The sequence below is a fragment of the Flavobacterium hauense genome, assembly GCF_054457175.1.
Map to the genome: position 1 here is coordinate 1 of NZ_JBTKVX010000014.1, position 57,671 is coordinate 57,671.

A 57,671-nucleotide genomic window follows, 5' to 3' on the forward strand; every position below is an offset into this window, starting at 1 on the left:
TGTTCGCCTTACGGCTCGGGTCGTCGCCTTTCTTTTGAAAACCCTTCATCTAACGATGAAGGGTTTTTTGTTGTATAACCTTTTTGTAAAGCCTCTATAGTATGTAGAGGCTTTTGCTTTTGGAAATTAAAATAGTCTTTAAAAGTAGGAATTCATTATGCTATTTGTTTTCTTAGCAGGCTAAAACCAACTATTAATGAAAAATCTACTTTTAGCTACTACTGTTGCATTTTTATTTTTTACTTTTAAAAGCAATGCCCAAAATGTAAGTGTGGAAAAGAATATTACAGGTATACAAATTGGGCCCCTTGGCGTATGGATAAATGATGAGTTTAGACTTACTAATAAGATGTCTCTAAGAGCAGAAGCAGGACTTGCTGCAGGTTATTGGGCAGGGAAACAATATGAAGGGCTTGGTTTTCTGCTGACACCCGCCATTCGGGTTGAGCCAAGATGGTACTATAGTCTTGAAAACAGAGAGAGAAAAGGAAAAAATATAAGAAACAATAGTGGCAATTTTCTGGCATTACAGACGTCTTATTACCCTGATTGGTTCGTGATTGCACAGGATGGAGACGACATTACTGTAAGAGACCAAATTTCATTCGTTCCTACATGGGGTATACGAAGGGCCCTGGGCAATCATTTTGATTATGAGGCGGGTTTTGGTATCGGCTATGTACATGTATTTAAAAAAGAAAGAGGCAGCTATAATTATAAAGCAGACAATGATGCAGTGGTTAATGTGCATTTGAGAATTGGTTACCATTTTTAAAGTTTAAGATTATTTTAATAGCTTACCACTTAGGGTTTAGTAAATTTGGGTTTATTACTAAACCAAACACTATGAAAAAGTTATTTTTTATTTTGGCATTAATTACAGGTTTTTCGTCAACAGCGTCGACTATTACATATACTAACACAGTAGTTTCTGTTCACCAGGAAAAGCAATATAAAAAAATTGAAGTTTCACAGGTTGCAAAAGAAGCGTTGGATAAAATCAAAAAGAGCTATGGAAGCTATACGATAAAAGAAGCCCACAGAGCAGATGACGGTGAATACAAACTAGTACTTTCTAAAGATGGAGTAGATACAACGGCTACTTTTACAGCGGCCGGAGATATAATCAAAATATACTAATAAAAAAGAGAAGCATTTTGGCTTCTCTTTTTTATTATGCTTTATGAGTAAGGCAGTATTCGCAAACCTTATTCATGATACACTCACTGTGTTTTGGATTTGTAGGCCTGCATGTTTCACGTCCTAAGAAAGAAATTGCCATTCCAACTTCTCCCCACATATCTTTTGGGAGAACTTCCATCATTTGTTTTTCAATCTTTGTAGCGTCTTTGCCTTTGGCTATACCAAGCCGTGGTGCAACGCGCAATACATGAAGGTCTACCAAAATACCTTCTGCCTCAACACCGGCTTCGCGCATTATCACATTAGCAGATTTACGCCCCACTCCTTTAAGAGCAATAAGTTCTTTCATTGTTTTAGGAATGTTCTTATCTTCTTTAACGGTTTCGGCTATTTCCTGCAGCCAGGCAATCTTATTTCCGTTGAAACGTACCTTATCCAGGTATTGGTGCAATTCAGCGGTGTTGGCCTTTGATAAAGCCTTCATGTCCGGGAATTTTTTAAAGAACTCGACGGTTACCTTATTTATGTTGGCATCACTATCCTGCGCAGCAAGTACCACCATAACCATTAACTGGTAAAGGTTTTTGTAGTGTAAAGGGTGCTCCTTGCCTTTATATTTTGCTACAAGAGGTTTGAGTTCTTCTGGCCAGTTGATGCCTTCATTAAAGAGATCCATAATTATGGCTTTAAGTCAACAGATAATGAGTTAACGCAATACCTTTGTCCGGTTTCGGTAGGACCATCATCAAATACGTGTCCGAGATGGCTCCCGCAATTGGCACAAAGTATCTCTGTTCTGATCATTCCAAAAGTTGTATCCTTTATGTACTCCACCTTTCCGGGAATAGATTCATCAAAAGAAGGCCATCCGCAACTTGACTGGAATTTTGAGTCGCTTTCAAAAAGCGGTTCGCCGCAAGCGCCACAGCAGTATATGCCTTTGTCAAAAGTAAGGTTGTATTTGCCTGAATGTGGAAATTCGGTTCCTTTCTCGCGTAATATCTTATAGCGTTCCGTACCCAGTTCTTCTTTCCATTGATCTTCAGTTTTTTCTACATTATATTTTTCCATAATAGATGAATATTTATTTGAAACGAATTATTTCTTTGCCGGTATAAATTTAATCGAAACAGAATTAGTGCAAAAGCGATTGCCGGTAGTTTCTTCGGGGCCATCATTAAATACGTGACCTAAATGTCCACCACAATTAGCACACATCACTTCAGTACGCTTCATGCCAAGTGAACCGTCTTCTTTGTAGATTACTGAGCCTTTTATTGCCTGATCGAATGACGGCCATCCGCAGGATGAGTCAAACTTTGCATCGGATTTAAATAATGGATTGCCACAGGCAGCACACACATAAACACCTTTTTCAAAATGTTTGTAATACTCTCCTGTGAATGGCCTTTCGGTAGCTTTTTGACGAAGCACGTCATATTCTTCCTGACTAAGTACCTTTTTCCACTCCTCATCAGTAGTGTTCTTGTTCAGTTTAATTTTTTGTTCAGGCTGCTGTGCTATTTCCTGTTTTGCCGGAGTCTCTTTTTTCTTTTCCTGTGCCTGGCAGGCGGTAAATGTAAACAGGATCACTAGAGCAATTAATTTTTTCATGAGTCTAAGAATTGAATGATTTTTTTGATGACTTTGCTGTCTCCTAAAATTTTGCGGTGCCCAAGTCCTTCGGTAATCATGACTTCGGAATTTGCCAGATGTTGTGCAATATGATGTGCTGCACTTACAGGGACATCCGTGTCATCTTCGTCATGAATCACGAGTACCGGGTTCTTAACTTCCGCTGCAGCTATATACGCTGAATAGGTGTTAATGGATTGTCCAAACTTCTTTTCAAACTTGCGTATCATCAGTTTACCTGTAGCAATATTCATTCCTAATTTTGCGGTAAAGTCATCCATAATATCTTTTATAACATCACCGCTTCCTATTATTACGGCTTTGTTAACCTTAAATCCTCTTTTTATGGCATTCAGGACAGACATGGCACCCAATGAATGCCCTACAGCATGTTCAAAAGGTCCAAAGCGTTGTTCAAGCTCAAGGATAGAAGCTACAAATTCGGTCATATCGCTGCTTTTTCCGGGCGATTTACCATGAGCAGGAGCGTCAAAGCTGATAGTGCTGTATCCGTTTTTCAAAAGTCTGTCCGCAATGCTGTGCAACTGTGTGCCGCGGCCACTCCAACCGTGTACCAACAAAACCTTTTTATCACTTTCGCCGTAATGATAAACGTTTATTTTTTTTCCGATCGATGAAACTTCAATTTCTTCCTGCCTGCTTTTCACATCCATTTCGACCTCACGCTTCGGGAGCCTGAATCGGATAGGGCGTGTAAAAAGCTTTATGGCAAATTTTGCCGCCAGGCGGGGTGAAGTGACTTCAAGTATTTTTGCCGTAACCAATATTGGTTTCGGAATTTTCATTGATTCCCGATGGATTTTTTTTGTGTCAGACATTGTATGTGAATTTACCAGACCAAGTTAGAGATTTATGTTTTTTGCTGTATTTTTAAACATCATAAATATAAATTAAATCTTCGGTGAATTTTTATGCGGCCAATTGATCTATATTTCCTTGAAAAAGAAGAGCCTGTAAGGAGTTGTCTTCTATATCTGCGTACTCATATTGCACAGTTTGATGCAGCTATTACTGAAGAGTGGAAATATAGAATGCCGTTTTACTATTATAATGGTAAAATGCTATGTTATTTATGGACCAATAAAAAAACTAACGAACCATATATAGGTATTGTTGATGGTAATAAAATAGACAGGCCGGAATTGATTATGGAGAAACGCAGCAGGATGAAGGTATTGCCTGTCAATTCTTTGGGTGAAATTCCTGTAGCGCTTATTGACAGTATATTGTCAGAGGCAATTGCCATGAGAATGAGGCGCTAAAATTAATTGTTAATCTAATTTGAACATTCACAATACTTTAACTTTACAGTGTTAATTTTTTGAAATAGTTATAAAATGAAATCACTAAATTTGAATAGAATTTAATAACTCTTATTCAACCATGAGAAAAAGCATCTTAACACTATCAGGCTTATTACTTGTTTTAGTAGTTGCCTGTAGCAAGAATCCTTTTACAGGAAAGTCTGATCTTAATTTTGTGTCCAATGACCAAATATTCCCGACTGCCTTTGCTGAGTACAGCCAGTTCCTGAAAGAAAACAAAGTGATAAAAGGTACTCCCGATGCACAACGTGTGGTTAGTGTCGGTCAAAAGATAAAAGCAGCAGCAGAAAAATACCTTAATTCTACCGGAAATTCCAGCTACTTAAACGGCTATGCATGGGAATATAACCTTGTAGACAGTAAAGAAGTAAATGCCTGGTGTATGCCCGGCGGAAAGATAGTAGTATATTCTGGTATATTACCAATTACGAAAGACGAAGCAGGACTTGCTACGGTTATGGGTCATGAGGTAGCTCACGCATTGCTTAACCACGGAGCGCAGCGTATGAGTGCTGCACAACTTCAGCAGTATGGTGCAGCAGGTGTTCAGGTTGCAACAGCCGGACAAAGTTCTGGAACTCAGGATTTGCTTATGCAGGCATACGGCATAGGATCTGAAGTAGGAGGTATGTTGCCTTTTAGCAGGAAACATGAGACCGAAGCTGATGAAGTCGGACTTACCCTTATGGCTATTGCCGGATACAATCCTGATAAGGCAGTTGAATTCTGGCAAAGGATGGAAGCCAACTCAGGAGGTGGAGCACCACCTGAATTCCTAAGCACACACCCTGCAGGATCTACAAGGATAGCGCATATTAAAAGTATTGTAGCCAATGCCAAAGCTGAAGCAGCTAAATTTGGAGTAACTTATAAATAGGCCTTAAAATACTATACCAGCCACCTTCGGGTGGCTTTTTTATTTCAGTAATTTATTTGTAAATATTTGTTCTTCAGATTTATAGAAATACTTACAGTTTTTTTGCGTTTTCAATAGTAGGGCAAAGAGATAATAATTTGTTCTATAAGCATGCAAAAGCCTTTAAAATAAGGTACTGCGCAATTATTCGCCATAAGAACCTGAATCTAAATTGCCATGAAAATAAAGTTGAAAGTTTTATTATTAGTAGTATTTCCTTTAGCGATGTCTGCGCAGGATGCGGTAATTTTCAGCAATGATAAATACAGCGGTATCAGCAGCGTGGGGTTTTCTCCTACCCAGCCTTATATGAATCCAAATCCCTGGGATGTAAATATTATCGCCGAAAATCTATTTGTGCAAAATGATTATACCTACATCTCGAACCAGAGCATTCTTGGTCTGGCTAGTGCAGACATAAAAGGTGTAACCCTGAGGGATAAAATTATGGGTATCAGCGGGCCTAATTTGCAAGACTACTACAATAAGGACGTAGGAAGATATCATTTCAGTTCTGATGTACTTGGGCCTTCTTTTTCCCTGTCGACAGATATCCGCCAGAAAAAATATACTTTCGGGCTTTTTACCCGCGTAAGGACACAGGGTTCTGCCATTGATGTTGATAATTACTCAAGATTCAACAACACAAATACCGATGCGATATATCAATATGATTTTCGTCCCTTCAAGACCAGTTTTATGAACTGGGGAGAAATAGGGATAAATGCTGCTACGGAAATATTTGAGCGCAAAGAGTATAAGTTGGTTTTGGGTGGTAACCTGAAATACGAAATTGGATATGATGCCATGAACGTGAATAGTAGGAGTACTGCAACCATAAGCAGGACGGTTGATAGTAATTTTGGTACTGATGGCGAAGTGGCTAACTATGATATTGAAGCTTCTTACGCGACCTCTTATGATTCTGAACAGGAGCGTTATCGTTTCAAGCCTACAGGTAAGGGCCTGGGAATGGATATTGGCCTTACTTTTATGAAATGGGACTTCAGGATGGAGGATTACAACCTTAAGATGTCGTTTAATGTTCTTGATATAGGGTATATTAGATTTGAAGGTGAAAATCATCTTTTAAAAGGCAGCCCGGTCAGTTTTAATAGTTTATCGGGTAAAAGGATAGGGAGTCCGCAGGAACTTTTTCAAGTTTTGAGCCAGGAAGCCTATGGCAATCCTGGTGCCTCTTTGACGGGGACAAAATTTACGATAGGGCTTCCGACAAGTTTACACTTTAATGCAAGTAAACGGGTAGGTGATAACCAGTATGTGAATTTTGACATGGTGCAAAGAACCCCTGTTTTTGAAAACAGCCTGAAACGTGCCAATATTGTCAATGTTTCTTATTCTGTACAGAAGAGAATACTTGGCTATGGCGTTTCAACATCATTGTATGAATTCAGGGACATGCAGTTTGGGGCATACCTGAGAATAGCACCCTTCGTTATAGGGAGTGAAAACTTTTTTCCGCTTTTCTTTAAACAGGATAAACTGCACGCAGCCGATATTTATTTTGCGCTGAAGATCTACCCTTTTAGCGAAAAGAATACTGAAAAGATTCGACGAAGTAAATGCAGGTGTTGATGATGTATCCCTGTCAAAACTTTACGACTTTATAACTTTAGATTTTAGGACTTAAAGAAAAATAAAGTAGCTTTGGGTCAGCAAACCAATATTTATGGTACAATTAGAAAAAGGAAGCAAAAAGCTTCTTAATGCCTGGGCTTTTTATGACTGGGCTAACTCGGTATACAGCCTTGTAATCGCTTCGGCGATATTTCCAATTTTTTATGATCTGATCTTCGACCTGAGCGGAAGCAATTATGTAATAGTTTTTGACACATCAGTAAAAAGTACGGCACTGATAAGCTTTGTTACTGCTTTTGCTTTTTTGGTGGTGGCTTTCATTTCTCCATTGCTTTCAGGTATTGCCGATTATTCAGGTAATAAAAAAGGCTTTCTCCAGATTTTTTGTTATCTGGGCGGACTTTCGTGTATTGGCCTTTATTGGTTTGACCTGAGTCATTTATACTTAAGCCTGACGTTTTACTTTTTTGGGCTCATAGGTTTTTGGGGCAGCCTTGTGTTTTACAACTCATATCTTCCTGATATTGCTTTTCCTGACCAGCAGGATGCGGTGAGCGCCCGTGGATATTCAATGGGATACATTGGAAGCGTGGTATTGCTGATCATCAACCTTGCAATGGTAATGTCAGTTGAAGAATCTGAAAAGCTACAGATGATGCGCTACTCTTTCGTGTCGGTGGGAGTTTGGTGGATACTCTTTAGCCAATACACGTACTACTATCTTCCGAAAGGTAATAAAGAAGGCAGGAAAGTTACAGGAGATGTTTTCTTTAACGGCTTTAAGGAGTTAAAGAAAGTGTGGGCACAGCTTAAGCAAAACCAAACGCTTAAACGCTATTTAGGTGGTTTCTTTGTATATAGCATGGCAGTACAGACAGTAATGCTTGTCGCAACTTATTTTGGTGCCGAAGAAATACAATGGGGAGAAGGCGGAGCCAAACAGATGGGGCTTATCGTGAGTATACTTCTTATACAGCTTATCGCGGTGGCCGGAGCTGTAATAACATCGAAACTTTCGGCTAAATATGGAAACATTAAAACACTTATCGGGATCAATTGCGTTTGGGCAGCAATATGCATTTGCGCTTTCTTTGTAACAAAACCTGTTGAGTTTTATGTTACAGCCGCTTTCGTAGGTTTGGTAATGGGAGGGATACAGTCGCTTTCAAGATCGACATACTCAAAGTTCCTGCCTGAAACGCAGGATACGGCCTCATTCTTCAGTTTCTATGATGTGACCGAAAAGATTGGTATCGTAATAGGGATGGTGCTTTATGGTGCCATTGACCAGATATTTGGCAGTATGCGTTATTCGGTGGTATTCCTGACGCTTTTCTTTGTTGTGGGCATATTTTTACTGCTTAGGGTAAATAGGAATAAATAATTCATTTTTTTATTTATATTTGAAAACTAAAATTAAACCTGCGGATAAGGATTAAGAATTTGTCTGTGGCTTTAGTTGATTTGGCAACGCCAGATCAGATGTTACCTAAACCGATCACTATTTATTATCTTAATTTACTAAAAACTGATATGAAAAAGTTTAAATTTCTTGCTGCTTTTGTTGCATTTGCTACATTACTGGGGCTAACGAGTTGTTCTGACGATCAGGCTGAACTGCTTAACGGTGGCCAGGGGCCTGCAGGTTCAACTATACTGAATATTAACTATACTATTCCCGGAGATACGACTAAAGTTTTTCATTCTACGTTTGTAAGTGCAGCCGCATCTGGTGATAATGTTACAATTACGGCAGATAATGAAGATACAGGTGAATCGTTAGTAATTCAGTTTGGAAACCAGTTAAATAAAAACGGAGCGTTTGACAATGCAATCGTTACTTATATTGATCCTTCAGGGAATGAGTACTCAGCATTGAGCCCATTCACAAACCTTCATACCGGTGCAGTGAAATTATCAGAATCTAATGCAGGTTCTATAACAGGTGCCTTCAGCTTTATCGGTTATGACGATGATGCAGCTGCTCCTGCTGATGGTGTTCCTTTCTTTAGCGGTATATTCGAGAATGTGCCTTTAACAGGAACACTTCCTACACCACTTCCTTATGAGCCGCCATTTGTAGGTGAAATGAAAGCTAAAGTTAACGGTACAGACGTAACTTTTGGTGCAGCATGGACTATAGTTGATGGCGCTGAAACTACTATTAAAGGAAATAATGTTGATCCGGCCTATTCTATCGCAATAACATTTGCTGATAATTCTACTATCGCTGAGGGAACTTTCGATATCGATGAGACAGCTGTTAGTGCCATAGTTACAATTGGTGAGGATAGTTATGAAGGTGTTGGCGGATCAGTTATAATTACTGATATAACTGACAATATAGTTACGGGAACTTTTACCATCAGTGCTGAAAACGAAAGTGGAATTATTGAAGTTACCGCAGGATCATTTAAAGTAGCTCTTGAAGAATAACTGTCAAACATAAAGTATTCATAACCGCCTTTTTGGCGGTTTTTTTATATCTGATAAATAGCATTTCTTAGTACTATACATGTTAAAAATATACTATATTTGAATCGGAAAATTAAAAAACACTAAAATGAAAAAAATTAGATTACTTTCTGTAGTACTTGCAATGATTACTGCTTTAGGCTTTATTTCTTGTGATAGTGAGCCTGTAGACCCGGTTTTAAATCCCGGTGGAGAAAACCCCGGAACAAATCCTGTTGGTAACGCCAATTTTAAGGTAGATTTTGGAGGCAGCACTTTTGTAGCTACATCAGCTGTGGCAAAATACGAGCAGGGTATGCTTATAATAGCCGGAGCCAAAACTTCGGGAGAGGTGGTAAGTGTAGGGGTAAGCGGTACTACTGAAGGAACTTACAATAATAACACAATGAACTATATTCCGGGGGTTAATGCCCAGACCGGCTACATGAACATTAATCCTGAGACCTTCCTGAAAAATGGTACCGTAGTAATAACCGATGTTGACTATGAGAATAATACGGTTTCGGGGACATTCAGCTTTAAGGGCTATTCAGTAAATCCTGCTACTAATCCTGCATCAATCGAATTTACAAACGGTACTTTCCAAAATGTGCCGGCGACAGGATTACCACAGCCGGGAACCGTTTCAGAAAAATATATGAGGGCTAAAATTGATGGTGAATTGGTTAATTTTGGTATGGTGGTTACAGCGGGTGAAGGCGATTTTTGGGTGCTTACCGGTACTGATGCTGCATCTATGAGAACGATGACCCTTAATTTAGATCAGGCAATGACACCCGGAACATATCCTTTAGAGATGCTTACAGAGTATTCTGCTCTCTATATGGGAGGTATGGGTGGAATTGATATTCCTTCTGACACAGGAACTATTACGATAATCAGTCATGCTAACGGATGGATAAAAGGAACTTTCTCGTTTAGCGGAGAAGATTTCGATGGAATTCCCCATTCGGTTACTAATGGAGAATTCAATATTCAATACTAAAATATAGAAAAGATTAAAATCCGCCACCTGGCGGATTTTTTTATATTCCTGACGAATTAACATACAGTAGTCAGGTATTTATGAAATTCCTGCTATATTTGAATCCAAATTATAAAATTATTGTGATGAAAAAATTCAGACTATTATCTGCAGTGTTGGTAATGTTTACGGTTTTGGGCCTTGTTTCTTGTGACACCGAACCTGTAGATCCGGTTTTAAACCCAGGAGGAGAAAATCCCGGTACAAACCCTGTTGGACAACCTGTATTTAAAGTTGACTTTAGCGGTCAAACCTATGTTGCAACAAACACTATTGCTACTGTAGGTAGTGGCTTGATTACTATAGGTGGTGTAAAAGGTACTAACGGAGAAATGGTTTCTATCGTTATATCTGGTACTGCGCAAGGTACATATTCTGGCGAAAACGTTATGATGGATTATAATCCGGGTAATTCTGAATACTCATACAGCAACCTTTTTGTATCGGGTGCTGATGCAGGAAGCGTTACGATTACTAGTATCAATACGCAAAACAAAACTATTTCGGGAACTTTCCAGTTTAAAGGTGAATGGACAGATAGCGAGGCTAACATGCCGTCTGTGATTTTCACGAATGGTGTTTTTGAAAACATTCCGTATACAGGGGCTGTAGATACCGAGGAGGAATTTTTTGACGCTACTGTAGATGGTACTGATAATTCTTATGCCGGTTCTGATCTTGCTGTAGTTGTAGCAAGCGCCGGAGCAGGAGAGACCATTTCGATAAATACTTATGGTGAAAACCACAAACTTGTATTCTCTTTCCCAACTACGATCACAGCAGGTACCTATACATTCGCAACAGGTCCGTCGGCTACGGTTGGCGCACGTTTTATTGATGCGAACAATGAATCTCACACGGTAACAGGTGGAAGCCTGACTATTACAAGCAACGCTAACGGCTGGGTAGCAGGTTCTTTTAGTTATACCGTAGATAGCCATGTGGTTTCAGGTGATTTCAACCTTGAGTGGGATTTCTAAAATTTATCCTTAAATAATTAAAATCCGCCCGGTGCGGATTTTTTTATGGCATAAAGATTGTCATAATAGTTGGCAGACCTATAGTTAATACAGCCTTTTTTGCTGATTTACAGTGTCTGCTGAATGGTTTTATGTTATAGAGCCATTTGTATTTATAATAATTTAATGACAAAATGACCTTTACAATAGTATGGCGAATCAAAAGATATTAAACATTGACAGTTTGTCACTTCAGGAATTAGACACTGATGCGGATTTAATTCCATTAATGACCCCTGAAGATGAAGAAGAAATGAATAACGAGCAGCTGCCGGAAACCCTGCCAATATTACCATTGCGTAATATGGTGCTGTTTCCCGGAGTTGTTATTCCTATTACTGCGGGCCGCGATAAGTCGATAAAGCTTCTTAACGATGCCAATGCAGGTGGAAAAATAATTGGTGTTGTTGCCCAAAAAGATGAAAGCGTTGAAGAACCCGGTATCGAGGACATCAATACTGTAGGTACGGTAGCAAGAATACTTCGTGTTCTTAAAATGCCTGACGGAAACACAACGGTAATCCTACAGGGAAAAAAACGCTTTGAGATCGATCAGGTAATCACGGACACACCTTATCTTCAGGCTACCATAAAAGAGGTTAACGAAGAGAGGCCGGCCGATGATGAAGCAGAGTTTTCGACCATAATTGAGTCTATTAAAGAACTGGCGATACAGATCATTAAGGAGAGCCCAAACATTCCTACTGAGGCTACATTTGCTATCAAGAATATTGAAAGCAACTCTTTCCTGGTGAATTTTGTTTCGAGCAACATGAACCTTACTGTTGAGGAAAAGCAGAACCTGCTTGCCGAAAACGACCTTAAAACTCGAGCGCTTGAGACCCTGCGTTATATGAACCTTGAGTTGCAAAAACTGGAACTTAAGAATGATATACAAAGCAAAGTGCGTTTTGACCTGGACCAGCAGCAGCGTGAATACTTCCTGCACCAGCAGATGAAGACCATTCAGGAAGAGCTGGGTGGTGTTTCTCACGATCAGGAGATTGAAGAGATGCGCCAAAAAGGCAAAGCCAAAAAATGGAATGAGAAGGTTAAAGGGCATTTTGATAAAGAAGTATCCAAACTTCAGCGAATGAATCCCCAGGCGGCAGACTATGGTACCCAGCGCAATTATCTTGAGCTGATGATTGAACTGCCATGGAATGAATATTCTGTAGATAATTTCGATCTTAAGCGTGCTGAAAAAATACTTCATAAAGACCACTATGGCCTTGATGATGTTAAGAAACGTATCATCGAACACCTTGCAGTGCTTAAGCTTCGCAAGGATATGAAATCGCCGATACTTTGCCTTTACGGCCCTCCGGGAGTTGGTAAGACTTCCATTGGTAAGTCGGTAGCTGAAGCACTTGGCAGGGAATACATCCGTATTTCGCTTGGTGGCCTGCGCGACGAGGCAGAGATAAGAGGACACAGAAAAACGTACATAGGCGCCATGCCGGGTAGGATCATCCAGAGTCTTAAGAAGGCAGGGACATCCAATCCTGTATTTGTACTGGATGAGATCGATAAGCTTAGCGTGAGCAATCAGGGCGACCCTTCATCGGCGTTGCTTGAGGTGCTTGACCCTGAACAGAATAAGGAATTCTATGATAACTTCCTTGAACTGGGCTTTGATCTTAGTAAAGTAATGTTCATTGCCACGTCAAACAACCTGTCTACTATTCAGCCTGCCCTTCGTGACAGGATGGAGATCATAAACATGACGGGATATACTATCGAAGAAAAGGTTGAGATCGCTAAGAAACACCTTGTACCTAAACAGATAGGTGAGCATGGCCTTACTGCTAAAGATATAAGCCTTGGCAAAAAACAAATCGAGAGAATTGTAGTAGGATATACCCGTGAGTCAGGTGTCAGGGGACTTGAGAAGCAGATCGCTAAAGTGATACGTCATTATGCGAAATGCATAGCGATGGAAGAGGAATTCAACGCTAAAGTTACCGATGAGGATATCATTGAAATTTTGGGAGCACCTAAAATGGAGCGCGACAAATATGAAAGCAACGAAATTGCAGGAGTAGTTACCGGGCTTGCCTGGACAAGTGTTGGAGGTGACATTCTTTTCATAGAGTCGATACTATCTAAAGGTAAAGGTCACATGACTATGACAGGTAATCTTGGTACAGTAATGAAAGAGTCTACCACCATTGCATTGGAATACATAAAAGCCAATGCCGAATTGTTAGGTATAAACCCGGAGGTGATCAATAATTATAACGTTCATATTCACGTGCCGGAAGGAGCTACCCCTAAAGACGGGCCAAGTGCAGGTGTGGCGATGCTTACCTCATTAGTATCTTCGTTTACCCAAAAAAGGGTTAAGAAAAACATAGCCATGACAGGTGAAATCACTTTGAGAGGAAGGGTACTACCGGTAGGAGGTATCAAAGAAAAGATACTTGCTGCCAAAAGGGCAAATATTAAAGAGATAATACTGTGCCAGGAAAACAAGCGTGATATCGATGAGATCAAGCCGGAATACCTTGAGGGGCTTACTTTCCACTATGTGAAAGAAATGAGTGAAGTAATCAAATATGCAATTACAGATCAAAAAGTGAAGAATGCTAAAACACTATAATAAAGGTTAATTCAGTAAAAAAACGGCTAAAATTTCTTAGCCGTTTTTTTATTTAAAAATAATATCTTCGCATTCGCGTTATAGTATGCGAAATCCTATAAAACCACAATGTTTAAAAACCGGTATCTTTTACTCATCCTGCTGTACACCACTTTGTCTTTTAGCCAGATAGGAGGTAAATCTACGTACCAGTTCCTAAACCTTGTTACCTCACCAAGACAGGCCGCACTGGGCGGAAAAGTGATTACGCTTCACGATTACGACGTTAACCAGGCAATTTTTAACCCTGCGACCATCAATCCTGAAATGGATAACCACCTTTCGGCTAATTATGGAAGTTATTATGGTGAAGTAGCCTATGGTACTGCCGCCTATGCTTATACATGGGACAGGCACGTGCAGACTTTTCATGTGGGTGTTAATTATGTAGATTACGGAAACTTTGAAGGCCGCGACGAAGCCGGTCTTATTACCGGAGACTTTACCGGTAGCGAAATGGCGTTGTCTGTTGGTTATTCATATAATGTTCCTTATACCGATTTATACATTGGCGCTAATGCAAAATTAATTTCGTCTACACTGGAGAGCTATCACTCTTTTGGTGCAGCGGTTGATATTGGAGCATTGCTGATAGACGAAGATAACGATATCAATTACGGGTTGGTAATTCGTAATGCCGGTATGCAGTTGTCTACATATGCCGGAACGCGTGAGCAGCTTCCGTTTGAGATCCTGGCGGGTATATCTCAGGAAATGGAGAATGTTCCGTTACGATGGCATATTACCCTTGAAAACCTCCAACAATGGAATATCGCTTTTTCGAACCCTAACCGTGCCGAACAGGGCATTGATGGCGGGGCAACCGAAGAAAAGGTTTCTTTTTTCAATAATGCATTGCGTCACGTAATCCTTGGTGCCGAACTTTTCCCTGGGAAAAGCTTCAACATACGTATTGGGTACAACTTTAGGAGGGGTGAAGAGCTTCGGCTTGAAGATCGACGAACTTTTTCGGGGATTTCGGCAGGTTTAGGGATAAGATTTGGTAAATTGCGGTTCGATTATTCGTATTCGAGATATACCCTTGCAGCTAATACCAGCCTATTTGGTTTAATGTTAAACTTACAGTAAGATTTGGATAAAAAAATTACCATAGCAATCGACGGTTTTTCTTCTACAGGCAAAAGCACACTTGCAAAACAGCTTGCCAGACAACTTGGTTATGTATATGTAGACAGTGGTGCCATGTACCGCGCCGTTACCCTTTATGCCATGAGGAACGGATTTATCACTGAAGGCGCTTTTGACAGGCAGGGGCTTATTGACAGCCTTGATGATATTACGCTTCGCTTTACCTATAATCCGGAATTGGAACTGGCAGAGATGTATCTTAATGGTGAAAATGTGGAGAAAGAAATACGTATGCTTGATGTATCCAAACTGGTGAGTTATGTGGCCGAAGTGCATGAGGTACGTGTTAAGCTGGTTGAACAGCAAAAGCACATGGGTGATCATAAAGGTGTTGTTATGGATGGCAGGGATATTGGTACTGTAGTGTTCCCAAATGCCGAATTAAAAATTTTTATGAACTCTGCAGCGGAAGTGCGTGCCCAAAGGCGTTTCAAGGAACTTACCGGGCTGGGTCAGGTGGTAACCTATGAGGATGTTTTTAAGAACGTTGTAGAGCGTGACCATGTTGATACCCACAGGAAAGATTCGCCGCTTGTAAAAGCCGATGATGCGATCGAGATGGATAACTCAAATATTACAAAACAGGAACAGCTTGAAAGAGTGCTGGTCCTGGCTAAAAACCTGATAGCAGGATAGTGCTTTAGATGATCTATAAAGTCTTTATGCTGATCCTGGCGGTTGTTGTCATGCAGCTGATATACTTTTTGGTAAAAAGTACTAAAGACCGTCTTCGCGGCGGCAATACCTTCCTGAAAAGCACTGAATATGTAAGGGGCTATATACTTATAGCGCTCCTGATAGTACTACTCCTTTTTATGTTATTCTAATTATATTTCACTTCACAGTAAAACATAATTAACTTTACGATTCCTTAACAATCAAAGCTATAGTTTATTAATAGATTTGCGTTTTTGATTCTAAAAGTTAATTATGGGCATAAAACTGCGGCTTACTGCCATGAATTTTCTCCAGTTCTTTATTTGGGGTTCGTGGCTTATCTCTCTCGGCAACTACATGGGAGGCGTTCTTGGTTTTTCAGGTTTACAGATAGGAAGCGTTTATACAACCATGGGTATCGCGTCATTATTTATGCCGGGGCTTATGGGCATAGTAGCCGACCGTTGGCTTAATGCCGAGCGTGTATTGGGCTTATGTCACATTATTGCTGCAGCATTTTTGGTATATGCTTCTACACTTAATGATTTTCCTTCGTTTTATATGGCAATGCTTTTGCATTCCTTCTTTTATATGCCTACCATCGCACTGAACAACGCCGTATCGTATGCTGTTCTGGAAAAGTCAGGCAGCAACATAGTAAAAGATTTTCCTCCGATACGTGTGTGGGGTACTGTAGGTTTTGTTATGGCAATGTGGGTTACGGATATTTGCGGATGGACCCAAAGTCCTTTCCAGATGTATGTAAGTGCAGGAGCGGGCTTGTTTTTAGGGTTGTATGCTTTTACCATGCCGGCAGTTGTTCCTACATTGAATCTTGCGAAAAAAAGTCTTGCATCGGCTTTAGGACTGGATGCCTTTGTACTTTTTAAAAAGAAGAAGATGGCCGTGTTCTTTATATTCGCGATGCTGCTTGGTGCTGCCCTTCAGATAACCAATGCCTTTGGCGGGCCTTTCCTGGATGATTTCAAAACAACGCATCCTGACTCGTTTGCAGTTCAGCATCCAAATCTGTTGCTATCTATTTCGCAGATATCAGAAACACTTTTCATATTATCTATACCATTTTTCCTGAATCGTTTTGGCATAAAAAAGATCATGTTGTTCAGTATGCTGGCGTGGATACTACGTTTCACCCTTTTTGGACTCGGTAATCCTGACGACAGGCTTTGGCTTTTACTGCTGTCTATGGTTGTTTACGGAATGGCATTCGACTTCTTCAATATTTCCGGTTCACTGTTTGTAGAAAAAGAAGCCGAACCGGCAATACGTTCCAGTGCACAGGGATTGTTCATGATCATGTGCAACGGCATAGGTGCTTTTATAGGCGGACTGGCCAGCGGCTGGGTGGTAGATCATTTTACCGTGAATGGCGTGAAAGACTGGCAAAGCATCTGGTTTACGTTTGCGGCATACGCATTGGTATTGGCCATTACATTTCCTATAATGTTTAGAGAAACGCAGGAAAAGAGTTGATTTGGTTATTCGTGGATTTGGTTATTTGTTTTTCAAATCAAAAAATCCACGATTAAAACAAATTTTATCGTATCATCGAGAAGTGTCCTTTCATTTCCTGGCCATTCTGTCGTTTTACGACAAACCAGTAATCGGTAGCGGGTAGCTTACTCCCATTAAGGGTACCGTCCCATCCTTTGCTGTCTACGCCAAAACCGGTGATTAATTTGCCATACCTGTCATAAATATAGACCAGCATATCAGGTTCAAGGATAGCCATGTAAATGCGCCAGTATTCGTTAATACCGTCACCGTTTGGTGTAAAGAATTTAGGGTAGGTGAGTATGTAAGTCTCAAATTTATCGTCACCGCAGTTAAATTCATCTTTTACATAGACAGTATATAGTCCGGGTGCAAGGCCATTGAAAGTTGGCTCGCTCTGAAAATGAATATTATCAAGAGAATACAGGTAACTTCCGGGCATTGGGGTAGGTTCCATAACTACGGTAAGGGTATTGTCTTTATCGGTCCAGTCTTTAATTGTAACGGTATTTATAACCGGAGCCGGAGATTTTACAACCTGTATGTCTTTAGACCCTTCGCAGCCTATCGCATCCCTCACAGTAACGGTGTAGCGGCCTGCATCGCTAACAGTAATGCTTTGGGGGCCTACGATAGTTATGGAGCCTGTTTCGTTTGTCCATGAATAGTAATCGTATCCGCTGTCTGCCGTGATGGTGACATCTTCGCCTTCGCAGCCACCCCATTTTTCTTTCATGTTGAGCTTAGGCATAGGATTTACAACAATGTTAAACCATGTAATTGCGATACAGTCAAAGCTCAGATCATGTGTTGCCCTGGCATATATGGTCGTTGTGCCCGTTGTAAAAGCAGAAAGGTTAGTTATTGGGTTTGTTCCAAGGTTTGCATCATTCTCTGAAGTGTGGTATGTTATAGTGACATCATCAGGGTTCTGGTCATCTAAAATAAGAGGTGTATATACAGAGATGTCAAATGTTTCTTTATTGTCACCATCCAGGTCGCATACGGCAATGCCATCAAGATCTGACGGTGCGGGTACATGTACAAGTGAAGGAATGTCGGCTACGTTAAAGGTGAGTGTTCTTGTAATATTACAATTATCTTTTACCTGAATGGTGTATATCCCTGAATTAAGGCCGGTAAATGTGTTATTTTGGCCGTTATCTGCAACAAATGGCGCGGTGATACTGTAATTGAGTGGAGGTACGCCAAAAGCATTTATGAGTACCTCTCCTGAATTTCCCTGACAGTCAAGGCTTATGGCACCTAAAATAGTAAGCTCACTGTAATATTCGAATTCATAAAGTGTTGTGCTGCACAGTTTGGTCTTTTGACCCTTTGCTCCGTCGCCAAAACTTTGGTATAGTTTTAAGACCCTGTATTTTCCTGTTGAATATATCAGGTTTGGGTTTGTAGCGTTATTGGTTAATTTTAGCCCGTTACGGTCGGCTATGGGTGTCAGCAGATCAGATACTATAGGATCTCCTTCGACATAAGTTGTGCCGGCAGGATCAGGATGTCGCCATGTGCCCAAAACATCATCCCACTTTTGGAGAGAAAAGCTAACGAAAGAGGTACCCGTGCTCTGATGATTTATAAACAGGTCAAATGCCCCGCAATGAGGTGTTAGTATGTATTCATCTTCAGATATGCTATAGGAGGGGACGACGGCATAATTGAACAGCCATTCGATATCGTCATCACAGCCATTATTTCCCTTGAATTTATACTGTCCGGGTGGCAGGTGATCCATGTAGAGCACCATTTCGGTAGGGTGGATATGTGGTGAAGCGTCATAAGGTAAGGGATGCTCGTTGCTAAAGGCTGTTGGGGCATTGATGATCTCTATGTGGTCCAGGATTGCTCCTGTTGTTGTAATGCTTCCGAATCCTACTTCGCAGTCAGGGCGTGACAGATAACTTCCTTTGTCTCCATTATAGGGTTTTATGGTAAATGGTTTTCCGGGATATGTTACCCCGCATGTATCCTTAAGCACTATAAAATAATCGCCAGGAGGCAAGTCTCCTACTTTTACTTCGTCCCTCTCTTTTGATTGTTTATTTTGTATAAAGGCATCCAGGTCAACGCCATACGTGGTTGAATATTCCGGAGGACCCATTGTCATGGTGGCTACGCCTATGGGTAGTCCCGGGATGGAGGCAGTGACCATACCACCGCTATTGCACAGCTCATGATAGTCGACACTAACATTTATCTCGATATCCGGAGCTTTGACCTCAATTTCATTCGAAATTCCGTCGGGAGTCCTGTTGCATTGGTCGTGTATCTTTACTTTATAAATGCCCAGGGGAAGCGGTGTGTTTTCGTCTCCAAATAAGATCTCCTCATCATCTACAGTATATGGCCCGGGGTACTTATCGTTATAGTCGGCAGGGTTAAATCCGGGTGGAGGGTTTATGAATTCAAGTGTAAATGGTCCCATAAATTTAAATGCCTTGTATACAATGTTTATTCCACTGCACTTAATGTTTACTGTTTCGCCAAAAAGGGTCAATAGCGGATTAATATCCAGTTCAGGAGAGGTTATGGTCTGATTGCATATGTTGGTGATCTCTACTTTATAATGGCAGGGCTCGCCATAATGGTAATCGATAACTGTTTCGGTAGAGGCAATATCGGGCTCGCCCGATGGAATTGGAACATTATAGATATTTACGGTTCCGTCAACATGTGTTACCGTAAATTTTGCCTGTAACGGATAGGGGATGGGAACACCGTTTGCGCTGACAATGACATTTTTTATGGTTAGCTTGTCGCACGCAATTAATTCTACATCAGGAAAGATTGCAGGGCTAATTTGCAGGGTAGGCACTGCCTCGATTATACTCAGGGAATGTGGAATTGCTTCCCCGCAATTATTGGTTGCTACTATTGTGTAGAGTACATTATGTGTCAGCCCTGTAAATGTGGGTGAAGGCTGGGGTCCTATAGAGGTACCGTTTGCTGCGGTAAGCTTATAGCTCACGGCGTTGCCGGTTACTATGGTTACTGTTATTTCGCCGTCATTTCCACAGAGTACAGGTTTGCTGGTTAGGGCAAACTCAAGAGGCACCGTGTTATCGGCAATTGTTGCCTGTGTTGTAGCAAAAGGAGGTACTTCAATATTGTTTACATACTGGTGCGCTTCGACCTGATATACGCCATTTTGTTGTGCGGGTACGTTAGAGAGGGCATTGTTCCATACAAGTATTGGGGCAGATGCTCCAGTAGGCCCAAGGTAATAGACAATATAGGTTATTGAGGCGCCTGCGGTTGCATTTTGTACCGACAGGGCAAGTGAGCCGTTACCGTCGCAGGTTTCGTTTGTGGTTACAGCATTCACTGTAAACTGAGCGTAAACTGATGGGGCTGTTATTAGCAAAAGCAATACCATTGCATATTTCCTGATAGCGGAATATACAGTGTTAATGCAGGGTTTATGTAAGTTTAAGTCCATGTGAAAATTAAGTTCTATAGGTGACTTAATTTCAAGTTTTTTCCGTGTCTAAGGTAGAAAAAAATGTGTAATATAAAAACTATGTTAATTTATATATTATATAAAGTATATTTTGCATAATCATTATTATATTTTTAATTTGATAAAGATGTTTGGGTTTAGGTGCTTAAAACGTGTTTGTTATGTTTGTTTTATTGAAAAATGTTGTACCTTTGCACACCTTTTGGCAGATAAGGTTTCCTGAGGGTATTTAAACAATTTTATGTAAAACGCTTCTGCTGTTTTTGCACTGCATAAGAAACCGGGCAAAACACAGGATACAAATTTTTTATCAGCATGTCTGAACAAACTAAAACAAACGAGGAATTTCTACAGGAGTTTAACTGGCACAACTTTGAAGAAGGTATTGATGCAGTAGACGAAAAAAACCTTAGGGAATTTGAAACACTAGTTGAAAAAACTTTCATTTCAACTGACAGTGATGAAGTAGTAGAAGGTACTGTAGTTAGGATTACTGACCGTGACGCTATCGTAGACATCAACGCAAAATCGGAAGGTGTAATCTCTCTTAATGAGTTCCGTTACAACCCGAACCTAAAAGTAGGTGATAAAGTTGAGGTTCTTATCGACGTTCGCGAAGATAAATCAGGACAATTAGTATTATCTCACAAAAAAGCCCGTACAATCAAAGCTTGGGACAGGGTTATCAGTGCTAACGAAACAGGTGAAATCGTTAATGGTTTTGTTAAATGCAGAACTAAAGGTGGTATGATCGTTGACGTATTTGGTATTGAAGCTTTCCTTCCTGGATCTCAGATTGACGTTAAACCTATCAGGGATTACGATCAGTATGTGAACAAAACTATGGAGTTCAAAGTTGTGAAAATCAACCATGAGTTCAAAAACGTAGTTGTATCTCACAAAGCGCTTATCGAGGCTGATATCGAAGTACAGAAAAAAGAAATTATCGGGCAGCTTGAAAAAGGCCAGGTTCTTGAAGGTGTTGTTAAAAACATCACATCTTACGGTGTATTCATCGACCTTGGAGGTGTTGACGGACTTATCCACATCACTGACCTTTCTTGGAGCCGTATCAACCACCCAAGTGAAGTTCTTGAGCTTGACCAGAAACTTAACGTTGTTATCCTTGATTTCGATGATGAGAAAACAAGAATCCAACTTGGTCTTAAACAACTTCACGCTCACCCATGGGATGCACTTGATGCAAAACTTGCAGTAGGTGACAAAGTTAAAGGTAAAGTAGTAGTTATTGCTGACTACGGTGCGTTTATCGAAGTTGCTGAAGGTGTAGAAGGTCTTATCCACGTTTCTGAAATGTCTTGGTCTACGCACCTAAGATCTGCTCAGGATTTCGTTAAAGTTGGTGATGAGGTAGAAGCAGTTATCCTTACTCTTGACAGGGATGACCGTAAAATGTCTCTGGGTATCAAACAACTTTCTCAGGATCCTTGGACTGATATCACTTCTAAATACCCTGTAGGTTCTAAACATTCAGGTATCGTTAGAAACTTTACAAACTTTGGTATATTCGTAGAACTTGAAGAAGGTATCGATGGACTAATCTACATCTCTGACCTTTCTTGGACTAAGAAAATCAAACACCCATCTGAATTTGTAAACGTAGGTGATAAACTTGACGTTGTTGTTCTTGAGCTTGACGTTGAAGGACGTAAACTATCTCTTGGCCACAAACAAACTCAGCCAAACCCTTGGGATAAGTATGAGGATTCATTTGCTGTAGGTACACTACACACAGGTGAGATCTCTGAAATCGTTGACAAAGGTGCTACTGTAGAGTTCGGTGACGATATCGTTGCTTTCATCCCTACACGTCACCTTGAGAAAGAAGACGGAAAAAAACTTAAAAAAGGAGAATCTGCTGAATTCAAAGTAATTGAGTTCAACAAAGAATTCAAAAGAGTTGTAGCTTCTCACACTGCTACATTCCGTGATGAAGAAGAGAAAAATGTTAGAAACAATGAGTCTAACAACAATAACAATAATAATTCTTCTTCTAACAACAATGCTGAAAGAAGCACCCTTGGTGACCTTGACGTATTGGCAGAATTAAAAGAAAGAATGGAAAAAGGAGAAAACAAATAATCCCTATCCTCTTTAAATATGAAAGCCCTCTCAGCAATGAGAGGGCTTTTTTTATGTATTATGTTTTTCCTGCGTAGTTTTTTTTTACTTTTATCAATAGCAATCAACTAATTAAATCATGAAAAATACAATAAGAACCTTATTAGTAGCCTGCATGAGCTTTGCTGCTATTTCCTGCTCGGTACAGGAAGATATGACAACTACAGAGCAGGATGCTGTTAGTGTAGGAGAGGAAGGAAAAAAAATGTTTACTGACGAAGAGTTTAGTAAGGCCATTGCCGAAGGCATCGCTGCCGGACTAAAAGATTTCAAAATTGATTTTGTAACGCTTTTTAAATACGGCAATGAAAGCGAACTGAAGTCGAAATCTGAAAGGCTATTTAGATTTTCGCTTCAGGATATGCCTTATGAAATGGCGCAGGTAAAAGATGCTGCCTATATGGTGATCACTGTAGATGTTGCCAATGGCAGGGCTGCCACAACAGGGATTTATTATTTAAACGCTCAAAAAGACACTGCATTGCAGCATTCTATACCAACACCCGAGAATGAATATAAAGTAGAGTATAATGTTCCTTTCCAGACAGAGGCAATGGGGTACACTCTTGTAAAAGATGGTATAAACCCCAATGACGCAGCGATTTTATCTGATTATCTTTTGGCAAAAGCTAAGACTCAGGGAACGGGTTCGTTTATGGCTATAAGCACAGAGGATAAAGTGTCGCTTTATCTTAAATCATAAAGGGGGATTCCAAAAGAGCTTTTTATTGAACAATTAAAATTTTATATGAAATTATTACAGCTGCTGATCACAGCATTTCTTTTTAGCATAACGGGCCATGCCCAAACCTATGCTCCATATACAGGAAACAAAGCCAACGCAACAACGGTTTCTAAACCCGCTGCAGCAAAGAGCACAAAACCAAAACCTTTGACTGCTGAAAAAGCGCCTGTGAAAGAAACTGAAAAATCAAAAGAAGATGATTTTCAGACCCTGATGAATAAAGCGGTGGAGCAGCTTCATCAAAAGGATTATCAGATGGCGGAAAGCTTTTATACCCAGGCACTGGGGGTAAGCACTAAAAAAACGGCATGGCGGGCTTTGCTGTCCCGGGCGACATTATATTCCATAATTAAGGATGACGATAAAGCCCTTGCCGACCTTACAAAAGCTATTGAAACCAAGGGTACTCCCGAAAAGCAACTGGCAATTATTTATGTGAGTAGGGCGAGGCTGCATGCCAATCATAAGAATATGGATCTTGCCTGTGCTGACGTTGCAAAAGCGAAAGCCATCGGTTTGCCGGATGCACTTACTGTTGATTTTGAATGTAAATGATACTGTTTAAATCTTTTTAAAACAAAAGTCCTCTCAGGAATGAGAGGACTTTTTTGTAATTCTGACGAAGAAAGAATCTAATAATAATCAAACATTTAGATTCTGCGCTACATTTCATAACGTTAATTAATTCTAAAATTTTGCATTCCCTCAAAACCATGATTGTGTTTATGGCGTATCTGTCTCTATAAACTTTTAACAAAACAACAATCATGAAAATTTCAAAAATCCTATCTGCTGCAATCGTTTTACTTCTAGCTGTCGGGCCACTTTCGGCACAAACTAAAATGGTAGGCGGTGCCGCGATGTACCCTAACAAAAACATTATTGAGAACGCAGTAAACTCAAAAGACCATACTACGCTTGTAGCTGCGGTTAAAGCTGCCGGACTGGTAGAAACTTTACAAGGTAAAGGTCCTTTTACTGTATTTGCGCCAACGAATGCCGCTTTTGATAAACTTCCTAAAGGAACTGTTGAAACCCTGCTTAAACCTGAAAACAAAAAAATGCTTCAGGGTGTACTTACGTACCATGTAGTTGCGGGTAAATGGAGTGCTGCCGATGTTATGGCTGCTATCAAAAAAGGTAAAGGAACAGCTGAGGTTGCTACAGTACAGGGAGGTAAACTTTGGTTCATGATGGATGGAAAAGACGTTTGGATCAAAGATGAGAAAGGCGGTAAAGCTAAGATCACTATTGCCGACGTTAACCAGTCTAATGGTGTTATACACGTTATCGATACTGTGTTAATGCATAAATAAGAAATTAAGTTCGTGTTAGATAGAAAATCCCCAACGTTTTTGCGCTGGGGATTTTTTTAATGCTATTGAGAGTGCTTATTCCGGACCATTTATAGCATATACAGAACTGATTTCTGCATCAGCAGTTACTATACACGCAAGTCCCCTTAGCCCGTCAGTTCCCAGTGACAATAGAAATATGGAATCAATAGCTGTAGGTATACCTGCTACAATATACATAAGCGGTACATATACAATACTGTTTGCTGTTACTGAACTATTCTTATTCGTATATGTAATATTGTTGCTGCTTATTGTTAGTTTTTGTGTGCCGTCAGGGCTGGTCATTGTGACACCGCTAAATGCCGATAACGGAACCGGATTTAAAAGTGTACTGCCCTGAATATTCAGTGTTCCAATGTTTCCTTTAATGCTTACCAAAGAGCCATCTTGAGGATTGTACTGTCTGGTAAATGTGATATTGATTGCATCATATGCATTTGATGCAGGTATACTTAATGTATTGGAGGCACTGTCAAATGTCATACCTGCAGACGGATCAAACAAAAAGCCTGTTGATGTTGTACCATCAAGAGAATAACTGATCATTACACAATTACCATTAATATGCTCTGATAATCCGGATGAGGCTGAATACTGCGATTGGATAGCTATAAATGCTAAAGGATGATCATTTGTTGGGATTTGATAAAACCCGCTGAAATTGATAAGGTCAACATTTATATCATTCTGATAATTAGCGGTGAGCGTAGTGGCAGTTGGTATAGTATTTAGCGATCTCGAAATAACATTTTCGGTGCTTACACTCAAGTCATTACAGGCAAAACCTTTTGTTCCGGCTGTGCCCATTACAAGCTTTACCTTAGTAGCGTCTGCCTGAGTAAAAGAAAAGTAGTACATGTTTAAATTATACGCATAAGCAGGAATTGCTGCCAGATTTCCACTGTTAGTGCCATTGTCATACAGTAATTGATTATCAGTACCAATACTCATTACCTTTACAGGCTCAGTTTTTCCTGTTGGAACATAGGAGTAATCACCGGCAAATAATGAGGCAGGGATAGGGTTGTTATATGTGCTTCCGCTCACTTTTACAGCAGGCTTGCCCTGCATTGCAATAGTTCCTGTAAAGGAGGCTGTGGTTCCGTAAACAGCATTGTTGCGTGTAAAGGTTAAAGCTATGGTAAGTCCGTCCCCGTCAGATGACTGTTGCAGATGAGTACCATCAAAGGTGCCTGTGAAAGCAAACGGACTTGAGGTAACACCATCTAAAGAAATCAATAAACGAATATGATATACAGGCTTTTTCGAAGGACTGACTACCATATTGGTGTCAATTGCAAAAAATGCACCTGAATTGTTAAGGGCATAATAGCCATTAAAAAGCATCAATGCAGGCGTATCAGGATTTTCATCATCAGGATTTCCATCATTTACTTTTTTAAGCAGTAATGAATGATAGCTGGCAAGTTCATCAGTTGGTAACGGCGCTAAAGTATTTGGTGCGGTGCTGTTTTCCATATTTTTATCTTTTAAATTGTTATTGAAAATTTAATTGTAAGACAAATTTATAGAACCCAAACATTACAAAAACAAGTGTTTTTACCTGATTGTGGTTTACCAATGTAAGAATTGTCTAATATTCAGACAGGTTAAATTCACAGTATGTATTATTGTGTGATAGAAGATGTGAACGTAATAATCAGTGCATCTTAGTTTAGAAACAAATGATCCCGGTAAAATACCGGGATCATTATTATTGTGCTTAACATAAATTTGTCTAAACTTTTGGTGCACTGTACACGCGAGTGTTTTATGTCTGGATGAAGCTGACAAATAACCAAATCCACAAATAACCAAATAAACTTAGTTATGTATCCTTATTTCGAACAGCTTATCCCAGTTCTTACCCGTAACAAAGAATGTTTTAGTTTTAGGGTTATAAGCGATGCCGTTAAGTACGTCGACATCAACATGTTTAGTGATTTTAGATTTAAGAGCTGAAAGGTCTAATACTCCTTCTACAGCACCCGTTTTAGGGTCTATTATGGCGATAGCGTCTTTTTGGTATATGTTACCGTAAATTTTACCATCTACCCATTCAAGCTCGTTTACATCCTTGATCTTAGTGCCTTTGGTGTATACATTGATGTAGTCAACTTCTTTCATGGTTTCCGGGTCAAGAATATAAATCTTCTCAGAGCCGTCTGTCATGTACAGGTGCGTACCATCATTGGTAAGTCCCCAGCCTTCCGTCTGCTTAAAGTAAGGAACGGTTTTCACCTTTTCAAGGTTATCTGCATTATATACATAGCTTTCATTACGCTTGTACGTAAGCTGGTAGATCTTGTTGTTCAGCACCGTTGCGCCTTCGCCAAAGTTAGCCGGATCCAGCTGCGTCTTTTTATAAACCTCTCCGGTTTTGTAGTTAACCTTCCTGATGTCAGAGATTTCCCTTTTACCTGATGGGCCTGAGCCGCTTCCTGTACTTTCTATAAGCGTGTCACGGTAAAATTCAAGTCCCTGTGTGTAGGCTTTCATATCGTGAGGGTAGGTGTTTACGATATCATATTTAAGCAGCTTGTAATCGATATTGCTAACCAGTTCCACACGGTTGGTGGTTTCGGCAGTTTCGCCACCATAGTACACCAAAGCTTTGATGTTAAGGTAACCCAGTTTCAGTCCGTTAAGGGCAAAGTCAATTTTTTTGTTGGCAGCAGATGTACCTACTTTTTTATCGTTGATAAAGTACACTACCGAATCAATAGCCTCTTCTTTGGCATTGGTAACCTGTAGTGGAAGTGTCTCCTGAGGCTGGTATTGCTGCTTTAGATTAGCGGCATCAATAGTAAATAAGTTGTTGTTTTCATCTTTTGACCCACCACATGATAAAATTGTTGAGCCAAGGAAAGAAAGGACAAGCGCACCCAATAAAATGAATACGAATAGGTTACGTTTTTTCATGGTTTAAATAATAATACAGCCAATATACAATTGTATTTTATATCTGGCAATTGCCTTGCGAAAATACAAAAAGATTGTATATTTGCACCGGCAAGTCCTACACGACCAGCTCCTGCTTAATCCTCCAGGGTGGGAACACAGCAAAGGTACGTGGTTGAGCGGTGCGATGTAGGTCGCTTGCCATTTTTTCTTTTTTTGTCGTCTCCCATTGGGGGGATTTTTTTGTTTATAGGGGTAGCCTCACCGCAGTTCTCCCCAAAGGACAGGGGAGAAGCTACAGGATATCATTTTAAATAAGGCATGCATTAGGATTGCTGTTGCCTGTTTCAGTACAAAAGAAAATTACTCTTTCTGTTCGTCTGCTATTCTAATTTTTGGATGTCAGTTCCTTTAGTGATACCGTTTTCATTAAAGCTGTCCACTGTAAAATAGTAATCCCATTGATTTGAAAGCGAATTGATCTCGATCATATTGGTTCCATATACCTGGTGATTAATGAACAATTCATCCGGAGTCCTGCCATAGCGCACGTTATAGCCGGTTGCATTTGTATCTTTTTTCCATGTTAGTTGTACCGAACAACGATCGGCAACATTCCTGTTAAGCGTCAAGCCGCCAACAATCGAAGGTTTCTTTCCATTACCTTTACCAAACACCCTAAGATCAGCAACTGCAAATGTGCCGGATGGTGTATGAAGGTTTGTAACCCTTAAATATCGTGCTTTTACAGGTTTGTCCATGACACTATAATCATGTGGGGCATCAGTGGTATTGGCAGATTTATCAACCAGTATTTTCCATTTTTTTCCATCCGTGGAATATTCAATTAGATATTGATAGTACAGGCCGGGCTGCCTTCCAAAAATTTCGGTCTTATTTTCGGCGAAATTTAGTTGTAAAGCATTTACCGTCTGTGATTCGCCAAGATCCATTTGCAGCCATTCACCTTTTTTGCCCGAAGCGGCACTCCAATATGTCCTGATGTTCTCATCAGAAGCCAGATCAGGCTCATATCCTATAGCTGTTGACGATGCCGTTATCTTTTTTTTGAAAGACAGCAGCATCCATTCAGGCTGAAAATCGGCCTCAGTGTTGATTTTTCGCTGTGGAATCTCCATTGGATAATCGCCAAATCCGGTATAAGTGTATGCTTTATCAGTACCCTTTAAAAAAGCAGGGAAGAGGCTTAGCCTGCGCTCAAAATTGTGTTTGACAGATAGTGTGGCAGTAGTTATATGCCAGTAATTGCCATACTTATCCTGAAAGGTAGCACTGTGTCCCGTGCCTGTTACAAAACCACCGGGGCGGTAAGAAAACGGATTGTTTTCCATAAGCCTGAAAGGGCCAAGCGGATTTTCGGCTACATATATGCCATCGCAGTAGCTTCTGTACTCTGTACCGGGTGTAGAATACTGAAGGTAGTATTTTCCATTAAATTTTGTCATCCATGCACCTTCTGTCCACGGTTTTTCTTTACTTTTATTAGTATCGCCCGGGCGTTCCCAGCCATTCTGTGCCGTGTTTTCGTTTAGGCAGGCAACCGGTTCACCCAATGGCATAAATGTTTTTGGGTCAAGTTCAACAACGTATATGGGATTAATGTTAGAGCAGCCATAGTACAGGTAAAGTTTCCCGTTATCGTCAGCAAAAAGATCAGGGTCAGTCATCTTGATAGGGAAAGCTTCAAGAGCGACCTGCCATTGGCCGGATTTAGGATTGGCCGATCTGTAGATTTTACTTGGCGTTTTTTCGGTCGATGCCATAAAATATATTGCATCGCCCATTACAACGGCTGCCGGGGCATAATCCTCAAAAGGAAGATCCGGTGTAGTGATAAAGTCCCAGTTCGCTAAATCTTTAGAATGCCAGTAACCTCCCGATTTGGAAGCAAAAAGATAATACTCGTTTTTAAAAGTTACAATTACCGGATCGGCAGCTTCACGTCGTGATGGAGCATCCGGACAAAATCGATAATTCAGGTTCAACGGGTTGCATATAGTTACTGCTTTCTCTTGTGCATAGGTCAATTGTAATGTTATTAAAGTCAATGCTGTATAGGCTATTTTCCTGATCACTCTAAAAGGTATTTAAATAAGCTGCTAATATATTCATTTTGACAATAAGTAAAGTGTTTAGCCACTAATTACAATAATTTACACAAATTTTATTGGGTATGAGTAGGATTCCCCTCCAAAGGAGGGGAATCCTACTCTGCCGACAAACCAGAAACCCAGAACAGCCAAGTTTGCTAATCAATTTGATAAACCTTATTTTCGCAATCCAAACTATACAAAATGAGCAAAGTTATTTTTATCACCGGCGGTTCGTCGGGAATAGGCAAGGCGATAGGTGAATTCCTTCATGCTAAAGGCTATACCGTATATGGCACCAGCCGTAACCCTGAGGGTATTACCGGTTCTGTATTCCCTTTGGTGGCGCTTGACGTTCGCAATGCACAAAGCATCAGTGAGGCTGTTGCCGAAGTGATTGCAAAAGCAGGTACTATTGACGTACTGGTGAATAATGCCGGAGTAGGTATTACAGGCCCACTTGAGGAAATTCCTGCCGATGAGATTCGCAATAACTTTGAAACCAATCTGTTTGGCCCTATTGAGGTAATGAAGGCGGTGCTTCCGCAGATGCGTGCCCAAAAGAGCGGACTTATAATCAATGTGACTTCGATTGCTGGTTATATGGGGCTTCCGTACCGTAGCGTGTATTCCGCAAGCAAAGGTGCATTGGAGCTTATCAGCGAGGCTTTGCGCATGGAGGTAAAACAGTTTGGCGTGACCATTACTACTGTTGCTCCGGGCGATTTTGCTACCAATATTGCTGCAGGGCGTTACCATGCTCCTGTGGTGAAAGGATCGGCTTATGAAGCGGTATATGGCGGTGTACTGGCTACTATGAACGATCATGTAGATGCCGGAAGCGACCCGACCCAAATGGCCGAAGCGGTATATGCCATCATGAAGGATCCAAATCCTGAAGTGCATTATAAAGTGGGGGTATTCATGCAGAAGTTCTCTATAGTACTAAAGAGGATATTGCCGGGTAAGACCTACGAAAAGATGCTTATGAATCATTATAAGCTTTAAAATATAATTACAAGAAATATGAACAGCATAGCCCAAAGTTATGCTGTTTTTTTATGCACAAAAGCGTTCTTTGCTATTGGTGCATGTCTTTTAAGTTGTAGCTTTACATGACTTATAATCAACAAAACAAAAGGATACGATGAAATTTTTTATTGACACTGCAAACCTTGCACAGATTAAAGAAGCTCAGGAACTTGGTGTTCTTGATGGCGTGACGACTAACCCTTCGCTTATGGCTAAGGAAGGCATTACGGGTAAGGATAACATCCTGAAGCATTATGTCGACATCTGCAATATTGTTGATGGTGACGTGAGTGCCGAGGTAAATGCCCTTGATTTTGAAGGTATGGTGAGAGAAGGCGAGGAACTGGCCGAGCTTCATGAGCAGATCGTCGTAAAGCTGCCCATGACCAAAGACGGGGTTAAAGCTGCTAAATATTTCTCGGACAGGGAGATCAAAACGAATGTAACCCTTGTGTTCTCTGCGGGTCAGGCACTGCTTGCCGCCAAAGCAGGGGCTACCTATGTATCGCCATTCATTGGGCGTCTTGATGATGTGTCGACTGACGGACTTGCACTAATAGAAGAAATTCGCCAGATCTATGATAACTACGGATATGAAACTGAGATTCTTGCTGCATCGGTGCGTCACACCATGCATATCGTAAATTGTGCCAAGATAGGTGCCGATGTTATGACAGGGCCGCTTTCTGCAATTATGGGATTATTAAAGCATCCACTTACCGATATTGGCCTTGCGCAATTTGTTGCTGATTTCGAAAAAGGAAATAAATAATATACCGAACGGTATATTATTTCAATAATATTTTACAAAAACGGACCGCTATTTTTGGCGGTCCGTTTTTTATTGATTTTTTATTTCTAAAAAGTCCGGTTATGACAAAATTATAAAAAACAAAAAGCGTAACATTATATTACAACTTTTTGATTTTCAGACTTTTGGATGAAGCTAATTTTACGCACCAAAACGGCGTTTTGAGAACGAAAAGTGCAATATTATTTTGTCATATTCTCAAACAAAAATGTAGCTATTCAATAATCATTTCCCTTAATTTTGCCCTGTAGGCTTCGAGTATTTTTGCTTTGGTGATGAAGCCGAAGTAACGGCCTTCTTTTATAAGTGGCAGATAATCAGCTTTTGTGAGCTCAAATTTATCCATTATAGCCTCAATGGAGTCTTCCATATTGGCCACTTCCTGGGGTACAGCCATCAGATCAATTAATGGCGTGTATTTTATCTGGAAAGAATTAAAAAGTGTACTGCGAACTTTATCAAAATCGATGATGCCTATAAGCCTCTTTTTATCATCGATAATTGCAAAGACAGATTGCTTTGTTGTAGCCATTAAACTCACCAAATCTTCTGCTTTTTGGTTTAGTGTAAGCGTCTGTACATCAGTGTCTATGACTTTGAGAATGTCAATCCCCGACATGATATTCTTGTCTTTGTCTGTTGTAAATACCTGACCCTTAGCGGCTAAGTGCTTTACATCCATAGAGTGTTTTTCGAACTGTTTTGATACTGCAAAGCTTATTGACGATACGATCATGAGCGGTACCATAAGGTTGTAACCGCCTGTAATCTCACCGATCAGGAATATGGCCGTAAGCGGCGCATGGAAGAGTCCGCTTAGTATTCCGGCCATGCCTACAATAGTGAAATTACCTACCGGTATGTTATCAAACCCTATGAGGCTGAAGAACTTAGCGACAAAAAAGCCCAGATAGGAACCTACAAAAAGTGAAGGGGCAAAGTTACCGCCGTTACCGCCGCTGGATAGCGTAAGCCCTGTAGCGTATGCCTTCATAAGCATGGTAATACCTACAAATAATAGCAGTACCCAGCCGTTGTCCTTAAACTGTTCTACTATGGTATTCTCGAGCAATACCTCCGGATTTGAGTTAGATAGTATCTTGATCGTCTCATAACCCTCACCAAAAAGAGTAGGGAAGATGAATATCAAAAGTGCCAATGGTATAGCGCCATAAAGTGCTTTACGATAGCCTTTTATGCGGAGTTTTGCAAAGTGGGCTTCGACTTTCTGGAAGGTTCTGGCGTGGTATAATGACACGAATCCTGCCAGTATGCCTATCAATACATAATAGGGAATGTTGTGGTAATCAAACTGGTTCTGCTGTTTGAAAGAGAGCAATACCTCTTCATTCAGCACTATTGTAGAGACCAATGCACCTGTAGCAGCCGATATTATGATGGGTATAAATGCTGTGATTGTCAGGTCGGTAAGTATTACTTCAATAGCAAACAGAACCCCTGCAATAGGGGCATTAAAGGCCGCACCGATACCCGCAGCAACACCACAGGCAAGCAATAATATACGGTCTTTTTGGGATAGCTTGTATTTTTGTGCGAAGTTAGAACCGAAGGCCGCACCTGTTATCGTGATGGGCGACTCAAGTCCTGCTGAACCGCCTAATCCTACTGTAAGTGAGCTTGTTATGATTTGTGCATACATTTGTTTACGCGGCATTATGCCACCTTTTTTGGCGACAGCCATAAGGATGCGCGAACTTCCTTTTTCTATATGTCCGTCGAGCAGACGTTTAATAACCCATACCGTAAGCAATATACCTACTATAGGCAGTATACTGTTGATATACGGCAGCTTAAGATAGCGGTTAACGTAGTTGGCTAATAGAAAAACGTTGTGTGCAAACGACTTTAGTACAATTACTGCTAAAGCCGTAGATATAGCCACCACGACGCAGGAAAGGTATATGAAATGCCTTTCTGACAACAGGTTTTTAAGTATAAAGAACAGGGTTTCAAGGCGGCGCAGTATATTACGGAAAAACAACCTGACCTTTGAAACTTTTCGGTTTTGCATTTTTTATCGCTAAAGAATTGGGAAATGTATCAAAGCGCTAATTTAAGTTATTCGTTAAAAAATACCTAAGCATTAAGTGTTTTTTAAGGCACTGACCCAATGGTGTCCACATTATTTCTACTATAGTTCTGCCATTTTTTCCTTTACATGTGCCCTCAGGTCCTCAAAGAATTCGGTAAACTCGGCTTCATATTCATTATAGAATTCAACCAGTTCATCGACAGAGGTACGCATGCCCGACTTGTTCTTGGTACGGTTATCCATCTGGCTCAAAATGCGTCCTATGCCTTCAACGGTGGCATAGCTGGCAAGCCAGTTGTACTGTATCATATAGGGCATAAGGCCTTTGGTTTTTTCCGTCAGCAGGTCGTAGTTATCTTCAAGCGCTTTGTAAAAGGCTAAGGTATAGTCTTCCAGGGGCTGCGGATGGTAATTCACCCAGTTCTTTGCCAGAAAATGGTCGTAAAAAATATCCATGATAACCCCTGCATAATGGTGGTAGCGGGCATGCAGGCGTTTGGTACCCTGTCTGAAAATAGGGTGTGCATCGGTATAGGTATCTATAGCACGGTGTATCGTGATGCCTTTTAGCACATCGGCAGGGAAATGGTCGGGTTTGCCATGGATGCCATCGGCCATAAAATTACCGATTTTTATCAGGTCATTATCCCCCGAAAGGTATATGTGGGCAAGGAAATTCATAGGTACAAGATAGCGAAAAGTCTTGTGGTGACAAAGTCGTGAGAGGGATTTCCGGCCATTGTTAAAAATTCCCACATAAAGTAAATACAAAAACATAGTCTATCTCTTATATTTGCTTTACTAAATTTTTCAATCAAAATGACACTAATCAAATCTATATCAGGTATCAGGGGAACCATAGGAGGTAAAACCGGAGATAACCTGACGCCGCTTGATGCCGTTAAATTCGCTTCGGCATACGGAACATGGCTAAAAGGCCATGCCAATAAAGAAAAACTTACTGTTGTAATAGGCCGCGATGCCCGTATTTCGGGCCCGATGATACAAAATCTTGTTGTAAATACGCTTATCGGACTTGGTATCGATGTAATCGACCTTGACCTTTCTACTACGCCAACTGTTGAGGTTGCGGTGCCGCTTGAAAAAGCCGATGGCGGTATCATACTTACAGCGAGCCATAACCCAAAACAATGGAATGCCCTGAAGCTGCTTAACGAAAAAGGAGAATTCCTTAGCGGTGCTGATGGCGCTAAAATATTAGAGATCGCTGAAAACGAGGCCTTTGATTTTTCCGATGTTGACAGCCTTGGTGAAATTACACGCAACGATGCCTATATGGATATTCATATTGATGAGGTGCTTGAACTGCCTTTGGTGGATGCCGAAATCGTAAAACAAGCTGGATTTAAAGTGGTGGTAGATGGTGTTAACTCTTCAGGAGGTATCATTATCCCTAAACTTTTGGAACAGATGGGCGTAGAGGTAGTGAAACTATACTGCGAGCCTAACGGGCATTTCCCACACAACCCGGAGCCGCTTAAGGAACACCTTGGCGATATCTGCGAACTGGTTGTGAAAGAAAAAGCACATTTTGGTATCGTGGTAGATCCGGATGTAGACCGTCTGGCATTCATATCTGAGGATGGGGAGATGTTTGGTGAGGAGTACACCCTTGTCGCTGTAGCCGATTATGTACTGAGCAAAACGCCCGGTAATACTGTATCTAACATGTCATCATCACGTGCGCTTCGTGACATCACCCAAAAACATGGCGGTACGTATGAAGCCAGTGCGGTAGGAGAGGTGAACGTTGTTGAGATGATGAAAAAGAACAATGCCATCATAGGCGGAGAAGGCAACGGTGGTATCATTTACCCTGAATTGCACTATGGTCGTGACTCACTGGTAGGGGTAGCATTATTCCTTACCTATCTTGCTGAAAAGAAAATGAGCGTGGCAGCGTTAAGAGCTTCTTACCCTCAGTATTACATGAGCAAAAACAAGATCGAGCTTACTCCGCAGATAGACGTTGACGCTATTCTTGTGGCAATGGCTGATAAATATAAAAACGAACAGGTGAGCACTGTTGATGGTGTTAAGATTGACTTTGCCGAAGAGTGGGCACACCTTAGAAAATCGAATACTGAACCTATCATCAGGATCTATACTGAGGCACAGACGCAGCAAAAAGCAGATGAACTTGCAGTAAGGATCATCGATGAAATAAAAGCTGTAGCTGGTATCTAATCATGAAAAAGACAGTTATAACCTCGTTGTTCTTAATGCTGGTGCTAAGCACGCAGGCCCAAAAGCTTTCAGAAACTGAACGTACTATAATATCTTCGGGCGCTAAGGCAGACAAGATGCGTGTACTTCAGATTACCGATCCTGCTGATTCGAAGATACTTAAAGGTGCGTCTATCGACATCGGCCTGAAAGAAGAACTGCTGCCATTGCTGCTTGACCGCATGCTGGCAACCGTAAATGACCCTGCCAACAGTGGCGTTGGCATTGCAGCACCACAAATAGGGATAAACCGTAACGTGATACTGGTACAGCGTTTTGATAAGCCGGGAGAGCCGTTTGAGGCTTTTCTGAATCCTAAAATTAAATGGAGGTCGGCATTGATGCGAAAAGGGACAGAAGGCTGCCTTTCCATCGCTGATGCACGCGGTGATGTGTTACGCAATTATACGGTTCAGATCACCTATTATGACCGTAACGGTAAACATCAGGAAGAGATCATTGAAGGGTTTACTGCGGTTATCCTTCAGCATGAGACCGATCACCTGATGGGTATATTATTTACCGACAGGCTGGAACAGCAAAAAGCAACCGAATACACGCTCATCAATGGTGAAGTGAATATTTACCTCGAAAACAGACTTAAGAGGCAATAGATTTTTTATTGAATTGATATAATGTGCCCCTGATTTTGTCAGGGGTATTTTTTTATCAAAAACACACCCCTAGCCCCTCTCAAGAGGGGAACAGCTTCACTCTTACATCATATAGAGCAGGATATGAGTGGCGGGTTCGAGTGTTCCCCTCTTGAGAGGGGCTAGGGGTGCGTTAGAGACCTCTATAATTATCCTTAAAACGGCAGCCAGTTCTCCGAAGCTTGTTTAAATTAATTCCCTACGGGAAATATCTCATTTGATTCCATCCCGATACTACCAACATTTAATCGCTACGCGATAATCTGTAACGTATATTTTGATGGCATAGTTTCCCATTAGGGAAATAATGTTGGTAGAAAGTAATCCGCAACGATGTGTCATTTTCCCTTAGGGAATAAATAATTTCTTGATATAGCCCCGGCGGGGCGGTATATTTATAGAGGCAAATATTGTTATGAAACATGAAGCTCCGGAGGAGCGGCATATAATATACCGCTCCTCCGGAGCTTTTTACTGTTGGTTAACCTTGTACTATAAATATACCGCATCTCTGATGCTCGAAAATTTGTGTTCATTTGTGTAACCTGTCTGCCGACAGGCAGGTTCGTGGCAAGATAAAACCCTATAAATGTAAAAATCCTGCCTTTTGAGGGGCAGGACTTTCAATTGAAAAAATTAAAAAACACGAAACTAACACTCTATTTAACGAGTAGCTTTTTCACGATACCTTCAGATGTTTTTACCAGGTACATACCTGCTGCCATATTAGAAGTATCTATTGTAAGGGCCTCTTTGGCCGATAAGATCAGTTTACCGCTGTAGTCATATACTTCGATGTCTGCAGCACGGTTAAAGTAAGCCACACCATTTACCGATGGGTTAGGGAATACCACGAACGTTTTAGGCTCAGGGTTAAATTCGCCATTACCAAGAAGTGTAGTGTCAACTTCAAAAATGGTAAGCGTTCCGCTTATTTCGTTAGCTACGATGATATAGTCTTTTCCGTCAGGGCTGTCAGCAGCTTTAATGTGCGTGATACCTTCCGGACCGTGGTCACCTGTATAAGCAGATACACTACGGCTGTTTTTATAGTCAACAAACTTAACGTCTGTAGGGTCAGTAACATCATAAACCATTACACCACCAATACGCTCAAGGCTTGTAAAGGCAAATGTTCTTCCGCCAAGTTCAGCAAGTGTTACACCTTCCGGCTCAGGGCCTTTAGCACGGCTGCGGCTTTTTGGTGAGTTATCTTCGTGGTCTGAGTTGAATAAAGCACTGATAGAAGGAGTAAGGGCAGTATACATTTCAAAATCATCACCACTGTCATATACTATCTCTTTAGTATCAGCATTGAAGATCGAGAATGAACGTGAACCTAAAGCATACATTTGATCATAAGCTGTACCTGCATCTGTTTTACCATCAAAAGCGGTAACCCTGAAACGGCCTGCGTTATATGATTTTTTAAGCATTGCACCTTGTGGGTAAGCCATCTCATCAAGTACATAAGAAGCAGCACCTACAGTAGTTCTTTCAACAAAACCTGTATATTCTTTCTCGTCACCTTCGTTAGCCGTTACGATATAGTTCGTACCGTTTACTGCATAAGTAGCAGCGCCATCCGGCATGTAGTATGCTTTTATCGGCCAGTTAGCGATAAGTATTTCGTTATTGTTATCAGAGATATCAAAACCGTTACCCATAGCACCTACGTCTTTTGTGCCAAGAGCCCAAACGTCAGTAATAGTATTGTTTACAAGGTTTATCTCAGCGATAGCATTGTTCTCCTGTAGCGTAACCCATGCTTTTTGAGAGTTTGCAGCCGTAGTAATATATTCCGGCTCAAAATCACGAGACATAGTACTGTCAGTTTTCAGTTTCCTTACGCCTGCAGCTATAAGAGCAGCTTCAGCCTCCGGAGTATTATAGGCATCAAATAATAATGTTGTTACGTTAGCCTGGGTAAGGTTAGCTGCACCACCGGTAATGTCGATGATACTTACTGAACCTTCAGGGTCAATAGAGTAATCGCTGTTTGGTTGCCCTTCGTTAGCTGTAAGTACTTTTGTTCCATCCGGAGTAAAAGAGATATTGTCAGGAAGCGCACCTACAGTCACTTCGCTAATGAAAGTACCGTCAGTATTGAAGAATACAACCGATCCGTCAAGGTGCTCAAGCGTGTTAGGCGAAGCTACGGCAACAAGGCCATTTTTAACTGCTACGCTGGTAACACCACCGTAAACGTTCATATCGATAGAAGATATTTCAACCGGAGTTGTAGGATCAGAGAAATCGATGATATCAAGATGACCTGCTACTGCACTTGTAGTGAAAAGTTTTTGGCTTGTAGCATCATATACTACGATCTCGCAAGTACTTTCTCCTGAACCTGAAGGGTCAAAGCTTCGAACGTAATTAAGCTGTATCTGCTGGTTAGGAACCGGAGCAGTTCTGTCGTTATCTTTAATGTAGATGGTAGCAAGTGTCTCACCTGTAATTTCTACACCTGTAGCGTTCTCAAGGCTTAGTACAAAGTATTCGGCATGCTGCTCTGCTGTTGTATCATCAAGAATTGGAATAGTGATGGTATGCGTAAGCGGGCTTGAACCTGTAAATGTAAGAGTCTCTGTTGCAAAAGTGAAGTCTTCACCTGCTGTAGCCGTGCTGAATGGCGCAGCTTTAAGTACCACGTCAACAGTTCCTGCCGCAGGGCTTTCAAGGTTAACGATAAAGTTAAGCGTACCGTGGTTTTCGTTTACTACAACGAAATCATCAGCAAACGAAACTTTTGAAGTATAGTTGAAGCTGAAGTTGTAAGCACATGCCATTTCAAGGCCTGTTGCATCAACTACATTGTCAACCGTAAGCGTGTTGTTAGAGCCTGCTGCAAAAGGAGCAGAGAACGTAAGCGTTACAGCGTTTCCGTTAAGTGTAGCCGTTGTAAGGCCAAGAACACCTGTATAGTTAGCTACATCGGTAGCAGAAGCTGCCTGTAGCGCATTGTTGAATGTAAGTACGATAGTAGTGTTAGAAGTAACAGCAGCTGTCTGTACAGTTGGAGCGCCCGGGAAAGCCCAGTTAGGCCATACCTGTGGAGCAGTAGCACCGGCAACACCTGTCCAGTTAGCAGGGTTTAGTATTGAAGCTTTCAGGTTAGCAGGAGCACCACTTTGAGATCCGCTGTAGAAAGCGTTTACTGTGTTTCCGTCTACGTTAGCAGCATTAGTACTGTTATTGAAAGCTGTTGTACCATCTGTAAGGGCAGCAGGCTTCATAGAAATGCTTCCACCACACTCTGTATTAGCAGTAGCCCATCCGTTAGATGTAAGTGCAGTAATATAGTTAGGGTTAGCAGCAGTACCTGTATAAACAATTACCTGGTCACCACCTGAGCTAAGTCCGAAACCTGAACCTGTAACAGCACCTGTATTAGCTACCATTGTAGATGTCTCTATCGAGATAACCGAACCTGCAGGAACGCAGTCAGTAGCAGTCCAAACGATACCGTTGGCACACTGAGGCGTTGCATTTGAAGTATATTTTGAATCGGTAAGGGTAATGAATGTGCCCGGAGCGATATTTACAAATGTTAGAAGCGAAACTTTATCTTCTGCTCCTGTAGCGTTCATTCTGTAAGCAGTGAAAACCATATCACCTGTAGCGATAGGCGACTGTATAGCGATAGTTGTAAATGTAGACGATTTAGTTTCGGCAATTGCATTACCTGCCATATCTTCTACAGTGTTGCTAAGTAGGGCAACATAATATTGCTGTGCATTTAGCAAAGCAACAGTAGGTACGATAGTAATTGTATTGCCTGTTATTGTAGCATCAAACGGAACAACAGTTCCTGCAGCATCGTTAAGGCGAAGTTCAACTACGGCATCTACATTAGTATTGTTAAGTGCTGTATTGTCTACAAGGCGTATTGCCTCGTTAAGAGCGATTGTAGGGTGTACGCCAACTTCAAGGTTAGTCGCGTTGTTAGCCGGGGTAATAACCGCTACCGGAGCGATAGTATCGCCACCACCTATAGAACCACCGTGTACCGTAAGGTTATCAAAACGGTTGTTACCGCCTGTACCACCCGGAGCAGCTGTAAATTCTACTTTTAATTTTAGGTTAGGGTTGTTATCAGCAGCTGCAATGGCAGAAAGGTCTAACGTAGCTAATTCAGGAACACCGGCTACCGGTAATACTGTAGTCAGCACGTTATAAGTAGTACCGCCATCAGTAGAGTATGACCAGGTTTGAGTACCTGCACCCTGTGTTGAACGGCGCGTTGTAAATTTCACGATTATATTCTCATAACCTGAAGATGGTATGTCGAAAACAAGGGTACCACCTATTGGGCTATTGTAACGCAGGTGGCTTCCTGCAAGATCGCCGTTTTGAGCATTTAGCGTACCGAAATCCTGTCCGGTAGCATCTAACTCAATCAGGCTGGCAGCACTGTTTATGGCAGCAATTGCACCGCCGCCGATAGTTTGTGTTGGCGTTGTGATTGCAGCTATTGAAGTATTGGTGTTAAAGTTCCAGTAGTGGATAAGCGTAGGGACAACCGGTACTGTACCGTTTACGGTAAAGTTATCAAAACGGTTGTTACCGCCTGTACCACCCGGAGCAGCTGTAAACTCTACCTTTAATTTTAGGTTAGCGTTGTTATCAGCAGCTGCAATGGCAGAAAGATCTAATGTAGCTAATTCAGGAACACCGGCTACCGGTAATACTGTAGTCAGTACGTTATATGTAGTGCCGCCATCGGTAGAGTATGACCAGGTTTGAGTACCTGCACCCTGTGTTGAACGGCGTGTTGCAAATTTTACGATTATATCTTCGTAACCTGTAGACGGTATATTGAAAACAAGGCTACCGCCTATTGGATTGTTGAAACGCAGGTGGCTTCCTGCAAGATCACCGTTTTGAGCATTTAGTGTCCCGAAATCCTGTCCGGTGGCATCTAATTCAATTAGGCTCGAAGCGCTGTTAACGGCAGTGATCGTCGCATCGCCAATGGTTTGTGTTGGCGTAGTGATCGATGTCACCGTCGCATTGTTGTTAAAGTTCCAGTAATGGAGCAGGGACTGGGCTTCTGAGAACTGTGACGTAAGGCACAATCCTGCAAACAGCAATCCTTTTTTAATGTAGTTGTTTAACATGGTCGTTTTGGGATTTTTATGGTGTTACAAAAGTCTATGCTAAAGTTTGTATTGCTGTTAATTCAGGAATAAGCTATCGTTACTATCTTTCAGAATGATATTTACTAATCGTAAATTTAAAGTTAACCGCTTAACTTTTAAGTAATATTGCAATAGGTGGTGCCTAAAGAAAAGTTAAATGAATCGGAAGTCTTAAGCATTGTTTTTAAATTAGTTATAAATAACTATGCTATGCAAAAATTAATTACTTACATCAATTCGCTGGTCAGATTCTCACCTGAGAACTGGGAAGTATTAAAGCCTGTAATTACAAGAAAGACTTATGCAAAGGGTGAATTTTTGCTTAAGCCCGAAGAAGTATGCGATTCACTATTCTTTATAGAACAGGGGTATGTCAGGATGTTCAGGGTTGAAGATGGGGCTGAGGTAAACACCGGACTTTATTTTGAAGGAGAGCTTGTAACGGGCATTCCTTTGTTTTCTGATGGAAAAATGTTTACCATTGAAGCCTGCGAGCCTGTAACAGTGCTTGTTCTTGATAAATCAGGATTACTCCAGATGGAAAGTATTGCCACACAAATTTCGGTATTGTGGAAGAACTGCTTAAGTTTTATAACTGCAAAAGTAAGTGAACATTCCGACCTGTTCGATCTTTATACGCCGTCAGAGCGTTATGAATATATCGCAAAAAATAAGCCTCAATTACTTGAAAGGGTTCCGCCACATATACTGGCTTCCTATCTGGGTATGGGCAGAGAAAAGCTCAACAGCATCCGTAAGAGGAGGGTAGATACCCGATATACTTTTTCAGAATAAAACAACAAGCGGAATCTAAATGGTTCCGCTTTTCTTTTTATATTTATGTCATAAGAGATGACTATATGCTGAATACACAGGAGAAAACATCAGAGTCGAAAAACTTGCTTTTTATAGCAGTAAATTTTATCGTTTTTATGTTTTGGTTTTCTACCAAAGCAATCGATATATATGAATTTGTTGTTTTAGGCGCTTTATATGAGATGTTTTCGGTGTTCTTTTTATTGCTCACTTTTGCTTTACCAGTAATTTTTATAATCCGTTGGGTTAAGAATAAAAACAGTTCGCGGATGATGAATCTTGTTCTGCTGCTTTTCTCTGTTTTTAATATTGCTTTTATGCTATGTTTCCCATTTTTGTATACATAAAAAAACGGTACTCATTTGAGTACCGTTTTCATTTATATGTGTTATGCTAATTAAATAGCGTTCACGATAGCAAGGAAGTCATCCGCTTTAAGTGATGCCCCGCCAATAAGTCCGCCATCAACATCCGGCTTGCCGAATATCTCACGTGCGTTATCGGCTTTAACGCTTCCTCCGTAAAGTATAGAAGTGTCTTTAGCTACAGTCTCGCTAACATTAGTTGCGATAAGGTTACGGATGAATGCATGCATTTCCTGAGCCTGCTCCGGAGATGCTGTTTCGCCTGTACCAATAGCCCATACCGGCTCGTAGGCCAGAACGATATTGCTCCATTCGCTTTCGCTGATGTGGAATAAACCTTCCCTTAACTGAGATTCAACAAGATTGAAATGGTTACCCGACTGCCTGTCTGCAAGCTCTTCGCCAAAACAGAAAATGATAGTTAGGTTATGCTTAAGAGCCGTATTTACTTTTTCTGCCAATAAAGCATTGGTTTCACCAAAGTAAGCCCTTCTTTCAGAGTGGCCAAGGATCACCGTGTTTACGTGGATGCCTTTAAGCATGCCTACAGAAATTTCTCCTGTATAAGCGCCGCTTTCGGCCTGATGCATGTTTTGTGCTGCAACAATAATTCCTGTTCCGTTTGTCTGCTGTACAGCAGCCTGCAGGTTAACAAAGGTAGGGGCAATCACAACTTTAGCTATGCCGCCTTCTTGTTTTTTAGCGATAAGATCAGCGATCAGGGCTTGGGTCTGTGCGCTGTCGTTGTTCATTTTCCAGTTTCCTGCAACAATCTGTTTTCTCATTATTTAAGTTTTTTTAGAATAGCGATAAGTTTGGCATCGTCAGCTTCAATAGCTTTGAACAATGCGATTTTTCCTGTTTTGTCAACCACCATGTAGCGCGGAATCCAGTCCAGTTTAATGCCTTCGGCAAATGCACCTTCTTTCATGCTCTTGCCTGCGTGGTAGTTGTCGCCTTTTACAGCATACTTTTCGATTCCTTCTTTCCATTTATCATCAACCCTGTCATACGATAGGAAAACGTAATCTACATTTGGAAACTGTTTTTGCAGGTCGTGCACTTTTGGCATCCCTTTGATACAGTCAGGACACCATGATGCCCATACATCGATTACCACTGTTTTGCCTTTGTGCTTTGCAAGCACGTCTTTAAAAGCAACTTCTTTGCCGTCAGGCGTGGTCATTTTAGAATCAAGTGTTGCTTGTGTAAAAGCAGTTTCCTGTGCTTGAGAGCATGATATTATGCTAAGCAGGACTATAGGTAGTAAAAGCAGTTTTTTCATTTTTTGAAATTAAAGAGTAACAAATTTACAATAACCAATCTTACAAATACCCGACCAAAACGAAATATTTATGATGGAATTATCATTAAAAGTTATTATATCGTTTTCGCTGTTATTAACCACAAGGCGCACAATGTTTTTTTTACAAGGTTCACTAAGCTTTGGATAATGAACAGTTTCCTCAAGGATCAACCTTGTGTTCTTAGTGTATACTTTGTGACCTTTTTGTTTAAAAAATTATGATAGTCGTATCCTCGGGTCAAGATACGCATAGATGAGGTCAACAAGGATATTGATGATGACAAATGTAGTCGCGATAACCAGTACCGATCCCATAATTACCGGGAGGTCAAGTGTATTAAGCGCTTCAACGACCTCTTTGCCTAGGCCGTTCCATCCAAATATATATTCAACAAATACGGCTCCCGCTAGCATCGATGCAAACCATCCCGAAATTGCGGTTACTACAGGGTTCAGGGCATTTTTAAGTGCATGCTTGCGAACAATGCGTATTTCGCTAAGGCCTTTTGCCCTTGCGGTACGTATATAATCCTGGTTCAATACTTCGAGCAGGGAGTTACGCATCAGCTGTATTACCACGCCCAACGGACGTATGCCTAATACGATTGCCGGCAATATGATATTCTTCCATTTTATATACGAGCCTTCACCAAAATCGTCTACCTCATAAAGGCTGCCCGTCATGTCAAGATTGGTGAATTTATGCAGTACGAAGCCAAACAGCCATGCAAACAATATCGCTGCAAAGAAACTCGGAAGACTCATGCCCAGCGTACTCACCAGTGCAATGGTCCTGTCTATCCAGGTGTCTTTATATAATGCTGAAATGATTCCGAAGATGATACCTATTACTATCGCTATGATAATGGCAAAGAATGCTAGTACGATCGTGTTAGGCAATGTGTCGCCTATTACCTTAGTTACCTTCTTACCACTCTTCTGGAAGCTTTCCCTGAGGTAAGGGACTTTTAAAACAGTTGTCGTTCCACCAATGGTAAACAATTTCAATGCACTGTATTTTCCTTCGCTCAGGTAGGTATAATCACCTTCAGTAGTGCTGTGGAAAGACACAGGCAGCAAATCGTTGAGGTAATATAGGTATTGGGTGGAGACAGGCTGGTCAAAACCATATTTCTTTTTGATGAGTGCCAGCTGCTCAGAATTCTCATTCTGGTCCAGCATCATGCGTGCAGGATCCCCCGGCAGTACCGTAAAAAGAAAGAAAATCACTGTCACTACGCCAAAAAGCGTAAGCAGCGCATAACCTGTTTTATTTAGAAAGTATTTGATCAACTTGTATGTATTTGAAAATTGGTTAATTTGAAAATTTGAAAATGTCTTTCCGGTCTATCATCTATTATCTCAAATCTAACATCTCAATACTAAAAATTACTTCTTAACCTCAGAATACGGTTTTTTATACACCTTCATTAGTTCAGAAGCGACAAATTTCTTTTCGTTGATGCCATCCCATTCCTTGATTTTATTACCATTCCACAGGTAAACAACACCAGGGGTATCGTTACTGTTGCCAAGTACTTTCCAGAATGTAATAATGTCAATTATTTTGTGTGGATACTGTGCTCCGGCGAATTTAAAGAAGTCAGGAATCTTCTCTGCTTCCTCATCCATAAAGATTATTTGTACTTGAGGGAAGTCCTTGTTTTTGGCTTTCATTTCGGTAAGTTGTTTGGCAGTTTCCATACAATGCTCACAGCCCGGGGCAAATAACGCAACAATCTTTTTTCCTTTATCTACATTCGAAAAATAAGATGCATATCCTGATTTAGCAGGTTTAGGCTCATCAATTGTAACCACTTCTTTAACGTCCTTTTCGGTTTCAGTAACAGAAGGAGTTGCAGTTGCTTCGGGAGATACAGTAGTTACAGTATCTGTTGGAGTTTCTTCGGTAATATCCTGTACTTCAATTGCTCCTGAATCATCAATAGTGATGTTTTGTACCGGCTGTATTGGTGCCATCATGAATATTACCAGTATGGTAGCCAGAGTTACAGTTGTAAGTACCCAAAAGTTATTACGGTCAGAACCTGCAGGCAATAATTTGTATAACCAAACCAATAATCCTACGGCCACAATATTTTTGATAATGGCTTCTACAGGAGTCATTGGCAATAGTTCGCCAAAACAACCGCAATTGCCGGCATTACCGCTGCTGATTGTCTGGATAGTCAGGTGGGCGATAAAGACAACCAGTAATACTATAGTAGAAGGAATCACAAAGCGTTTTAGCCAATGCGGCTGAAGCAGCAAGAGGCCAAGTGCAAATTCAATTCCTATAAGTGTTCTTGAAAAAAGCGGGGCAAAACCTTCAGAGAAGCCCATAGGGTACAGCTGTTTTACCTCAAATGTTGAGATCGCGAAATAAGGCGACGGATACATTTTGGCTACAGCCGAAATCAAAAATAAAAAGGCAACAATAATGCGTATTGCTAAGGGAATATATTTTTTGACGTTTTCCATGGGTATAAGTTTTTTCTCAAAAATAAGGCTTAAGCCAATTCGATTTGTTAATGAGTTGTTATTGACCGAATTTCATTAATATCAGGGCAAAAACAGCATAGTTTATCATATCCTGATAATTGGCATCAATACCTTCAGATACAAGAGTCTTACCTTTGTTGTCTTCGATTTGCTTTACGCGCAACAGCTTCTGAAGGATAAGGTCGGTAAGCGAACTTACGCGCATATCCCTCCATGCTTCACCATAGTCATGGTTCTTGGCTTCCATAAGTGTTTTGGTAAGGAAAAGCTTTTCATCATAAAGTCTGGTTGCTTCTTCCACGTCAAGGTCAGGCTGGTCAGCTACGCCTTTTTCAAGGTTTATAAGTGCCATGATGGAATAGTTGATGATCCCGATGAATTCACCTGTCTCATCCTCATCCACTTTGCGTACTTCATTCTCCTGAAGGCTTCGGATGCGCTGTGCTTTAATGAATATCTGGTCGGTAAGCGATGGCAGGCGAAGTATGCGCCATGCACTTCCGTAATCTTTCATTTTGTTGATGTATAGCTGTCTGCAGATTGCAATTACCTTGTCGTATTCCTGAGAAGTATTACTCATTTTAAGTAGTATCTTTGTGGGTGAAATTTTTTCAAATGTAATAAAAAAGCCCCCCAAAGGCAAGGGCAATCTTAAAATAGAAGTTATGTTCATCAACTGTAAAGGCAGGCTTATCGATTTATCACAACCCAAAGTAATGGGTATCCTGAACTGTACTCCCGATTCTTTTTTTGACGGCGGAAAATACAAAAGCGAAAGCCAGTTTGTTAATCAGGCGGAAAAAATGCTTGCAGAAGGATCCAACTTTATTGATATAGGTGCATATTCCTCTAAACCCAATGCCGAATTCGTTTCGGAAGAAGAGGAGCTTGCCCGAATGATTCCGGTGGTTGAATTACTGCTGAAACATTTTCCCAATACGCTAATTTCTGTAGATACCTTTCGCGCGGCTGTTGCCAAAGCTGCGGTTGAAAGCGGTGCGGCCATTGTTAATGATATTGCTGCCGGTATGCTCGATAACAAGATGCTTGAAACTGTTGGACAACTGAAAGTGCCTTATATCATGATGCACATGCGCGGAACACCACAGACCATGGTTAAGCTAACGCAGTATGAAGATATAGTAGGAGAGATGCTGTTTTACTTTTCGGAAAGGGTAGCAGCTGCAAGAAGTTTTGGTATTGATGATATTATCATCGATCCGGGATTTGGTTTTGCCAAAACGCTGTCACAAAACTATGAGGTGCTGAACAAAATGGAGCTTTTCAAAATGACAGAACTGCCAATACTTGCAGGTATGTCCCGAAAATCTATGATATACAAGCTGCTTGATATCACTGCTCAGGAGGCGCTTAACGGAACTACAGTGCTTAATACTATAGCTTTACAAAAAGGCGCGAATATTTTAAGAGTACACGACGTGAAAGAAGCAGTGGAAACGATTAAGATTGTCGAAGAATTACGAATTACAAATTAGAAATTACATCAACATAAAATTCGTAATTCGTAATTCTCAATTCATAATTATTTACTGATGGTGATACGGTTCGTTCCTCAATATCGTAAACGCTCTGTATACCTGCTCTATAAAGAACAAACGCACCATCTGGTGAGAGAAGGTCATTAACGACAATGATATTTTGCCCTGTGCTTTGCCATACACTTCCTGACTAAAGCCATATGGCCCTCCGATAACAAATACCAAAGTCTTGATCCCTGAATTCATTTTCTTTTGCAGTTCTTCCGAAAAACCAACACTGCTAAAGTTCTTTCCATTCTCATCCAGTAAAACCAATTGGTCGGTAGGAGAGAGCTTAGATAGTATCAATTCGCCTTCTTTTTCCTTTTGCTGAGCTTCGCTAAGGTTTTTTACGTTCTTGATATCCGGAATGATCTCCAGTTCAAATTTCACATAAAAAGACAGACGTTTGGTATAATCGTCTATAAGCTGCTGCAATGCTTTATTGTCGGTTTTGCCTATGGCAAGAAGTTTAATGTTCATTCAGTGGTAGTGCTTTCTGCGGTAAAATTACATAAATTATTTTTTGGCATATGCTTTTTCCAGAATTGAAGTGGCTACATGAGGCCTGTAATGTGATGATTCGTAATAATTCCTGTAATCATTTGTAATGCTATTTATACCTGAGAAATCATAAATGTTCCCGCTTCCAAACATCTTTATAAGATAAGCCATATCAGCGGCATTCAGCTTTTTTTGGTCATAAAGAGGGCTTATTATAATTTTATATTTTGTACCCTGCCTTTTGAATATTTCAGCTATTTCACCAAGCTGCATTTTTTGCTTCTCTTGTATGACTGCCGGTGCATATTCCTGAACAAAGCCTCTTTTGTAGAATACTTTCATTCGTTCGGCAGTGTAAAATTTTCCGGAAGCGATTTCTTTGTCGATTATGGTATAACGCATTTCATTGGTTATTGAGTCATACAAAAAATCTTCTGTGTTCAAAGCGCCCCGGTACATGTAAGGTTTCACGTTGCCGGTTATTTTATACTCAAGGTATCCGGGCAGGAATTCATGGGATAAAGATGCTTTAAAGAACTGAAAGTGAAAGCTGGTCAGGTTTTTATAATTAGTCAGTTGTGGGGAAATTACAAAACTATGGCCTTCCAGGCTTTTGTCCCGGTTCAGTATCATGTGGTCTAACACCAGCAACGCATTGTTTATCTTTTCATTCTTACTGTCTATATATTGTATCTTTTTGCTAATGCCATATATTGTTTCAGCCGAGGCATCAAAATGATAAGGACTACTATTTTCAGGTATATATTTTTTCCACTCACTTATTTCATAGATGATAGAGCGTGAGTTGCCAAAAATAAAGGAATCATATTTTTTATCCTTAAAATGGTTGTCATAGGTAGCGGTACTCACATAATCTTTGTTCATACTGATACTGACTGTAGTATTGGTCTCATAAAAGCTGGTGTTGTAATGCCAGATCACCTTAAAAGGATCTGCCCATATATAAATAAGCGCCACGCCTATTAAAGGAATGGAAAACTTAAGCAATAAGACGAATAGCTTTTTCATGATTAAAACTGAAAATAAATAAATTGCTGTTCTTTGCCACCATATACAATAATGGCAAAAATAAGGACATAATAAAACGTCCATCGTACAGGACGGCTCCAGGTAAGTCCAAAAGTTTTTAGTGCGTGTGGCTGCTCACGGCCAATCCATTCAATAAACAGGAAAATAAGTGTTATGCCAATTAAAAAAAAGGCAATTTTTTTCTTTTCAAAATCAGGAGCTGAAAACAATGAGGGCGAAAATAATGTGCCTATATAGCTGAACGCATGGCTTATGCTTTCTGCCCTGAAAAATATCCTGGAAAAAGCTGTCAGTCCAAAAGTTATCATTATCCCCCTGACTTCGACCAGAGATGGAAGAAACCTGCCTTTTGCGGCTATTTCGATGTTCTTACGGTGTGTATTAGTTAAGATAAGTGGTAGGAAGTAAATAGCATTAAGGGTTCCCCATGCTATAAAAGTCCAGTTGGCACCATGCCAGAAACCGCTAAGTATGAATACGATAAAAATGTTTCGTATCATTTTAAGCGTATTGGTTTTGCTGCCGCCAAGCGGAATATAAATGTAATCCCTTAACCAACTGGATAGCGAAATATGCCATCTCCTGTAAAATTCGGCAATATCTCTTGAGAAATAAGGATATGCAAAATTGCGTAGCAGGTCTATGCCAAAAAGTTTTGCTGTTCCAATGGCAATATCCGAGTAACCCGAAAAATCACCATACATCTGGAAAGTAAAGAACAGGGCACCAAAGGCGAGGCTGCTTCCTGTGAGCTGGTCTGAATTATTAAAAATAGCATTGGCATATTGGGCGCACTGATCAGCAATGACAACCTTTTTAAATAGCCCCCATAGTATCTGGCGGAGGCCATCTTTCATATTGTCCAGATTAAAGATGCGTTTCCGTTTTATTTGCGGAAGCAGGTGCGTTGCCCGCTCAATGGGACCTGCTACAAGTAAAGGAAAGAAGCTTACGAACAAGGCATAGTCTATAAAATTCTTTTCGGCAGTAATACGGCCTTTGTAAATGTCTATTACATATGACAGTCCGTGAAAAGTATAAAATGAAATGCCTACAGGAAGTATGATGTTTAATGTAGTAGGATTTACAGTCAGTCCAAAGTTTGAAACGGCATCCGCAAAGCTTTCTGCAAAGAAGTTATAATATTTAAAAGTTCCAAGGAATCCAAGGTTTATGCAGATGCTGATCCAAAACCATATTTTCTTTATTTTTTGACTTTTGGCATCTTCCATTTTCAATCCTGTGTAATAATCTAACAGGGTAGAGAACATCAGCAGAAACAGAAAACGCCAGTCCCAGCAGGCATAAAAAAAATAGCTTGCAGCAAACAGTAATATATTTTGTTTCCGCAGGTTTTTAGGGCCAATCCACCAATATAGCAGGAATACTATAGGTAAGAAAAAAGCAAATTGTATGGAGTTAAAGAGCATTTTTTTAAGGTTCTGAGGAGCTTAGTTTCTTAGTTTTGGCAGTATATTTATCCAGTTCATTTACGGCTTTTTAAGTTATGAGTATGACGTTTATATTGAGGTTAAAACTTTCATTAAATCTTTAATCCTTGTATTTGAAATTCTTGCCTTATCCATCAGGTTTGTTAGCTGTATCATTTCCCGAATAAATGATTTTTCTAAGTCTTCTTTTTCAAAATAAACTTCCCACACTGCACCAGCACCACCCCACATATCAACTCCCTGAATAAGTTTAATAAATATAGGTATTGATTCAATTTTATTTGATTGCAATAGAATTATTAATTGCTCTATGAATTTAGCCTGACCACTATGATTCCCTTTTTCTAAAAGGTTTTTTAAAGTAATCAATCTTGATAAAATGTTTTCACTCTCTTCAAAAACTTTTTTTATGTCGACTTTTTTACTGAAGAAGTTGAAAACCATTTTAATTATTCAATAGATTAATGAAATCATCCTCACTGATAATCGCCACACCAAGCTGCGTTGCCTTTTCAAGCTTGGCAGGGCCCATATTATCTCCGGCTACTACATAATGTGTTTTAGATGAGATAGAGCTTCCCACTTTACCACCATTATCTTCGATGGCTTTTTTAAGGTCATCACGGGAGAATTTCTCAAACACGCCAGATACCACAAAAGTTTTTCCGGCTAGCTTATCGCTTATGCTGGTGTTGTTGTCCGCCGAAGCTTCAAGCTGAACACCATAGCCTTTAAGTCGCTTCACGATCTTACGGTTCTCTTCATTCTCAAAAAAAGCGATTACGCTTTGCGCGATACGCTCTCCAATCTCGTCAACAAGTATGAGGTCCATCAATGAGGCATTCGCCAGGTTATCAATGGTCTTATAGTGCTTTGCCAGTTTCTTGGCAACGGTTTCACCTACATAACGGATACCCAGTGCATACAATACACGCTCAAATGGTACCTGTTTTGATTTTTCGATACCGTCAATCAGGTTTTGCGCCGACTTATCAGCCATGCGTTCTAACGGAACTACCTGCTCTTTTTTCAGTTCATACAGGTCGGCATAGTTATGCACAAGGTCGGCATTGTATAAAAGTGCAACGGTTTCGCCGCCAAGGCCTTCAATGTCCATTGCTTTACGCGAAATATAATGCTGCGTACGCCCAATGATCTGTGGCGGGCAGCCGTAGAAGTTAGGGCAGTAGTGTTGCGCTTCGCCTTCTTTGCGTTCCAGTTCGGTAAAGCATTCCGGGCATTTGTCGATATAAATCGTAGGCATGGAACCCTCGGGGCGTTTGGTAAAATCTACCGCAATGATCTTCGGTATAATCTCGCCGCCTTTTTCCACGAATACTTCGTCGCCTACGCGCACATCCAGCTTCTCTATCTGGTCGGCATTATGGAGCGATGCGCGTTTTACGATGGTTCCTGCCAGTTGTACAGGCTCAAGATTAGCAACAGGTGTAATTGCACCCGTACGTCCAACCTGGTAGGATATGGAGTTGAGGCGTGTAGCAACACGCTCTGCTTTAAATTTATAGGCAATGGCCCAGCGTGGTGATTTGGCAGTATAGCCCAGTTCATCCTGCTGGTGCAGGTCGTTTACTTTGATAACAACGCCATCAGTTTCATAAGGAAGGTCATGGCGATGGGTATCCCAATGATCAATAAAGGCAAATACCTCGTCCATGTTTTTTGCCAACTCCGACTGTTTCGGAACCTTAAAGCCCCAATGCCTTGCCTTTTCAAGGCCTTCGAACTGGGTTTTAAAATTCAGGTTATTGCCTACTATAAAATACAGGAGGCAGTCAAGCGGACGTTTGGCAACTTCTGCACTGTCCTGAAGCTTTAAGCTCCCTGAAGCGGTATTTCTTGGGTTGGAGTAGGGAGTTTCTCCAATTTCGATCAGTTCCTGGTTCATTTTGGCAAAGCCCTCAAGAGGCAGGATGATTTCGCCGCGAATGTCAAATTTCTCTGGATAGTCGTTACCTTTAAGTTTTAAGGGAACAGCTTTAATGGTTTTGATGTTGGTGGTAACCTCGTCACCCTGAAAGCCGTCGCCACGGGTAACGGCTTTGGTAAGCACCCCATTTTCATAGGATATGCTTATCGATGCGCCATCATATTTAAGTTCGCAAACAAATTCCACAGCAGTGGTTCCAAGTCCTTTGTGGACGCGTTTTTCCCACTCCAGCAACTCATCTTTAGAGTAACCGTTATCGAGTGAATACATTCGCCTTTCGTGAACTATAGTATTGAAATTTTTGGTAATGGCGCCGCCTACACGTTGGGAAGGGGAGTTCTCATCAAAATATTCAGGGTGCTTCGCCTCAAGTGCCTGGAGTTCTTTAAGTTTTATATCAAACTCAAAATCGGATATGGTAGGGTTATCGAGTACGTAGTAGTTGTAATTGTGCTGGTTAAGCTCTTCGCGCAGTGCCTGAATGGTCTGAAGGGTATCCATTTATTAAAATGTTAGTTTGCCCTGCTAATTTAGCTAACTTTTAAAAATTAATAAACGTATAGGTTAATTTTTTACCTGTAAAATTAGCCTATACGTTTATTTTTAGATTCTTCCTTCGTCAGAATGACAAAGCAATATAATGGTATTGACCGACCTAAGTTCCTAAGAACCTTAGTTCCTCAGCAACTTTTTTTAAAACATATCAACGATCTGCCCGTACAAAACACCATCGCTAAGGATTGCACCCTGTTCGATCAGGCTGAAAATTTCTGCTTTGCGGTCTTCGCCAAAGGCTTTTTTACCGCGCGTAAGGTGTACTTCCTCTGAAAAGATATTTTCGTTTAGCCATATAAGCCCGCTTTCGGTCATAAAATCGGCAGGAGTGTTGTGAGCATGTATTACAATGCTTTCCATTCCTTCTGCATCAAGTTTAAAAAGGAAAATATGGTTTTTGGAGTAATGTTCCAGCCATTCTGCTTTTTCAAGCACGCTATCCCATATCATGTCTGAGAAAACATCAACTTCCTGTTCGGCTACCTCGGGTTTTTCTTCCTTCAGTTTGTCCCATTCTACTTTGTCTATTTGCTGGGAAGCAAGGAAGCGTACAAATTCCGGGTGCAGTTCTTCAAGTTGTTCTTTGGTAAGTCTTGCGTATTTCATTGTATAAGTTGCAAAGTTTCAAAGCGGCAAATTTAATGGAGAGATTGCAGTAATGAAAATATTTATAAATAAAAAAGCCTCCTATAAGGAGGCTTTTCATATAATTCTGAAAATTACTGTTGTGCTTCAGCAACAATCTCGTAAGGAAGTTCAATAATTACGTCACGGTGAAGTCTAACGTTAGCAGTATATTTACCTGTACGTTTAACGATTCCGCTAGTGATGTATTTTCTGTCGATAGACTGTCCTGCTTTTTCAAGAGCTTCAACGATATCTGAATTGGTTACAGAACCAAATAGTTTCTCGCCACCTGCTTTAGCAGTAATTTTTATTTCAAGAGCTTTAAGAGCTTCTGCAATAACTTTAGCGTCATTAACAGCTTTTTGCTCTTTAAATGCACGTTGTTTTAAGTTTTCAGCTAGTATTTTTTTAGCTGTTGGAGTTGCCATGTGAGCAAAACCTTGTGGTATTAGGTAGTTACGGCCATATCCGGCTTTAACTGTAACTACATCGTCCTTAAATCCTAGATTCTGAACGTCTTGCTTAAGTATAAGTTCCATTACAATGACTCGTTTTTATTTTAATAAATCAGCCACATATGGCATTAATGCTAAATGACGTGCTCTTTTTACCGCTACAGATACTTTTCTCTGGTATTTTAGAGATGTTCCTGTTAGACGACGAGGAAGGATCTTACCTTGCTCATTAACAAATTTCAATAGGAAATCAGGATCTTTGTAATCTACATATTTGATACCTGATTTTTTGAAACGGCAATACTTTTTAGTCTTGTTCGTCTCTATGTTCAAAGGCGTAAGATATCTGATATCTCCGTCTTTTTTGCCTTTAGCTGATTGCTCTATTGTAGACATAATTAGTTTGCTTTAGATTTTAGTTTTTCTCTTCTTCTTTCTGCCCAAGATACAGCGTGTTTGTCAAGAGCAACAGTTAAGAAACGCATAACTCTCTCGTCACGACGGAACTCAGTTTCGAATCCGATAAGGATCTCAGCCGGAGCTTCAAATTGGAAAAGCGTGTAAAAGCCGCTTTTTTTGTTTTGGATTTCGTAAGCCAGTTTTTTCAGGCCCCAATCCTCTTTTGCAGTAAACTTGGCTCCACGAGAAGTAAGGAAATCTTCAAACTTACTTACTGTTTCCTTTACCTGGGTTTCAGATAAAACGGGATTCAAGATGAAAACAGTTTCATAGTGATTCATAATACTAAGTATTTATTTGTTATAAAATTGGGTGCAAAAATAGTGATTTTTATTTAATGCGCAATAATTAAATTTGAAATTTAGAGTGTTAAAAAAAAGGTTTTTTTGTTTATATTTGTATTCGTCCAGCCAAAAAAGAAAATTTACTGAACTTGCTAATCTAAAAAGCCAATGAAACTTAACTGTGTTGTTGTCGATGACAGTACAATACATAGGATAACAATCGCTAAACTGGTCAATGAACATCCGGACCTTACTCTCGTGGGTGATTTTTCCAATGCGTCTGAAACCAGGAGTTGTATTCTTAATAAGAATGTCGACCTTCTGTTTCTTGATATTGAAATGCCGGTTCAAAGCGGTTTCGACCTTCTTGACGGCCTTAAAACAAGGCCGCAGATTATCTTTGTGTCATCTAAATCGGATTATGCATTAAAAGCTTTTGATTATGCCGCTGTAGATTACCTCCATAAGCCTATTACCAAAGACCGCTTTAATAAAGCAGTACAAAAGGCTATTGAGGCCGCCCAGCGTAAAAAAGAAACCACGGATGACGATGGGGACTTTATCTTTATTAAGAGTAACCTTAAAAACTTCAAGATATTTATTTCTAAAATAAAATGGATCGAGGCTTTTGGTGACTATGTAAAACTGAATACCGAAGACGAAACGCATCTTGTATTGTCTACAATGAAGTCTTTTGAGAACGAGCTTCCTTCCGAAAAATTCCTGAGGGTGCATAAATCGTTTATCATTAATACAGATAAGGTAGACCGTTTCAATAGTAAGTTTGCCGAAATTGGCAATACCAAGATTCCGCTTAGCCGGAATAAAAAAGAAGATCTTGCGAAAGCATTAAATAAATAAAACAAAAAACTGAAGTCAAAAGCTTCAGTTTTTTTGTGGGTTCTATTTTTAATACGGATCTACATTAATGGTAACCCTTACAGGCTTGTATTGCGGTACAGCCTCGAAACTGCTAAGGGTTCTTTCAATCGCTTTTTTGGTGCTTCCTAATGCGACACCATTGGGAATTTTTATCATTATCGTCCGGATGTACTCATTCCTGATCCTGTTGATGCCCGGTTCTTCCGGTCCCAGTATGGGAACGCCTATGTTTTGTGACAGCACATTGTATAGCCATAAAGCGCCGTCTTTCACTTTTTCGTAATCCTTATGGCGCAATGTAATGCGGATAAGCCTGTAAAAAGGAGGGTATTTAAAGTTATGCCTTTCATATACTTGTTCTTTATACATGCCTTCATAATCATTGGTCGTCACTTGTTGGATAACATTATGCAGCGGATTGTATGTCTGTATAAATACTTTTCCCCTCACATCTTTACGTCCGGCGCGCCCTGCAACCTGAACCATCATCTGGTAGGCACGTTCAAAAGCGCGAAAGTCCGGTTGGAACAACATATTGTCGGCATTTAGAATGCCTACCATTCCTACATTGTCAAAATGCAGTCCTTTGGCAAGCATTTGGGTGCCAACCAGTATGTCAATCTCACGGTTCTTGAATGCGTCGATTATCTTCTCATAGCCATGTTTGCCACGCGTGGTGTCCTGGTCCATACGCCACGAATTCTTATTCGGGAACAGCGATTTGAGTTCCAGTTCTATTTGCTCTGTGCCAAAACCTTTGGTGTTTAGATCGGTCGAATGGCATTTATGGCAGTTGGTAGGATTAGCAATGTTGTAGCCGCAATAGTGGCAGCGAAGCGCATTTTTGTACTTGTAATAGGTAAGGCTCACGTCGCATTGCGGGCATTGCGGAACGTGTCCGCAGGTCATGCATTCTACCCAGGGAGAAAATCCCCTTCGATTTTGGAACAGAATTACCTGCTTGCCATTATATAAAGTCTCTGCAATCGCATCGATCATCTCATCACTGAAATGGCCTGTCATGCGTTTGCGCTTGTATTTGTCTTTAAGATCGATGAGTATGATTTCGGGAGGCATCACATTGCCAAAACGTTCCCTGAGTTCTACATAGCCATATTTGCCATGTGTAGCATTA

General features: G+C 40.6%; 51 protein-coding genes and 1 other RNA gene (1 of these 52 running past the window's edge). 26 read left to right on the forward strand and 26 right to left on the reverse strand.

All coding sequences use genetic code 11. The annotated features are described in order from the left end of the window. Positions 1 to 196: 196 nt before the first annotated feature. Positions 197 to 775 carry a hypothetical protein gene (locus tag ACX0HA_RS11280; protein ID WP_458845390.1) on the forward strand — a complete coding sequence of 193 codons (579 nt, stop codon included), beginning with the start codon at positions 197 to 199 and terminating at the stop codon, positions 773 to 775. Positions 776 to 846: 71 nt separating this feature from the next. Further along, entirely contained in the window at positions 847 to 1,140 is a 294-nt protein-coding gene (locus ACX0HA_RS11285) for a hypothetical protein (protein ID WP_458845391.1), read from the forward strand. Between the two features lie 34 nt (positions 1,141 to 1,174). On the opposite strand, the gene ACX0HA_RS11290 is transcribed toward ACX0HA_RS11285, so the two are convergent. From ACX0HA_RS11290 to ACX0HA_RS11305, 4 genes are read right to left on the reverse strand one after another with little or no spacing between them, the layout of a single operon-like run. Further along, positions 1,175 to 1,819, reverse strand: coding sequence for an endonuclease III domain-containing protein (locus tag ACX0HA_RS11290; RefSeq protein WP_458845392.1), 645 nt, complete (start codon positions 1,817 to 1,819; stop codon positions 1,175 to 1,177). Positions 1,820 to 1,821: 2 nt separating this feature from the next. Beyond that, positions 1,822 to 2,214, reverse strand: a complete 393-nt coding sequence (gene msrB / locus ACX0HA_RS11295) for a peptide-methionine (R)-S-oxide reductase MsrB (RefSeq protein ID WP_458845393.1) — start codon at positions 2,212 to 2,214, stop codon at positions 1,822 to 1,824. 27 nt (positions 2,215 to 2,241) lie between these two features. Beyond that, entirely contained in the window at positions 2,242 to 2,757 is a 516-nt protein-coding gene (gene msrB / locus ACX0HA_RS11300; protein WP_458845394.1) for a peptide-methionine (R)-S-oxide reductase MsrB, read from the reverse strand. Beyond that, positions 2,754 to 3,584, reverse strand: coding sequence for an alpha/beta fold hydrolase (locus ACX0HA_RS11305; RefSeq protein WP_458845395.1), 831 nt, complete (start codon positions 3,582 to 3,584; stop codon positions 2,754 to 2,756). The genes msrB (ACX0HA_RS11300) and ACX0HA_RS11305 overlap by 4 nt, the downstream gene beginning before the upstream one ends. A gap of 126 nt (positions 3,585 to 3,710) precedes the next feature. On the opposite strand from ACX0HA_RS11305, the gene ACX0HA_RS11310 reads away from it, so the two are divergent. From ACX0HA_RS11310 to ACX0HA_RS11365, 12 genes are all read left to right on the forward strand, one after another. Continuing rightward, on the forward strand, positions 3,711 to 4,061 hold the full coding sequence (locus ACX0HA_RS11310) for a DUF1801 domain-containing protein (RefSeq protein ID WP_458845396.1): 351 nt from the start codon (positions 3,711 to 3,713) through the stop codon (positions 4,059 to 4,061). Between the two features lie 121 nt (positions 4,062 to 4,182). Then, positions 4,183 to 5,001 carry a M48 family metallopeptidase gene (locus ACX0HA_RS11315; RefSeq protein WP_458845397.1) on the forward strand — a complete coding sequence of 273 codons (819 nt, stop codon included), beginning with the start codon at positions 4,183 to 4,185 and terminating at the stop codon, positions 4,999 to 5,001. Positions 5,002 to 5,217: 216 nt separating this feature from the next. Beyond that, positions 5,218 to 6,636 carry a hypothetical protein gene (locus ACX0HA_RS11320; RefSeq protein ID WP_458845398.1) on the forward strand — a complete coding sequence of 473 codons (1,419 nt, stop codon included), beginning with the start codon at positions 5,218 to 5,220 and terminating at the stop codon, positions 6,634 to 6,636. Between the two features lie 94 nt (positions 6,637 to 6,730). Next, positions 6,731 to 8,023 (forward strand): MFS transporter, encoded by a 1,293-nt coding sequence (locus ACX0HA_RS11325; protein ID WP_458845399.1) that lies wholly within the window; start codon positions 6,731 to 6,733, stop codon positions 8,021 to 8,023. A 149-nt stretch (positions 8,024 to 8,172) separates the two neighbouring features. Further along, positions 8,173 to 9,075, forward strand: coding sequence for a DUF6252 family protein (locus ACX0HA_RS11330; protein ID WP_458845400.1), 903 nt, complete (start codon positions 8,173 to 8,175; stop codon positions 9,073 to 9,075). A gap of 127 nt (positions 9,076 to 9,202) precedes the next feature. After that, positions 9,203 to 10,099 carry a DUF6252 family protein gene (locus tag ACX0HA_RS11335; protein WP_458845401.1) on the forward strand — a complete coding sequence of 299 codons (897 nt, stop codon included), beginning with the start codon at positions 9,203 to 9,205 and terminating at the stop codon, positions 10,097 to 10,099. 125 nt (positions 10,100 to 10,224) lie between these two features. After that, positions 10,225 to 11,118, forward strand: coding sequence for a DUF6252 family protein (locus tag ACX0HA_RS11340; RefSeq protein WP_458845402.1), 894 nt, complete (start codon positions 10,225 to 10,227; stop codon positions 11,116 to 11,118). A gap of 190 nt (positions 11,119 to 11,308) precedes the next feature. Then, on the forward strand, positions 11,309 to 13,759 hold the full coding sequence (lon, locus tag ACX0HA_RS11345; RefSeq protein WP_458845403.1) for an endopeptidase La: 2,451 nt from the start codon (positions 11,309 to 11,311) through the stop codon (positions 13,757 to 13,759). A gap of 108 nt (positions 13,760 to 13,867) precedes the next feature. Continuing rightward, entirely contained in the window at positions 13,868 to 14,887 is a 1,020-nt protein-coding gene (gene porQ / locus ACX0HA_RS11350; RefSeq protein ID WP_458845404.1) for a type IX secretion system protein PorQ, read from the forward strand. Positions 14,888 to 14,890: 3 nt separating this feature from the next. Then, positions 14,891 to 15,583 carry a (d)CMP kinase gene (gene cmk / locus ACX0HA_RS11355; RefSeq protein ID WP_458845405.1) on the forward strand — a complete coding sequence of 231 codons (693 nt, stop codon included), beginning with the start codon at positions 14,891 to 14,893 and terminating at the stop codon, positions 15,581 to 15,583. 26 nt (positions 15,584 to 15,609) lie between these two features. After that, positions 15,610 to 15,774, forward strand: coding sequence for a hypothetical protein (locus ACX0HA_RS11360; RefSeq protein WP_458845406.1), 165 nt, complete (start codon positions 15,610 to 15,612; stop codon positions 15,772 to 15,774). A gap of 103 nt (positions 15,775 to 15,877) precedes the next feature. After that, positions 15,878 to 17,098, forward strand: coding sequence for a nucleoside permease (locus tag ACX0HA_RS11365; protein WP_458845407.1), 1,221 nt, complete (start codon positions 15,878 to 15,880; stop codon positions 17,096 to 17,098). Positions 17,099 to 17,162: 64 nt separating this feature from the next. On the opposite strand, the gene ACX0HA_RS11370 is transcribed toward ACX0HA_RS11365, so the two are convergent. Next, positions 17,163 to 20,576 (reverse strand): T9SS type B sorting domain-containing protein, encoded by a 3,414-nt coding sequence (locus tag ACX0HA_RS11370; protein ID WP_458845408.1) that lies wholly within the window; start codon positions 20,574 to 20,576, stop codon positions 17,163 to 17,165. A gap of 336 nt (positions 20,577 to 20,912) precedes the next feature. Here ACX0HA_RS11370 and rpsA point away from each other — a divergent pair, with 336 nt between their 5' ends. The 4 genes from rpsA to ACX0HA_RS11390 all read left to right on the forward strand — a co-directional run bounded on the left by rpsA (position 20,913) and on the right by ACX0HA_RS11390 (position 24,800). Continuing rightward, on the forward strand, positions 20,913 to 22,700 hold the full coding sequence (gene rpsA, locus ACX0HA_RS11375) for a 30S ribosomal protein S1 (RefSeq protein WP_458845409.1): 1,788 nt from the start codon (positions 20,913 to 20,915) through the stop codon (positions 22,698 to 22,700). 118 nt (positions 22,701 to 22,818) lie between these two features. Continuing rightward, positions 22,819 to 23,442 carry a hypothetical protein gene (locus tag ACX0HA_RS11380; RefSeq protein ID WP_458845410.1) on the forward strand — a complete coding sequence of 208 codons (624 nt, stop codon included), beginning with the start codon at positions 22,819 to 22,821 and terminating at the stop codon, positions 23,440 to 23,442. Positions 23,443 to 23,487: 45 nt separating this feature from the next. After that, the gene (locus ACX0HA_RS11385; protein WP_458845411.1) at positions 23,488 to 24,039 is read left to right on the forward strand and encodes a tetratricopeptide repeat protein; all 552 of its coding nucleotides are present in this window, start codon (positions 23,488 to 23,490) and stop codon (positions 24,037 to 24,039) included. Between the two features lie 212 nt (positions 24,040 to 24,251). Beyond that, positions 24,252 to 24,800 carry a fasciclin domain-containing protein gene (locus ACX0HA_RS11390; RefSeq protein WP_458845412.1) on the forward strand — a complete coding sequence of 183 codons (549 nt, stop codon included), beginning with the start codon at positions 24,252 to 24,254 and terminating at the stop codon, positions 24,798 to 24,800. 75 nt (positions 24,801 to 24,875) lie between these two features. Here ACX0HA_RS11390 and ACX0HA_RS11395 read toward each other — a convergent pair whose 3' ends face one another. Continuing rightward, positions 24,876 to 26,321: a hypothetical protein gene (locus tag ACX0HA_RS11395; protein ID WP_458845413.1), complete on the reverse strand. Its 1,446-nt coding sequence runs from the start codon at positions 26,319 to 26,321 to the stop codon at positions 24,876 to 24,878. Positions 26,322 to 26,666: 345 nt separating this feature from the next. After that, on the reverse strand, positions 26,667 to 27,764 hold the full coding sequence (locus tag ACX0HA_RS11400; protein ID WP_458845414.1) for a glutaminyl-peptide cyclotransferase: 1,098 nt from the start codon (positions 27,762 to 27,764) through the stop codon (positions 26,667 to 26,669). 88 nt (positions 27,765 to 27,852) lie between these two features. Here ACX0HA_RS11400 and ffs point away from each other — a divergent pair. Beyond that, an RNA gene (ffs, locus tag ACX0HA_RS11405) (signal recognition particle sRNA small type) lies at positions 27,853 to 27,950 on the forward strand. Between the two features lie 176 nt (positions 27,951 to 28,126). Here ffs and ACX0HA_RS11410 read toward each other — a convergent pair. Continuing rightward, positions 28,127 to 29,839 (reverse strand): family 43 glycosylhydrolase, encoded by a 1,713-nt coding sequence (locus tag ACX0HA_RS11410; RefSeq protein WP_458845415.1) that lies wholly within the window; start codon positions 29,837 to 29,839, stop codon positions 28,127 to 28,129. A 219-nt stretch (positions 29,840 to 30,058) separates the two neighbouring features. Here ACX0HA_RS11410 and ACX0HA_RS11415 point away from each other — a divergent pair, with 219 nt between their 5' ends. Beyond that, the gene (locus ACX0HA_RS11415) at positions 30,059 to 30,862 is read left to right on the forward strand and encodes an SDR family oxidoreductase (RefSeq protein ID WP_458845416.1); all 804 of its coding nucleotides are present in this window, start codon (positions 30,059 to 30,061) and stop codon (positions 30,860 to 30,862) included. A gap of 139 nt (positions 30,863 to 31,001) precedes the next feature. Continuing rightward, positions 31,002 to 31,658, forward strand: coding sequence for a fructose-6-phosphate aldolase (gene fsa, locus ACX0HA_RS11420; protein ID WP_458845417.1), 657 nt, complete (start codon positions 31,002 to 31,004; stop codon positions 31,656 to 31,658). Positions 31,659 to 31,911: 253 nt separating this feature from the next. Here fsa and ACX0HA_RS11425 read toward each other — a convergent pair whose 3' ends face one another. Continuing rightward, a complete protein-coding gene (locus ACX0HA_RS11425; protein ID WP_458845418.1) occupies positions 31,912 to 33,729 on the reverse strand; it encodes a chloride channel protein in 1,818 nt (605 codons plus the stop codon). Between the two features lie 120 nt (positions 33,730 to 33,849). Beyond that, on the reverse strand, positions 33,850 to 34,431 hold the full coding sequence (locus tag ACX0HA_RS11430) for an acyl carrier protein phosphodiesterase (protein ID WP_458845419.1): 582 nt from the start codon (positions 34,429 to 34,431) through the stop codon (positions 33,850 to 33,852). A gap of 138 nt (positions 34,432 to 34,569) precedes the next feature. Between ACX0HA_RS11430 and glmM the strand changes: the two genes are divergently transcribed. Beyond that, positions 34,570 to 35,958 (forward strand): phosphoglucosamine mutase, encoded by a 1,389-nt coding sequence (gene glmM, locus ACX0HA_RS11435; RefSeq protein WP_458845420.1) that lies wholly within the window; start codon positions 34,570 to 34,572, stop codon positions 35,956 to 35,958. A gap of 2 nt (positions 35,959 to 35,960) precedes the next feature. Further along, on the forward strand, positions 35,961 to 36,611 hold the full coding sequence (gene def, locus ACX0HA_RS11440; RefSeq protein ID WP_458845421.1) for a peptide deformylase: 651 nt from the start codon (positions 35,961 to 35,963) through the stop codon (positions 36,609 to 36,611). 698 nt (positions 36,612 to 37,309) lie between these two features. Here def and ACX0HA_RS11445 read toward each other — a convergent pair. Then, on the reverse strand, positions 37,310 to 41,773 hold the full coding sequence (locus ACX0HA_RS11445; protein ID WP_458845422.1) for a choice-of-anchor I family protein: 4,464 nt from the start codon (positions 41,771 to 41,773) through the stop codon (positions 37,310 to 37,312). A 231-nt stretch (positions 41,774 to 42,004) separates the two neighbouring features. On the opposite strand from ACX0HA_RS11445, the gene ACX0HA_RS11450 reads away from it, so the two are divergent. Then, positions 42,005 to 42,589 (forward strand): Crp/Fnr family transcriptional regulator, encoded by a 585-nt coding sequence (locus tag ACX0HA_RS11450; protein WP_458845423.1) that lies wholly within the window; start codon positions 42,005 to 42,007, stop codon positions 42,587 to 42,589. A gap of 418 nt (positions 42,590 to 43,007) precedes the next feature. Here ACX0HA_RS11450 and tpiA read toward each other — a convergent pair whose 3' ends face one another. From tpiA to ACX0HA_RS11475, 5 genes are all read right to left on the reverse strand, one after another. Then, a complete protein-coding gene (gene tpiA, locus ACX0HA_RS11455; protein WP_458845424.1) occupies positions 43,008 to 43,760 on the reverse strand; it encodes a triose-phosphate isomerase in 753 nt (250 codons plus the stop codon). Then, positions 43,760 to 44,260, reverse strand: a complete 501-nt coding sequence (locus tag ACX0HA_RS11460; protein WP_458845425.1) for a TlpA family protein disulfide reductase — start codon at positions 44,258 to 44,260, stop codon at positions 43,760 to 43,762. The genes tpiA and ACX0HA_RS11460 overlap by 1 nt, the downstream gene beginning before the upstream one ends. A gap of 237 nt (positions 44,261 to 44,497) precedes the next feature. Next, positions 44,498 to 45,574 (reverse strand): ABC transporter permease, encoded by a 1,077-nt coding sequence (locus tag ACX0HA_RS11465; protein ID WP_458845426.1) that lies wholly within the window; start codon positions 45,572 to 45,574, stop codon positions 44,498 to 44,500. A 96-nt stretch (positions 45,575 to 45,670) separates the two neighbouring features. Further along, on the reverse strand, positions 45,671 to 46,762 hold the full coding sequence (locus ACX0HA_RS11470) for a MauE/DoxX family redox-associated membrane protein (protein WP_458845427.1): 1,092 nt from the start codon (positions 46,760 to 46,762) through the stop codon (positions 45,671 to 45,673). A 58-nt stretch (positions 46,763 to 46,820) separates the two neighbouring features. Further along, a complete protein-coding gene (locus ACX0HA_RS11475) occupies positions 46,821 to 47,363 on the reverse strand; it encodes a DUF1599 domain-containing protein (protein WP_458845428.1) in 543 nt (180 codons plus the stop codon). Between the two features lie 85 nt (positions 47,364 to 47,448). Here ACX0HA_RS11475 and folP point away from each other — a divergent pair, with 85 nt between their 5' ends. Further along, a complete protein-coding gene (folP, locus tag ACX0HA_RS11480; protein WP_458845429.1) occupies positions 47,449 to 48,279 on the forward strand; it encodes a dihydropteroate synthase in 831 nt (276 codons plus the stop codon). A 51-nt stretch (positions 48,280 to 48,330) separates the two neighbouring features. Here the strand turns inward: folP and rlmH are convergent, their stop codons facing one another. The 9 genes from rlmH to rpsF all read right to left on the reverse strand — a co-directional run bounded on the left by rlmH (position 48,331) and on the right by rpsF (position 55,651). Next, the gene (gene rlmH / locus ACX0HA_RS11485) at positions 48,331 to 48,804 is read right to left on the reverse strand and encodes a 23S rRNA (pseudouridine(1915)-N(3))-methyltransferase RlmH (protein ID WP_458845430.1); all 474 of its coding nucleotides are present in this window, start codon (positions 48,802 to 48,804) and stop codon (positions 48,331 to 48,333) included. A 36-nt stretch (positions 48,805 to 48,840) separates the two neighbouring features. Continuing rightward, on the reverse strand, positions 48,841 to 49,854 hold the full coding sequence (locus ACX0HA_RS11490; RefSeq protein WP_458845431.1) for a hypothetical protein: 1,014 nt from the start codon (positions 49,852 to 49,854) through the stop codon (positions 48,841 to 48,843). 2 nt (positions 49,855 to 49,856) lie between these two features. Further along, on the reverse strand, positions 49,857 to 51,305 hold the full coding sequence (locus ACX0HA_RS11495; protein ID WP_458845432.1) for an MBOAT family O-acyltransferase: 1,449 nt from the start codon (positions 51,303 to 51,305) through the stop codon (positions 49,857 to 49,859). A 90-nt stretch (positions 51,306 to 51,395) separates the two neighbouring features. Beyond that, positions 51,396 to 51,770: a hypothetical protein gene (locus ACX0HA_RS11500; protein ID WP_458845433.1), complete on the reverse strand. Its 375-nt coding sequence runs from the start codon at positions 51,768 to 51,770 to the stop codon at positions 51,396 to 51,398. Between the two features lies 1 nt (position 51,771). Further along, the gene (gene ligA, locus ACX0HA_RS11505; protein ID WP_458845434.1) at positions 51,772 to 53,775 is read right to left on the reverse strand and encodes an NAD-dependent DNA ligase LigA; all 2,004 of its coding nucleotides are present in this window, start codon (positions 53,773 to 53,775) and stop codon (positions 51,772 to 51,774) included. A 192-nt stretch (positions 53,776 to 53,967) separates the two neighbouring features. Then, positions 53,968 to 54,435: a DUF6495 family protein gene (locus ACX0HA_RS11510; protein WP_458845435.1), complete on the reverse strand. Its 468-nt coding sequence runs from the start codon at positions 54,433 to 54,435 to the stop codon at positions 53,968 to 53,970. A gap of 113 nt (positions 54,436 to 54,548) precedes the next feature. After that, complete coding sequence (gene rplI, locus ACX0HA_RS11515; protein ID WP_458845436.1) at positions 54,549 to 54,995, reverse strand: 50S ribosomal protein L9; 447 nt, start codon at positions 54,993 to 54,995, stop codon at positions 54,549 to 54,551. A 15-nt stretch (positions 54,996 to 55,010) separates the two neighbouring features. After that, positions 55,011 to 55,307 carry a 30S ribosomal protein S18 gene (rpsR, locus tag ACX0HA_RS11520; RefSeq protein ID WP_020211613.1) on the reverse strand — a complete coding sequence of 99 codons (297 nt, stop codon included), beginning with the start codon at positions 55,305 to 55,307 and terminating at the stop codon, positions 55,011 to 55,013. Positions 55,308 to 55,309: 2 nt separating this feature from the next. Continuing rightward, positions 55,310 to 55,651, reverse strand: a complete 342-nt coding sequence (gene rpsF / locus ACX0HA_RS11525; protein ID WP_458845437.1) for a 30S ribosomal protein S6 — start codon at positions 55,649 to 55,651, stop codon at positions 55,310 to 55,312. A gap of 171 nt (positions 55,652 to 55,822) precedes the next feature. Between rpsF and ACX0HA_RS11530 the strand changes: the two genes are divergently transcribed. Beyond that, positions 55,823 to 56,515: a LytR/AlgR family response regulator transcription factor gene (locus tag ACX0HA_RS11530; RefSeq protein WP_458845438.1), complete on the forward strand. Its 693-nt coding sequence runs from the start codon at positions 55,823 to 55,825 to the stop codon at positions 56,513 to 56,515. A gap of 48 nt (positions 56,516 to 56,563) precedes the next feature. Here the strand turns inward: ACX0HA_RS11530 and priA are convergent, their stop codons facing one another. Next, positions 56,564 to 57,671 carry the 3' portion of a replication restart helicase PriA gene (gene priA / locus ACX0HA_RS11535; protein ID WP_458845439.1) on the reverse strand. The gene runs 1,340 nt beyond the window's last position, so only the last 1,108 of its 2,448 coding nucleotides appear in the window; its start codon lies beyond the right edge, outside the window; the stop codon is at positions 56,564 to 56,566.

Excerpts from the sequence above, each read along its gene's own strand:
- ACX0HA_RS11280 (WP_458845390.1), top strand. The coding sequence starts at position 197 with ATGAAAAATCTACTTTTAGCTACTACTGTTGCATTTTTATTTTTTACT.
- ACX0HA_RS11285 (WP_458845391.1), top strand. The coding sequence starts at position 847 with ATGAAAAAGTTATTTTTTATTTTGGCATTAATTACAGGTTTTTCGTCA.
- ACX0HA_RS11290 (WP_458845392.1), bottom strand. The coding sequence starts at position 1,819 with ATGGATCTCTTTAATGAAGGCATCAACTGGCCAGAAGAACTCAAACCT.
- msrB (WP_458845393.1), bottom strand. The coding sequence starts at position 2,214 with ATGGAAAAATATAATGTAGAAAAAACTGAAGATCAATGGAAAGAAGAA.
- msrB (WP_458845394.1), bottom strand. The coding sequence starts at position 2,757 with ATGAAAAAATTAATTGCTCTAGTGATCCTGTTTACATTTACCGCCTGC.
- ACX0HA_RS11305 (WP_458845395.1), bottom strand. The coding sequence starts at position 3,584 with ATGAAAATTCCGAAACCAATATTGGTTACGGCAAAAATACTTGAAGTC.
- ACX0HA_RS11310 (WP_458845396.1), top strand. The coding sequence starts at position 3,711 with ATGCGGCCAATTGATCTATATTTCCTTGAAAAAGAAGAGCCTGTAAGG.
- ACX0HA_RS11315 (WP_458845397.1), top strand. The coding sequence starts at position 4,183 with ATGAGAAAAAGCATCTTAACACTATCAGGCTTATTACTTGTTTTAGTA.
- ACX0HA_RS11320 (WP_458845398.1), top strand. The coding sequence starts at position 5,218 with ATGAAAATAAAGTTGAAAGTTTTATTATTAGTAGTATTTCCTTTAGCG.
- ACX0HA_RS11325 (WP_458845399.1), top strand. The coding sequence starts at position 6,731 with ATGGTACAATTAGAAAAAGGAAGCAAAAAGCTTCTTAATGCCTGGGCT.
- ACX0HA_RS11330 (WP_458845400.1), top strand. The coding sequence starts at position 8,173 with ATGAAAAAGTTTAAATTTCTTGCTGCTTTTGTTGCATTTGCTACATTA.
- ACX0HA_RS11335 (WP_458845401.1), top strand. The coding sequence starts at position 9,203 with ATGAAAAAAATTAGATTACTTTCTGTAGTACTTGCAATGATTACTGCT.
- ACX0HA_RS11340 (WP_458845402.1), top strand. The coding sequence starts at position 10,225 with ATGAAAAAATTCAGACTATTATCTGCAGTGTTGGTAATGTTTACGGTT.
- lon (WP_458845403.1), top strand. The coding sequence starts at position 11,309 with ATGGCGAATCAAAAGATATTAAACATTGACAGTTTGTCACTTCAGGAA.
- porQ (WP_458845404.1), top strand. The coding sequence starts at position 13,868 with ATGTTTAAAAACCGGTATCTTTTACTCATCCTGCTGTACACCACTTTG.
- ACX0HA_RS11360 (WP_458845406.1), top strand. The coding sequence starts at position 15,610 with ATGCTGATCCTGGCGGTTGTTGTCATGCAGCTGATATACTTTTTGGTA.
- ACX0HA_RS11365 (WP_458845407.1), top strand. The coding sequence starts at position 15,878 with ATGGGCATAAAACTGCGGCTTACTGCCATGAATTTTCTCCAGTTCTTT.
- ACX0HA_RS11370 (WP_458845408.1), bottom strand. The coding sequence starts at position 20,576 with ATGGACTTAAACTTACATAAACCCTGCATTAACACTGTATATTCCGCT.
- rpsA (WP_458845409.1), top strand. The coding sequence starts at position 20,913 with ATGTCTGAACAAACTAAAACAAACGAGGAATTTCTACAGGAGTTTAAC.
- ACX0HA_RS11380 (WP_458845410.1), top strand. The coding sequence starts at position 22,819 with ATGAAAAATACAATAAGAACCTTATTAGTAGCCTGCATGAGCTTTGCT.
- ACX0HA_RS11385 (WP_458845411.1), top strand. The coding sequence starts at position 23,488 with ATGAAATTATTACAGCTGCTGATCACAGCATTTCTTTTTAGCATAACG.
- ACX0HA_RS11390 (WP_458845412.1), top strand. The coding sequence starts at position 24,252 with ATGAAAATTTCAAAAATCCTATCTGCTGCAATCGTTTTACTTCTAGCT.
- ACX0HA_RS11395 (WP_458845413.1), bottom strand. The coding sequence starts at position 26,321 with ATGGAAAACAGCACCGCACCAAATACTTTAGCGCCGTTACCAACTGAT.
- ACX0HA_RS11400 (WP_458845414.1), bottom strand. The coding sequence starts at position 27,764 with ATGAAAAAACGTAACCTATTCGTATTCATTTTATTGGGTGCGCTTGTC.
- ACX0HA_RS11415 (WP_458845416.1), top strand. The coding sequence starts at position 30,059 with ATGAGCAAAGTTATTTTTATCACCGGCGGTTCGTCGGGAATAGGCAAG.
- fsa (WP_458845417.1), top strand. The coding sequence starts at position 31,002 with ATGAAATTTTTTATTGACACTGCAAACCTTGCACAGATTAAAGAAGCT.
- ACX0HA_RS11425 (WP_458845418.1), bottom strand. The coding sequence starts at position 33,729 with ATGCAAAACCGAAAAGTTTCAAAGGTCAGGTTGTTTTTCCGTAATATA.
- ACX0HA_RS11430 (WP_458845419.1), bottom strand. The coding sequence starts at position 34,431 with ATGAATTTCCTTGCCCACATATACCTTTCGGGGGATAATGACCTGATA.
- glmM (WP_458845420.1), top strand. The coding sequence starts at position 34,570 with ATGACACTAATCAAATCTATATCAGGTATCAGGGGAACCATAGGAGGT.
- def (WP_458845421.1), top strand. The coding sequence starts at position 35,961 with ATGAAAAAGACAGTTATAACCTCGTTGTTCTTAATGCTGGTGCTAAGC.
- ACX0HA_RS11445 (WP_458845422.1), bottom strand. The coding sequence starts at position 41,773 with ATGTTAAACAACTACATTAAAAAAGGATTGCTGTTTGCAGGATTGTGC.
- ACX0HA_RS11450 (WP_458845423.1), top strand. The coding sequence starts at position 42,005 with ATGCAAAAATTAATTACTTACATCAATTCGCTGGTCAGATTCTCACCT.
- tpiA (WP_458845424.1), bottom strand. The coding sequence starts at position 43,760 with ATGAGAAAACAGATTGTTGCAGGAAACTGGAAAATGAACAACGACAGC.
- ACX0HA_RS11460 (WP_458845425.1), bottom strand. The coding sequence starts at position 44,260 with ATGAAAAAACTGCTTTTACTACCTATAGTCCTGCTTAGCATAATATCA.
- ACX0HA_RS11470 (WP_458845427.1), bottom strand. The coding sequence starts at position 46,762 with ATGGAAAACGTCAAAAAATATATTCCCTTAGCAATACGCATTATTGTT.
- ACX0HA_RS11475 (WP_458845428.1), bottom strand. The coding sequence starts at position 47,363 with ATGAGTAATACTTCTCAGGAATACGACAAGGTAATTGCAATCTGCAGA.
- folP (WP_458845429.1), top strand. The coding sequence starts at position 47,449 with ATGTTCATCAACTGTAAAGGCAGGCTTATCGATTTATCACAACCCAAA.
- rlmH (WP_458845430.1), bottom strand. The coding sequence starts at position 48,804 with ATGAACATTAAACTTCTTGCCATAGGCAAAACCGACAATAAAGCATTG.
- ACX0HA_RS11490 (WP_458845431.1), bottom strand. The coding sequence starts at position 49,854 with ATGAAAAAGCTATTCGTCTTATTGCTTAAGTTTTCCATTCCTTTAATA.
- ACX0HA_RS11495 (WP_458845432.1), bottom strand. The coding sequence starts at position 51,305 with ATGCTCTTTAACTCCATACAATTTGCTTTTTTCTTACCTATAGTATTC.
- ACX0HA_RS11500 (WP_458845433.1), bottom strand. The coding sequence starts at position 51,770 with ATGGTTTTCAACTTCTTCAGTAAAAAAGTCGACATAAAAAAAGTTTTT.
- ligA (WP_458845434.1), bottom strand. The coding sequence starts at position 53,775 with ATGGATACCCTTCAGACCATTCAGGCACTGCGCGAAGAGCTTAACCAG.
- ACX0HA_RS11510 (WP_458845435.1), bottom strand. The coding sequence starts at position 54,435 with ATGAAATACGCAAGACTTACCAAAGAACAACTTGAAGAACTGCACCCG.
- rplI (WP_458845436.1), bottom strand. The coding sequence starts at position 54,995 with ATGGAACTTATACTTAAGCAAGACGTTCAGAATCTAGGATTTAAGGAC.
- rpsR (WP_020211613.1), bottom strand. The coding sequence starts at position 55,307 with ATGTCTACAATAGAGCAATCAGCTAAAGGCAAAAAAGACGGAGATATC.
- rpsF (WP_458845437.1), bottom strand. The coding sequence starts at position 55,651 with ATGAATCACTATGAAACTGTTTTCATCTTGAATCCCGTTTTATCTGAA.
- ACX0HA_RS11530 (WP_458845438.1), top strand. The coding sequence starts at position 55,823 with ATGAAACTTAACTGTGTTGTTGTCGATGACAGTACAATACATAGGATA.